61 protein-coding genes (2 of these 61 cut by a window edge) are annotated in these 55,354 nt (G+C 74.5%); 20 read left to right on the top strand and 41 right to left on the bottom strand.

All coding sequences use genetic code 11. From position 1 onward, the window contains the following. The 5 genes from ATL51_RS21190 to ATL51_RS21170 form a co-directional block, all read right to left on the bottom strand. Positions 1–991, bottom strand: the 5' portion of a protein-coding gene (locus tag ATL51_RS21190; RefSeq protein ID WP_100879709.1) for an aspartate aminotransferase family protein. It extends 266 nt beyond the left edge of the window; the window shows 991 of its 1,257 coding nt (coding positions 1–991); its start codon is at positions 989–991; its stop codon lies off the left edge, out of view. A gap of 407 nt (positions 992–1,398) precedes the next feature. Further along, entirely contained in the window at positions 1,399–2,328 is a 930-nt protein-coding gene (locus ATL51_RS21185; protein WP_100879708.1) for an AEC family transporter, read from the bottom strand. Between the two features lie 63 nt (positions 2,329–2,391). Next, a complete protein-coding gene (locus ATL51_RS21180) occupies positions 2,392–3,063 on the bottom strand; it encodes a GntR family transcriptional regulator (RefSeq protein WP_202416334.1) in 672 nt (223 codons plus the stop codon). Between the two features lie 9 nt (positions 3,064–3,072). Then, positions 3,073–3,801 carry a maleate cis-trans isomerase family protein gene (locus tag ATL51_RS21175; RefSeq protein WP_100879707.1) on the bottom strand — a complete coding sequence of 243 codons (729 nt, stop codon included), beginning with the start codon at positions 3,799–3,801 and terminating at the stop codon, positions 3,073–3,075. A gap of 40 nt (positions 3,802–3,841) precedes the next feature. After that, on the bottom strand, positions 3,842–4,339 hold the full coding sequence (locus ATL51_RS21170) for a DUF3830 family protein (RefSeq protein WP_100879706.1): 498 nt from the start codon (positions 4,337–4,339) through the stop codon (positions 3,842–3,844). Positions 4,340–4,435: 96 nt separating this feature from the next. Here ATL51_RS21170 and ATL51_RS21165 point away from each other — a divergent pair, with 96 nt between their 5' ends. Then, positions 4,436–5,422 carry a D-2-hydroxyacid dehydrogenase gene (locus ATL51_RS21165; protein WP_100879705.1) on the top strand — a complete coding sequence of 329 codons (987 nt, stop codon included), beginning with the start codon at positions 4,436–4,438 and terminating at the stop codon, positions 5,420–5,422. Positions 5,423–5,427: 5 nt separating this feature from the next. After that, entirely contained in the window at positions 5,428–6,831 is a 1,404-nt protein-coding gene (locus ATL51_RS21160) for an amidase (RefSeq protein WP_073577748.1), read from the top strand. 66 nt (positions 6,832–6,897) lie between these two features. Here the strand turns inward: ATL51_RS21160 and tatB are convergent, their stop codons facing one another. From tatB to sigE, 4 genes are all read right to left on the bottom strand, one after another. Then, the gene (gene tatB / locus ATL51_RS21155; RefSeq protein WP_100879703.1) at positions 6,898–7,344 is read right to left on the bottom strand and encodes a Sec-independent protein translocase protein TatB; all 447 of its coding nucleotides are present in this window, start codon (positions 7,342–7,344) and stop codon (positions 6,898–6,900) included. Between the two features lie 18 nt (positions 7,345–7,362). Further along, positions 7,363–8,940 (bottom strand): S1C family serine protease, encoded by a 1,578-nt coding sequence (locus ATL51_RS21150; RefSeq protein ID WP_083659008.1) that lies wholly within the window; start codon positions 8,938–8,940, stop codon positions 7,363–7,365. Between the two features lie 119 nt (positions 8,941–9,059). Further along, positions 9,060–9,710: an anti-sigma factor family protein gene (locus ATL51_RS21145; RefSeq protein ID WP_100879701.1), complete on the bottom strand. Its 651-nt coding sequence runs from the start codon at positions 9,708–9,710 to the stop codon at positions 9,060–9,062. Then, a complete protein-coding gene (sigE, locus tag ATL51_RS21140) occupies positions 9,707–10,348 on the bottom strand; it encodes an RNA polymerase sigma factor SigE (RefSeq protein WP_062400471.1) in 642 nt (213 codons plus the stop codon). The genes ATL51_RS21145 and sigE overlap by 4 nt, the downstream gene beginning before the upstream one ends. A gap of 167 nt (positions 10,349–10,515) precedes the next feature. On the opposite strand from sigE, the gene ATL51_RS21135 reads away from it, so the two are divergent. After that, positions 10,516–11,148, top strand: a complete 633-nt coding sequence (locus ATL51_RS21135) for an O-methyltransferase (protein ID WP_100879700.1) — start codon at positions 10,516–10,518, stop codon at positions 11,146–11,148. Between the two features lie 54 nt (positions 11,149–11,202). Here ATL51_RS21135 and glgC read toward each other — a convergent pair whose 3' ends face one another. After that, positions 11,203–12,438, bottom strand: a complete 1,236-nt coding sequence (gene glgC / locus ATL51_RS21130; protein WP_073577744.1) for a glucose-1-phosphate adenylyltransferase — start codon at positions 12,436–12,438, stop codon at positions 11,203–11,205. Between the two features lie 141 nt (positions 12,439–12,579). Between glgC and glgA the strand changes: the two genes are divergently transcribed. Beyond that, complete coding sequence (gene glgA, locus ATL51_RS21125; protein WP_100879699.1) at positions 12,580–13,743, top strand: glycogen synthase; 1,164 nt, start codon at positions 12,580–12,582, stop codon at positions 13,741–13,743. A gap of 80 nt (positions 13,744–13,823) precedes the next feature. Here the strand turns inward: glgA and ATL51_RS21120 are convergent, their stop codons facing one another. The 8 genes from ATL51_RS21120 to dapE all read right to left on the bottom strand — a co-directional run bounded on the left by ATL51_RS21120 (position 13,824) and on the right by dapE (position 19,288). After that, entirely contained in the window at positions 13,824–13,991 is a 168-nt protein-coding gene (locus tag ATL51_RS21120) for a DUF3117 domain-containing protein (protein WP_010241564.1), read from the bottom strand. Between the two features lie 171 nt (positions 13,992–14,162). Continuing rightward, positions 14,163–14,789, bottom strand: a complete 627-nt coding sequence (locus ATL51_RS21115) for a DNA-3-methyladenine glycosylase I (protein WP_100879698.1) — start codon at positions 14,787–14,789, stop codon at positions 14,163–14,165. Further along, complete coding sequence (locus ATL51_RS21110) at positions 14,786–15,373, bottom strand: SRPBCC family protein (protein ID WP_392567378.1); 588 nt, start codon at positions 15,371–15,373, stop codon at positions 14,786–14,788. Before ATL51_RS21110 ends, ATL51_RS21115 begins: the two co-directional genes overlap by 4 nt. Next, positions 15,348–15,710, bottom strand: coding sequence for a DivIVA domain-containing protein (locus tag ATL51_RS21105; protein WP_073577741.1), 363 nt, complete (start codon positions 15,708–15,710; stop codon positions 15,348–15,350). Before ATL51_RS21105 ends, ATL51_RS21110 begins: the two co-directional genes overlap by 26 nt. 35 nt (positions 15,711–15,745) lie before the next feature. Continuing rightward, positions 15,746–16,756 carry a glucosyl-3-phosphoglycerate synthase gene (locus tag ATL51_RS21100; protein ID WP_100879697.1) on the bottom strand — a complete coding sequence of 337 codons (1,011 nt, stop codon included), beginning with the start codon at positions 16,754–16,756 and terminating at the stop codon, positions 15,746–15,748. Between the two features lie 4 nt (positions 16,757–16,760). Continuing rightward, complete coding sequence (locus tag ATL51_RS21095) at positions 16,761–17,357, bottom strand: LOG family protein (RefSeq protein ID WP_100879696.1); 597 nt, start codon at positions 17,355–17,357, stop codon at positions 16,761–16,763. After that, positions 17,357–18,139: an LOG family protein gene (locus ATL51_RS21090; protein ID WP_100880847.1), complete on the bottom strand. Its 783-nt coding sequence runs from the start codon at positions 18,137–18,139 to the stop codon at positions 17,357–17,359. The genes ATL51_RS21095 and ATL51_RS21090 overlap by 1 nt, the downstream gene beginning before the upstream one ends. A 75-nt stretch (positions 18,140–18,214) precedes the next feature. Beyond that, positions 18,215–19,288: a succinyl-diaminopimelate desuccinylase gene (dapE, locus tag ATL51_RS21085; RefSeq protein WP_301549268.1), complete on the bottom strand. Its 1,074-nt coding sequence runs from the start codon at positions 19,286–19,288 to the stop codon at positions 18,215–18,217. A 474-nt stretch (positions 19,289–19,762) separates the two neighbouring features. Here dapE and ATL51_RS21080 point away from each other — a divergent pair, with 474 nt between their 5' ends. The 3 genes from ATL51_RS21080 to ATL51_RS21070 all read left to right on the top strand — a co-directional run bounded on the left by ATL51_RS21080 (position 19,763) and on the right by ATL51_RS21070 (position 22,446). Then, entirely contained in the window at positions 19,763–20,467 is a 705-nt protein-coding gene (locus ATL51_RS21080; protein ID WP_100879694.1) for a helix-turn-helix domain-containing protein, read from the top strand. Between the two features lie 11 nt (positions 20,468–20,478). Beyond that, positions 20,479–21,414 (top strand): 2,3,4,5-tetrahydropyridine-2,6-dicarboxylate N-succinyltransferase, encoded by a 936-nt coding sequence (dapD, locus tag ATL51_RS21075; RefSeq protein WP_100880846.1) that lies wholly within the window; start codon positions 20,479–20,481, stop codon positions 21,412–21,414. Positions 21,415–21,477: 63 nt separating this feature from the next. Further along, positions 21,478–22,446 carry a CHAD domain-containing protein gene (locus tag ATL51_RS21070; protein WP_100879693.1) on the top strand — a complete coding sequence of 323 codons (969 nt, stop codon included), beginning with the start codon at positions 21,478–21,480 and terminating at the stop codon, positions 22,444–22,446. A gap of 12 nt (positions 22,447–22,458) precedes the next feature. Here ATL51_RS21070 and ATL51_RS21065 read toward each other — a convergent pair whose 3' ends face one another. The 3 genes from ATL51_RS21065 to fdxA all read right to left on the bottom strand — a co-directional run bounded on the left by ATL51_RS21065 (position 22,459) and on the right by fdxA (position 25,251). Beyond that, the gene (locus ATL51_RS21065) at positions 22,459–23,667 is read right to left on the bottom strand and encodes an MFS transporter (protein ID WP_301549115.1); all 1,209 of its coding nucleotides are present in this window, start codon (positions 23,665–23,667) and stop codon (positions 22,459–22,461) included. Positions 23,668–23,824: 157 nt separating this feature from the next. Next, positions 23,825–24,928 (bottom strand): succinyldiaminopimelate transaminase, encoded by a 1,104-nt coding sequence (gene dapC, locus ATL51_RS21060; RefSeq protein WP_100879691.1) that lies wholly within the window; start codon positions 24,926–24,928, stop codon positions 23,825–23,827. After that, the gene (gene fdxA, locus ATL51_RS21055) at positions 24,925–25,251 is read right to left on the bottom strand and encodes a ferredoxin (protein WP_020626080.1); all 327 of its coding nucleotides are present in this window, start codon (positions 25,249–25,251) and stop codon (positions 24,925–24,927) included. The genes dapC and fdxA overlap by 4 nt, the downstream gene beginning before the upstream one ends. Positions 25,252–25,367: 116 nt before the next feature. On the opposite strand from fdxA, the gene ATL51_RS21050 reads away from it, so the two are divergent. Next, positions 25,368–26,366, top strand: coding sequence for a GNAT family N-acetyltransferase (locus ATL51_RS21050; protein ID WP_100879690.1), 999 nt, complete (start codon positions 25,368–25,370; stop codon positions 26,364–26,366). A gap of 16 nt (positions 26,367–26,382) precedes the next feature. Here the strand turns inward: ATL51_RS21050 and ATL51_RS21045 are convergent, their stop codons facing one another. From ATL51_RS21045 to typA, 10 genes are all read right to left on the bottom strand, one after another. Next, positions 26,383–27,162 carry a hypothetical protein gene (locus tag ATL51_RS21045; protein ID WP_100879689.1) on the bottom strand — a complete coding sequence of 260 codons (780 nt, stop codon included), beginning with the start codon at positions 27,160–27,162 and terminating at the stop codon, positions 26,383–26,385. Beyond that, on the bottom strand, positions 27,159–27,542 hold the full coding sequence (locus ATL51_RS21040) for a hypothetical protein (protein WP_073577808.1): 384 nt from the start codon (positions 27,540–27,542) through the stop codon (positions 27,159–27,161). The genes ATL51_RS21045 and ATL51_RS21040 overlap by 4 nt, the downstream gene beginning before the upstream one ends. Positions 27,543–27,547: 5 nt before the next feature. Continuing rightward, positions 27,548–28,435, bottom strand: coding sequence for an N-acetyl-1-D-myo-inositol-2-amino-2-deoxy-alpha-D-glucopyranoside deacetylase (gene mshB, locus ATL51_RS21035; protein ID WP_100879688.1), 888 nt, complete (start codon positions 28,433–28,435; stop codon positions 27,548–27,550). Between the two features lie 9 nt (positions 28,436–28,444). Then, on the bottom strand, positions 28,445–29,560 hold the full coding sequence (gene tsaD / locus ATL51_RS21030; RefSeq protein ID WP_100879687.1) for a tRNA (adenosine(37)-N6)-threonylcarbamoyltransferase complex transferase subunit TsaD: 1,116 nt from the start codon (positions 29,558–29,560) through the stop codon (positions 28,445–28,447). A gap of 67 nt (positions 29,561–29,627) precedes the next feature. Further along, positions 29,628–31,694: an ABC transporter ATP-binding protein gene (locus ATL51_RS21025; RefSeq protein ID WP_100879686.1), complete on the bottom strand. Its 2,067-nt coding sequence runs from the start codon at positions 31,692–31,694 to the stop codon at positions 29,628–29,630. A 1-nt stretch (position 31,695) separates the two neighbouring features. Next, on the bottom strand, positions 31,696–32,685 hold the full coding sequence (locus tag ATL51_RS21020; RefSeq protein WP_100879685.1) for an ABC transporter permease: 990 nt from the start codon (positions 32,683–32,685) through the stop codon (positions 31,696–31,698). Positions 32,686–32,739: 54 nt separating this feature from the next. Beyond that, a complete protein-coding gene (locus ATL51_RS21015) occupies positions 32,740–33,672 on the bottom strand; it encodes an ABC transporter permease (RefSeq protein WP_100879684.1) in 933 nt (310 codons plus the stop codon). 79 nt (positions 33,673–33,751) lie between these two features. Next, positions 33,752–35,458 (bottom strand): peptide ABC transporter substrate-binding protein, encoded by a 1,707-nt coding sequence (locus tag ATL51_RS21010; RefSeq protein WP_167410030.1) that lies wholly within the window; start codon positions 35,456–35,458, stop codon positions 33,752–33,754. Positions 35,459–35,777: 319 nt separating this feature from the next. Further along, on the bottom strand, positions 35,778–37,637 hold the full coding sequence (locus tag ATL51_RS21005; protein ID WP_100879682.1) for an ABC transporter family substrate-binding protein: 1,860 nt from the start codon (positions 37,635–37,637) through the stop codon (positions 35,778–35,780). 152 nt (positions 37,638–37,789) lie between these two features. Further along, positions 37,790–39,685 (bottom strand): translational GTPase TypA, encoded by a 1,896-nt coding sequence (gene typA, locus ATL51_RS21000; protein WP_073577807.1) that lies wholly within the window; start codon positions 39,683–39,685, stop codon positions 37,790–37,792. Between the two features lie 124 nt (positions 39,686–39,809). On the opposite strand from typA, the gene ATL51_RS28710 reads away from it, so the two are divergent. Then, a complete protein-coding gene (locus ATL51_RS28710; protein ID WP_020626377.1) occupies positions 39,810–39,959 on the top strand; it encodes a hypothetical protein in 150 nt (49 codons plus the stop codon). Between the two features lie 255 nt (positions 39,960–40,214). On the opposite strand, the gene ATL51_RS20995 is transcribed toward ATL51_RS28710, so the two are convergent. Continuing rightward, on the bottom strand, positions 40,215–41,207 hold the full coding sequence (locus ATL51_RS20995) for a type IV toxin-antitoxin system AbiEi family antitoxin domain-containing protein (protein WP_073577724.1): 993 nt from the start codon (positions 41,205–41,207) through the stop codon (positions 40,215–40,217). Between the two features lie 78 nt (positions 41,208–41,285). Then, positions 41,286–42,113: an NUDIX domain-containing protein gene (locus ATL51_RS29545; RefSeq protein WP_301549114.1), complete on the bottom strand. Its 828-nt coding sequence runs from the start codon at positions 42,111–42,113 to the stop codon at positions 41,286–41,288. A gap of 95 nt (positions 42,114–42,208) precedes the next feature. On the opposite strand from ATL51_RS29545, the gene ATL51_RS20985 reads away from it, so the two are divergent. From ATL51_RS20985 to ATL51_RS20975, 3 genes are all read left to right on the top strand, one after another. Next, positions 42,209–43,204 carry an ABC transporter ATP-binding protein gene (locus tag ATL51_RS20985; protein ID WP_379672675.1) on the top strand — a complete coding sequence of 332 codons (996 nt, stop codon included), beginning with the start codon at positions 42,209–42,211 and terminating at the stop codon, positions 43,202–43,204. Then, the gene (locus ATL51_RS20980) at positions 43,201–44,127 is read left to right on the top strand and encodes an ABC transporter permease (RefSeq protein ID WP_100879681.1); all 927 of its coding nucleotides are present in this window, start codon (positions 43,201–43,203) and stop codon (positions 44,125–44,127) included. Before ATL51_RS20985 ends, ATL51_RS20980 begins: the two co-directional genes overlap by 4 nt. Before the next feature lie 104 nt (positions 44,128–44,231). Next, complete coding sequence (locus tag ATL51_RS20975; RefSeq protein ID WP_062400425.1) at positions 44,232–44,531, top strand: 4a-hydroxytetrahydrobiopterin dehydratase; 300 nt, start codon at positions 44,232–44,234, stop codon at positions 44,529–44,531. 43 nt (positions 44,532–44,574) lie between these two features. Here ATL51_RS20975 and ATL51_RS20970 read toward each other — a convergent pair whose 3' ends face one another. Then, positions 44,575–45,372, bottom strand: a complete 798-nt coding sequence (locus ATL51_RS20970; RefSeq protein ID WP_100879680.1) for a carbon-nitrogen hydrolase family protein — start codon at positions 45,370–45,372, stop codon at positions 44,575–44,577. 200 nt (positions 45,373–45,572) lie between these two features. Here ATL51_RS20970 and ATL51_RS20965 point away from each other — a divergent pair, with 200 nt between their 5' ends. Then, positions 45,573–46,643, top strand: coding sequence for a 3-deoxy-7-phosphoheptulonate synthase (locus ATL51_RS20965; RefSeq protein ID WP_100879679.1), 1,071 nt, complete (start codon positions 45,573–45,575; stop codon positions 46,641–46,643). Between the two features lie 12 nt (positions 46,644–46,655). On the opposite strand, the gene ATL51_RS20960 is transcribed toward ATL51_RS20965, so the two are convergent. Genes ATL51_RS20960 through ATL51_RS20950 form a run of 3 tightly spaced genes read right to left on the bottom strand, consistent with a single transcriptional unit; the run spans position 46,656 to position 48,096 of the window. Then, on the bottom strand, positions 46,656–47,075 hold the full coding sequence (locus ATL51_RS20960) for a YunG family protein (protein ID WP_208623043.1): 420 nt from the start codon (positions 47,073–47,075) through the stop codon (positions 46,656–46,658). 47 nt (positions 47,076–47,122) lie between these two features. After that, entirely contained in the window at positions 47,123–47,611 is a 489-nt protein-coding gene (locus ATL51_RS20955; protein WP_073577718.1) for a GNAT family N-acetyltransferase, read from the bottom strand. Further along, entirely contained in the window at positions 47,605–48,096 is a 492-nt protein-coding gene (locus ATL51_RS20950; RefSeq protein WP_073577717.1) for a GNAT family N-acetyltransferase, read from the bottom strand. The genes ATL51_RS20955 and ATL51_RS20950 overlap by 7 nt, the downstream gene beginning before the upstream one ends. A gap of 140 nt (positions 48,097–48,236) precedes the next feature. Here ATL51_RS20950 and ATL51_RS28415 point away from each other — a divergent pair, with 140 nt between their 5' ends. The 3 genes from ATL51_RS28415 (at position 48,237) to ATL51_RS20940 (ending at position 49,659) form a co-directional block, all read left to right on the top strand. Then, positions 48,237–48,392: a hypothetical protein gene (locus tag ATL51_RS28415; protein ID WP_157818474.1), complete on the top strand. Its 156-nt coding sequence runs from the start codon at positions 48,237–48,239 to the stop codon at positions 48,390–48,392. A gap of 48 nt (positions 48,393–48,440) precedes the next feature. After that, positions 48,441–49,040: a thermonuclease family protein gene (locus tag ATL51_RS20945; protein ID WP_100879677.1), complete on the top strand. Its 600-nt coding sequence runs from the start codon at positions 48,441–48,443 to the stop codon at positions 49,038–49,040. 61 nt (positions 49,041–49,101) lie between these two features. Then, positions 49,102–49,659: a TetR/AcrR family transcriptional regulator gene (locus ATL51_RS20940; protein WP_157818473.1), complete on the top strand. Its 558-nt coding sequence runs from the start codon at positions 49,102–49,104 to the stop codon at positions 49,657–49,659. 88 nt (positions 49,660–49,747) lie between these two features. On the opposite strand, the gene ATL51_RS20935 is transcribed toward ATL51_RS20940, so the two are convergent. Beyond that, entirely contained in the window at positions 49,748–50,377 is a 630-nt protein-coding gene (locus tag ATL51_RS20935; RefSeq protein ID WP_073577715.1) for a hypothetical protein, read from the bottom strand. A 649-nt stretch (positions 50,378–51,026) separates the two neighbouring features. Between ATL51_RS20935 and ATL51_RS20930 the strand changes: the two genes are divergently transcribed. The 3 genes from ATL51_RS20930 (at position 51,027) to ATL51_RS20920 (ending at position 53,288) form a co-directional block, all read left to right on the top strand. Next, on the top strand, positions 51,027–51,485 hold the full coding sequence (locus tag ATL51_RS20930; protein ID WP_301549113.1) for a GNAT family N-acetyltransferase: 459 nt from the start codon (positions 51,027–51,029) through the stop codon (positions 51,483–51,485). 22 nt (positions 51,486–51,507) lie between these two features. Further along, the gene (locus ATL51_RS20925) at positions 51,508–52,359 is read left to right on the top strand and encodes an RCC1 domain-containing protein (protein WP_100879675.1); all 852 of its coding nucleotides are present in this window, start codon (positions 51,508–51,510) and stop codon (positions 52,357–52,359) included. Positions 52,360–52,454: 95 nt separating this feature from the next. Next, entirely contained in the window at positions 52,455–53,288 is an 834-nt protein-coding gene (locus tag ATL51_RS20920) for an SCO6745 family protein (RefSeq protein WP_100879674.1), read from the top strand. A 7-nt stretch (positions 53,289–53,295) separates the two neighbouring features. Here the strand turns inward: ATL51_RS20920 and ATL51_RS20915 are convergent, their stop codons facing one another. Then, positions 53,296–53,856 carry a TetR/AcrR family transcriptional regulator gene (locus tag ATL51_RS20915; protein WP_100879673.1) on the bottom strand — a complete coding sequence of 187 codons (561 nt, stop codon included), beginning with the start codon at positions 53,854–53,856 and terminating at the stop codon, positions 53,296–53,298. Between the two features lie 90 nt (positions 53,857–53,946). Between ATL51_RS20915 and ATL51_RS20910 the strand changes: the two genes are divergently transcribed. Continuing rightward, positions 53,947–54,408, top strand: coding sequence for a nuclear transport factor 2 family protein (locus ATL51_RS20910; protein ID WP_073577711.1), 462 nt, complete (start codon positions 53,947–53,949; stop codon positions 54,406–54,408). A 6-nt stretch (positions 54,409–54,414) separates the two neighbouring features. Here ATL51_RS20910 and ATL51_RS20905 read toward each other — a convergent pair whose 3' ends face one another. Beyond that, positions 54,415–54,852: a BLUF domain-containing protein gene (locus ATL51_RS20905; protein WP_100879672.1), complete on the bottom strand. Its 438-nt coding sequence runs from the start codon at positions 54,850–54,852 to the stop codon at positions 54,415–54,417. 217 nt (positions 54,853–55,069) lie between these two features. Continuing rightward, a protein-coding gene (locus ATL51_RS20900) for a hypothetical protein (RefSeq protein ID WP_100879671.1) crosses the window boundary here: on the bottom strand, positions 55,070–55,354 show its 3' portion. It continues 150 nt past the right edge of the window; only the last 285 of its 435 coding nucleotides appear in the window; its start codon lies off the right edge, out of view; the stop codon is at positions 55,070–55,072.

The following is a 55,354-nucleotide window of genomic DNA, read 5'->3' as shown; positions in this document are numbered from 1 at the left end:
CCCGGACGCCGGCCAGGAGCTTCTCGCCCTGCACGCGGGCGTTCTCGACGAGGCCCTCGCCCTGTACGACCTCGAGCGTGGCGAGCGCGGCGGCACAGGCGACGGCGTTGCCGCCGTAGGTGCCGCCCTGCGAGCCGGGCCACGCCTTCTCCATGAGGGCCTTCGGCGCGGCGATGGCCGAGAGCGGGAAGCCGGACGCGAGCCCCTTGGCGGTGACGATGATGTCCGGGGTGAGGCCCTCGGCGTGCTGGTGGCCCCAGAACTTCCCGGTGCGGCCGTAACCGGTCTGGACCTCGTCGGCGATCAGCAGGATGCCGTGCCGGTCGGCGCGCTCGCGCAGCCCGTGCAGGAACGCGGGCGGGGTCGGGACGTAGCCGCCCTCGCCCAGCACCGGCTCGACGATGAACGCGGCGACGTCGGACGCCGGCGCGGTGCTCGCCAGCTGCCGGTCGAGCTCGGACAGGGCGAACGCGACGGCCTGCTCCTCGGACCAGCCGTAGCGGTAGGCGTAGGGGAAGGGCGCGAACGCGACCCCGCCCATCATCGGGGCGATCCCGGCCCGGATCTTCGCCCCGGAGGTGGTGAGCGCCGCGGCACCCATGGTGCGGCCGTGGAAGCCGCCGTCGAACGCGATGATCAGCTGCCGGCCGGTGGCCTGGCGGGCCAGCCGCACCGACGCCTCGACGGCCTCGGAGCCGGAGTTGGTGAAGAACACCGAGTCGATGCCCTCGGGCAGCACGTCGCCCATCCGCTCGACCAGCGTCAGCAACGGCTGGTGCATCACGGTCGTGTACTGGCCGTGGATCAGCGTGGCCACCTGCTCCTGGGCGGCCGCGACGACCGTCGGGTGGCAGTGCCCGGTGGAGGTGACGCCGATGCCGGCGGTGAAGTCGAGGTGGCGGCGCCCGTCGGTGTCGTACAGGTAGACGCCCTCACCGCGGGCGGCCTGGACCGGGGTGGCCTGCTTGAGCAGCGGGGACAGCTGTGCCATGGGTTCGCAGCTCCTGATGCGTCGAGGGTGGTGCGTCTCGGGTTGTCGAGTTGTCGACAATCCTAGGGAAGCACGGCCGGGTGGGTCCGGGCAAGGGTCGGTCGGGCCCGCCTTTGCTCTGCTCACCGATACGCAGCACGCGCCCGGAGTGCCCTGGCGCAGCGGCCCCGGACGGGCCCGCGATGCCGGGCGGACAGCCCTCGGCGGCGTCGAGATGCAGCTCAGCGGGAGTTGTCGATCTCCACCGCCCGCTGGGCTGCATCTCGGCGCACGCGCGACGCGGGTGGCCGGCCCGCCGTGCGGCCGCCCAGCGCCCGCGCGGGGCCGGTGCTGCGTATCGGTGAGCAGAGCAAAGGGACGAGCGACGAGCCCCCTCATCCCGGACGTGGCGACGAGGAAGGTCCTGGTCAGGCCAGTAGCGCGGCGATCACCAGCAGCACCGGGACGGCGACGACGGTCGAGGCCAGTGCCACGTCGCGGGCCAGCGGGACGGCGCGGTCGTAGCGCACGGCGTAACCGAACACGTTCTGCGCGGTGGGCAGGGCGGCCAGTACCACCGCGGCGAGCAGCGCCGGGCCGGTCAGGCCGAGCACGCCCGCAGCGAAGGCCCAGGCGATCAGCGGGTGCAGCACGTTCTTGATCAGGACGGCGGTCCACACCGAGCCCGCGGTCTCCCCCGCCCCGGGGCGGCGGGCGCCGTGCAGGGAGATGCCGAACGCGAGCAGCATGGCGGGCACCGCGAGGTCGGCGAGCAGCTCGACCGGGGCGGTCACCGGCTCCGGCAGCACGACGCCCGTCGCGGAGACGGTCAGCCCGGCGGCGGTGGCGATCGCGATCGGGTTGCGCAGCGGGGCGAGGGCGACCCGGACCCACCCGGGGCGTTCGCCGCGGCCGTCGCCGGGCAGGACGTCCATCAGGGTCGTGAACAGCGGGGTCAGGATCGCGAGCTGGAACAGCAGCACCGGGGCGACGGCGGCGGAGTCGCCGAGCACGTAGGCCGCGATCGGGATGCCGAGGTTGCCCGCGTTGACGTAGCCGGACGCCATCGACCCGACGACGACCTCGCCTGCCGGGCGGCGGCGCAGCAGCGCGACGGGCACGAACAGCAGGCAGGCCAGGGTGCTGGTGAGCGCGGTGACGACCAGCCCCGAGGACAGGACGGCGCCGACGTCCGAACGGCTGAGCGTGGTGAACAGCAGCGCGGGCGTCGCGACGAAGAAGGCGGTGCGGGCGAGGACCTTCGAACCCTGGTCACCGAGCAGGCCTCCGCGGCCGAGGACGTACCCGACGACCACGACGACGCCGATGACCAGGAAACCTTCGAGGACACCCACCACGTGCCGACATGTTACGTATGCGAACTAGTCCCCGGGGTGTCCGGCGGTTCGGTTCGCAGGCGCTCAGGCCGCCCCGGGCATCGCGGCGAGGATGCGGGTGACGGCGTCGTCCATGTGGGCGGCCAACCGGTCGAGCAGCAGCTCGGTGCGGCCGTCGCGCAGGGCGTCGCGCAGCCGTTCGTGCTCGGCGAGCAGCGCCCGGGCGGGCGGGGCCGTCTGCTGGAACGCGGCGAGGCACATCCGGGTCTCGACGAGCAGACCCTCGGTCATCCGGCGCAGCCGCGGGCTCCCCGACGCGGCGACGAGCGCGGCGTGGAAGTCGTGGTCGGCGTCGGCGAGGGCCACGGCGTCGCCCGCCTCGGCCGCGGCGGCCATCACGCCGAGCGGGATCTCCAGCGCGACGACGGCCGCCGCCCGGTCACCCTCAAGCACCTTGAGCGCCGCGGCCCGCTCGACGGCGGTGCGGGCCAGGTAGACGTCACGGACGTCGTCGGGACCGAGCTCGCGCACGAACAGGCCGCGGTGGCGTTCGCTGCGCAGCAGCCCCTCGGCGACGAGGCGCTGCATCGCCTCGCGCAGCGGGCCGCGGCTCACCCCCAGCCGGTTCGCGAGGTCCACCTCGCCGAGCTGGGTGCCCGGCGCGAACGTGCCGCGCATGATCGCCGCACGGATCCGGTCGGCGACGATCTCCGCGGTGGAGCGCCGGCTCACCGGCTCGAGCTCCGAGACGTCCAGGCCCACGACTCACCCTCTCCGGAACAGTGTCCCCAGGCCGGGACGGTCGACGTCGGCCCCGGCCACACGCAGGCCCTGCCAGATGCTCACCTGGTTCGCGGTCAGCACCGGCCTGCCCACGCGTGCGTCCAGCGCGTCGAGCACATCCACGGTGTGCAGCGCGGTGTCGGGCAGCAGCACCGCGTCGGCGCCGGGCGCGTCCGAGGCCACCGCGGCGGCGAACTCCAGCACGGTCTCCGGCGGCAACGTCCCGACCTCGGCGGCGGTGATGATGTCGCGGGCGGACAGCGTGTGCACGGAGATGTCGTGGTGGGTCAGGAAGTGCACGAAGGCGCCGGCGACGTCCGGCGGATAGGTCGCCCCGACCGCCACCGAGCGGATCCCGAGCCGCCGGCAGGCGTCGACGAAGGCGAACGACGTGCTCGACGTCGGCACCCCGGACACCCGTTCCAGCGCCGCGACCTGCCGGGCGGCGCCCTCGGGGCCGAAGATGAACGACCCCGAGGTGCAGGCCCAGACGACCGCGTCCAGCGGGCCCGCCTCCGCGGCGACCCGGCGCGCGCCGTCGGCGAGGACCTCGTCGCCGCCGATGGCGAGCAGCGCGTCCTCGCGGTGGGCGTCCTCGGGCATCTCGGTGTGGACGAGGGCGAGCCGACTGCCGTCGGTCAGCAGCTTCTCGGCGCGCGGGTAGTCGTCCTCGGCGGAGAAGCCCGGGTAGAGGAATCCGACCGTGCTCATGTTGTCGACAATCCTACAGAGACCGGGGTCATCGCAAGGGTCACGACGCCCGCGAGTAGACCAGCCGCTCCCCCACGCTGCCCGCGCGCCACACGTCGTGGCAGGCGGTCGCCATCTCCTCGAGCCCGTCGACGATGGTGGCGAACACGTTGCCCGGCACCCAGCCGACATCCCCGTTGAGCAGCAGGTTGTTGCGCCCGTAGAAGATCGCGAGGTCGATCCCGCCCTCGGCGGCGTCGATGCCCTGGTCGTCCTTGAACGCGCTGTCGAGCATCCCGCCGTGGAAGTCGAAGTAACAGACGTCGCCCGGGATGGGCGTGACCGTCGGGTTCTCCTGCCCGATCCGCGGGCCGAACCGCGGGACGATCGTGTAGACCTCGTTGCGGGCGTACTTGGCGTGCTGCGCGTCGCCACCCTGCGGGCCGTCGGCCAGCGCCTCCCAGACCGCCGCGGCGGTGCGCGGCGCCTCGGCCTCCAGCAGCCTCGCGGTGCACGCGACGCCACGCTTCGCGAGCTCGATCCTGATCAGCTTCGTCATCCGATCCCCCTGTCCGATACGCGGATTGTTGACAATCGTAGGTGTGCTTCCTAGCGTGTCAACGCCGCCCGACCTCCCTACCGACAGGATCTCCCGTTGCCGGTTTCCGCTGGTCAGGACCCCATCACCGTCGCCGTGCTGCACGGCGGGGAGACCCCGCCCGGCCTCGAGCGGCACGCCGGTGACGCACGTCTCCGCTTCGCCGCCGACGCCGGCGAGCTCGCCGCCGTACTGCCCGGCAGCGACGTGCTGCTCACCTGGGACTTCACCTCCGACGCCGTCAAGGACGTCTGGGAGGCCACCGACACCACGGCGCTGCGCTGGGTGCACACCGCCAGCGCCGGCGTCGACCGGGTCGCGTTCCCCGCCCTGCTCGCCTCGGGTGCGACGCTGACGAACTCGCGCGGGGTGTTCGACCGCCCGATCGCCGAGTTCGTGCTCGGCGCGGTGATCGCGTTCGCCAAGGACACCGCCCGCTCGCTCGCGCTGCAGCGGGAGCGGACCTGGCGCCACCGCGAGACCGAGACCGTCGCCGGGAAGGTCGCGACGGTCGTCGGGAGCGGGCCGATCGGGCGCGCCGTCGCCGACCTGCTGGGCGCGGTCGGGATGCGGGTGCGGCTGGTCGGCCGGCGCGCCGCGGACGGTGTGCACGCCTTCGACGAGCTGCCCGGCCTGCTGCCCGACACCGACCACCTGGTGCTCGCCGCCCCGCTGACCGACGCGACCCGCGGGATGCTGCACGCCGGGACGATCGCCCTGCTGCCCGAGCGGGCGCGGGTCGTCAACGTCGGCCGGGGCGCGCTCGTCGTGCAGGACGACCTGACCGACGCGCTCGCGACCGGGCGGCTCGCCGGCGCCGCCCTGGACGTGTTCGAGGTCGAGCCGCTGCCCGCGACCTCGCCGCTGTGGGCGATGGAGCACGTGCTCCTCTCCCCGCACATGTCCGGTGACGTCGTCGGCTGGAAGGACATGCTCGTCGAGCTGTTCGCCGACAACCTCGCGCGCTTCCGGGACGGCCGGGAGCTGCGCAACGTGGTGGATCCCGAACGTGGGTACGTGAGCTCATCCGCAGGAAAGGTGTGACTGCTGTGACGACCGCAGACCTCAGCGCGACCGAGCTGCTGGCGGGCTACCGCAGCGGCGAGATCTCGCCGGTGCAGGCCACCCGCGACGCGCTGGACCGGATCGAGGCGCACGACGGCGCGGTGAACGCGTTCTGCCTGGTCGACGCCGACTCGGCGCTGTCGCAGGCGAAGGACTCCGAGGCGCGCTGGCAGGCCGGGGAGCCGGTCGGGCCGCTGGACGGCGTCCCCACCTCGATCAAGGACATGCTCCTGACGATCGGCTGGCCGACCCGCCGCGGCTCGACGACCACGTCGCCGGACGGCCCGTTCGAGGTCGACGGTCCGCCGGTTGCCCGGGTCCGCGCCGCCGGGGCGGTGCTGATCGGGAAGAACACCACCCCCGAGCTGGCCTGGAAGGGCGTGACCGACTCGCCCCTGACGGGGGTCACCACCAACCCGTGGGACCCGACGAGGACGGCCGGCGGCTCGTCCGGCGGATCCGCATCCGCGGTGGGGCTGGGCATGGGCCCCCTGTCGCTGGGCACCGACGCAGGCGGCTCGGTCCGCATCCCGGCCGCGTTCACCGGCACCGTCGCGCACAAGCCGACCTACGGCCGGATCGCCCACTACCCCGGTTCGGCGTTCGGGACGCTCGCCCACGTCGGCCCGATGACCCGCACCGTCGCCGACGCCGCGCTGCTGCACGACGTCGTCGCGCAGCCCGACACCCGCGACCCGTGGGTGTTCGACGTGCCCCGCGAGTCCGCCGTCGAGCGGCTCGCCGGGGGCGCGCAGGGCCTGCGCATCGCGTTCTCCCCCACCCTGGGGTTCGTCGACGTCGACCCGGAGGTGGCGGCGCTGGTCGCCGAGGCGGTCGCGGTGTTCGCCCGTGAGCTCGGCGCGACCGTCGAGAATGCCGACCCCGGTTTCGCCGACCCGATCGAGCCGTTCCACACGCTCTGGTTCGCCGCGGCCGCGAAGTCCCTGGAGCCGGTCGGCGCCGAGGCCAGGAAGGCCATGGATCCGGCGCTGGTGGAGATCGCCGAGCAGGGCGCCGGGGTCTCGGCGCTGGACTACCTGGGCGCGATGGCCGTGCGCAACGAGCTGGGGACGCTGATGGGCGCGTTCCACTCCGAGTACGACCTGCTGCTCACCCCGACACTGCCGATCACCGCGTTCGAGGGCGGCCGTGAGGTCCCCGAGGGCTGGCACGACCCACGCTGGACGTCGTGGACGCCGTTCACGTACCCGTTCAACATGACCCAGCAGCCCGCGACGTCGGTGCCGTGCGGCTTCACCTCCGCCGGCCTGCCGGTGGGGCTGCAGGTCGTCGGGCCGCGGCACGCCGACGCCACGGTGCTGGCCGCCGCGCACGCCTACCAGCAGGCGACGACGCACCACCTGCGCAGGCCCCCGCTGCTGGGCTGACCCCGTCCCGCACGACGCCGGCGCCGCACCCCGGGATCGGGTACGGCGCCGGCGGAACGGGTGGGCTCAGGTGGCGTCCCAGTCGACCGGGGGCTTCTCGCCCGAGGTGAGCGGGGGCTGCGGCTCCCGGACGGGCGGCGGGGTGCTCGCGGTGGCCGCGCCCCCGGCCGCCGCCACGCCACCGGCCGCCGCGGCGGTCCCGGCGCCGGGGGCGAAGCCGTTCGGCTTGACCGGGCCGGCGAACCCGTCGTCGGAGAACAGGCTGCGGGTGATCGCGGTGCGCGGGTTGAGCGAGCGCAGGCTGCGCAGGTCGTTCAGCGGCTGCTGGATCTGGTCGAACTCCGGGCCCAGCTCCTTCTTCAGGTGGTCCTGGGCGCCGGTGGCGAACTCCTTGACCTTGCGCACGGCGCGGCCCAGCCACGCCGCCGCCTCGGGCAGCCGCTCCGGGCCGAGGATGAAGAGCCCCGCCACGACCAGGACGAGGATCTCCGGCATGCCGATGTTCTCGAACACAGCGCCAGCGTACGGGTACTAGCGCTGCCCGAGCGTGACGGTCACGGTGAGCGGTCGTCCCTGACGGACGAGACCCACCGGGACCTGCTCGCCGGGGGCGTGTTCGCGGACGGCGACGACGAGCTCGTCGGCACTGGCGATGGGGCGCCCGGCGACGTCGACGACGACGTCGCCGTCGGCGATCCCGGCCGCGGCCGCCGGTCCCCCGGCGACGACGTTCTGCACCTGGGCGCCGTCGGTGGCGCCGTCGGTGACCGAGCGGGCGTTGACACCGAGGTCGGCGTGCGCCACGCGGCCGGTCCGGATGAGCTCCTCGGCGATGGCGCGGGCGTCGTCGATCGGGATGGCGAAGCCCAGGCCGATCGAGCCGCCCTGTGCCCCGGACTCGGCGCTGCCCGCGCTGCGGATCGCGGTGTTGATGCCGACGACGGCGCCGGTCGCGTCCACCAGTGGGCCGCCGGAGTTGCCGGGGTTGATCGCGGCGTCGGTCTGCACGGCGTCGATCACCGCGTCGCCCGCACTGCCCTCGGGGTCGAGCCGCACCGGGCGGTCGACGGCCGACACGATCCCCGTCGTCACCGTGCCCGCCAGGCCGAACGGCGACCCGATAGCGATCACCGCGTCACCGACGGCGAGCTCGCCGGAGCGGCCGATCGCGGCGACCGTCGGGTTCGCGACGGGCACCTTGACCACCGCGAGGTCGGTCATCGGGTCCGCACCGACCACGGTGGCCGGGACGCGGGAGCCGTCGGAGAACAGGGCCTCGATGGTGCCCTGGCCGGGTCCGGTCGCCGGCGCGACGACGTGGTCGTTGGTGAGCACGTAGCCCGCGGGGTCGATCACGACGCCGGAGCCGTTGCCCGCCTGGTTGCCGACGGTCACCTCCAGCGAGACGACCGCGGGCAGCACCCGTGAGGCGACCTCCGACACCGAGCCGGGCGGCCGTTCCCGGGCGGGCTCGGTCGCGCTGAGCACGGCTCCGGGGCTGGTCAGTGCGCTCGCCGCGGTGGCCGTCCAGTGCCCGACCAGGCCGCCTGCCGCACCGACGACGAGGGCGAGCACGCCGAGCAGCGCCAGCGCGCGCGGCTGCACCCGCTTGCCGAACAGGACCTCGCGGACGCTCAGCCGGGGGCCGTCGGGCCGGGGACCCTCACCGGGGTCGTCGCCGTCGCCGGGCGGTGGGGCGGCGACGACCGGCGTGCCCGGGTCGCGCCAGGGGTCGCCGGTCGAGCCGCCGGGCCAGAACGGGTCCTGCTCGGCGCTCTGCTCACCACCGCGCAGCGCGTCGCCCGACGCACCGGGCGGACGCTGCAGACCACCGGCGGGGTCGCCGTCCGGTGCGCGGTCCGGGCGGCCGAACGCGCGGGCGACCGCGGCGGTCGGTGGGGGCACCGTCGGCAGCGACCCGTTCGACCCGAGGTGCGGCGACGGCGGCGCGAACGAGCTGCCGACGCCGTCCGGGCGGCCGAAGGCGGCCTGCTCGCCGGGGTCGGTCGCGGGACGGTCCAGCGGGCGGGGGCGCAGCCGCGGCGGGGCGGAGCCGTGGGCCTCCGGGTCGGCCGCGCCGTCCGGGCGGGCGCCGCGGTCGTCGCTCACCGGGTCACCCCGGAGTCCGGGGAGACTGCTCCCGACGATCGATCAGCCGGCACGGCGTCCACCCAGTACACCCGCTCAGCCTGCCCGGCGGGCGGTGAAGTCGGTGTATCGGTGACGCGTCAGCGCGTCGGCGAGATGTCGGCGTCACCGGCCGGCGTGGCCGAGGTCGTCGGCGACAGCGGCGCACCGGTCGAGTCCACCGTGGTGGCGGCCGGGACGGCCGTCCGCCGCGACGAGGCGGGCACCGGGGTGGCCGCGAACCGGGCGACGGCCGCGGCACCCGGGCCGGGGACGGCCGGCCCGGTCGGGGTGGCGGTCGTGGCGGCGGGCAGGCCGAACGCGAGCGCGCCGAGCGCCAGCCCGGACACGGCGGCACCGGTGCCCAGACGCACCCGTCGCGACCGCCCGGCGCGACGGCCGTGGTCGCCCTCGACCGGCGCCGGGCGCAGCACCGACACGAGCTGGCCGTCCGGGGTGAGCGACAGGCCCGCCGGCGGCGGGGGCAGCTCGGTGTCCTGCGGGATCGCGCGCAGCGTCGACATCAGCGACGGCGGCAGCGTGGGGGCGTCGGCACCGCGCAGCGCGGTGCGGGCCCGCCGCTGCTCGGCGACCTCCACCGCGCAGTCGGTGCAGCGCTCGAGGTGGCGGGTGGCGCGGTCGTGCGGGCCGGCGGCCAGCTCGTCGTCCACGAAGGCGACGACCGCCTCGAGCGTCAGGTGGGTCGTCCCCCAGTCCGGGGGGACGACCTGGAAACGCCGTCGCTCGGTCACGGGACCAACTCTGCCACCGGACCGCGGTCGGATGCCACCGCCTGCTCCTCCGCCGCGGCCGCGCGGTGCCGCTCCAGCGACGCTCGCAGCGCGGTCCGACCCCGGTGGATGCGGCTGCGGACGGTGCCGAGCTTCACCCCGAGGGTGGCGCCGATCTCCTCGTAGGACAGGCCCTCGACGTCGCACAGGACGACGGCGACCCGGAAGTCCGGGGGCAGCTCGTCCAGCGCGGCCTGCAGGTGCGGGTCGAGGTGGTTGATCGCGAACACGGTCTCGGGCTCGGGGCCACCGCCCGGGAGACGGTCGGTGTCCTCGGGCAGGCCCTCCATCCGCAGCCGGGCGCGGCGGCGGACCATGTCGAGGAACAGGTTCGTGGTGATGCGGTGCAACCAGCCCTCGAAGGTGCCCGGCTTGTAGGACGCCAGGGACCGGAACACCCGGATGAAGGTCTCCTGGGTGAGGTCCTCCGCGTCGTGCTGGTTGCCGGACAGGCGGTAGGCGAGTCGGTAGACGCGGTCGGCGTGCTCCCGGACGACCTCGTCCCAGGTGGGCGGGGTCCAGTCGGCACCCTCACCGGGGCGGGTACCGGCGGCGGCGTCCCGGAACGGGGCGTCGTCGGTTGCGCGAGGGGCGGACATCGGGGCGGGGCACCTCCGTGGAGTCGCGACCGTGTCGTGGTGTCGATCGGCCGCGCGGCTTCGTTCGTTGCACCACAGACTGCCCGCCACCCATGAGGAGGATGTGAAACCCGTCTGAGAGAAGTCTGTGAAACCGACGACGGATCATGCGGCGATAATCTTGCGCCATGAGCACACCCGCGGGGGCGGCCGCGTACGCCGAGGGCTACCTCGCCGAGGACGACGCGTGCGGCGAGGCCCGCGCACTGGGCACGGCGGCGGGCGCGCACCCCATCTCCGCGGCGGGCGGGGCGGCGCTGTCGGTGCTGGCCGCGACGGTCTCCGCGCGGGCCGTCGTCGAGATCGGGACCGGAGCCGGGGTGAGCGGGCTGTACCTCCTGCGCGGCATGGCCGGCGACGGGACGCTGACCACCATCGACGTCGACCCGGAGCTGCAGCGTTCGGCCCGGCGCACCTTCCTCGCCGCCGGGTACGGACCCGGGCGCGCGCGGCTGATCAACGGGATGGCACTGGAGGTGCTGCCGCGACTGACCGACGGCGGCTACGACCTCGTCGTCGCCGACGCCGTCCCCGCCGAGTACCCCGGCTACCTGGCCGAGGCGATCCGGCTGCTGCGCCCCGGCGGGGTGCTGGTGCTGGAGGGTGTGCTCGACGGTGGCCGGGTCGCCGAGCCCGGTGCCGTGCACGGTCCGGGTACGGCCGCACTGCGCGAGACCGCCGCGCTGGTCCGCGACGACGAGCGCCTGCTGTCGGCGCTGCTGCCGGTCGCGGACGGGATGCTCTGCGCCGTCCGCAGGTGAGCGGAGCGAACGCGGCATCGACACCGCAGGTGAGCGCGGAGCCGCAGGTCGGCGCTACTGCGCCGTGACGCCCTTGCCGAGGACGACGACGCCGCCGTTGGAGACGGTGTAGCGGCTGCGGTCGAGGTTCAGGTCGACGCCGATCAGCGCGCCGTCGGGGACGACGACGTTCTTGTCGAGGATCGCCCGGCGCACGACCGCGCCCCGGCCGATCCGGGCGCCCGGCAGCACGACCGAGTCCGAGACCTCGGCGCCGCCCGACACCGACACGTTCGGGCTGATGACCGACCGGCGCACGATCGCCCCGGAGATGATCGTGCCCGCGCCGACGATCGAGTCCTGCGCGATGCCGCCCTCGACGAACTTCGCCGGCGGCAGCGCGGGCATCGCGGTGCGGATGGGCCAGCGCTGGTTGTAGAGGTTGAAGATCGGGTGCACCGAGACGAGGTCGGTGTGCGCGTCGTAGTACGCGTCGATGGTCCCGACGTCGCGCCAGTAGCCGGCGTCGCGCTCGGTGGCGCCGGGGACGACGTTGTCGGCGAAGTCGTAGACGTGCGCGTCACCCTTGGCGACGAGCGCCGGGATGATGTCCCCGCCCATGTCGTGGTCGGAGTCGGCGTTCGCCGCGTCGGCCTTCAGCGCGTCGAGCAGTGCCTCGGTGGTGAACACGTAGTTGCCCATCGAAGCGAAGGTCACCTCGGGGTCGTCCGGCACGTGCGGCGGGTCGGACGGCTTCTCCAGGAACTCGGTGATGCGGCCGGTCTCGTCGGAGGCGATGCAGCCGAACGCCTTGGCCTCGGCCCGCGGCACCCGGATCCCCGCGACGGTGACGCCCGCGCCGGACTCGGCGTGCTGGGCGATCATCTGCGCCGGGTCCATCCGGTAGACGTGGTCGGCGCCGAACACGGCGATGTACTCGGGCTGGTCGTCGTAGACCAGGTTGAGGCTCTGGAAGATCGCGTCCGCCGAGCCGGTGTACCAGCGCCTGCCGAGCCGCTGCTGGGCCGGGACGGTGGTGATGTACTGGTCGAGCACCGACGACAGCCGCCACGTCGTCGAGATGTGCCGGTCCAGCGAGTGCGACTTGTACTGGGTCAGCACGCACAGCCGGTCCATCCCGCAGTTCACGAGGTTGGACAGCACGAAGTCGATGAGCCGGTAGTTGCCACCGAACGGGACGGCGGGCTTGGCACGGTCCGCGGTGAGCGGCCAGAGCCGCTTCCCCTCGCCACCGGCCAGCACGATGCCGAGAACCCTTCCGGGAAGACGTCCGGACGCGGTCGGTCGCATGGCGTGAACACTAGTGGGCGCCCGGTGGCGGGGCCATACGTCCGGCCCCGCCGGGCAGGGTCGGACCGGATCGGACGCAGCGATCGCCCGGCGGACTCCTCGCGCCGCGTCCGCCCGCCCGCCCCGGTAGCGTCCCGGCCCGTGCGCGTCGGCCTTCTCACCCGTGAATACCCGCCCGCCGTCTACGGCGGCGCCGGAGTCCACGTGGGACATCTCGTCCCCGCCCTGCGGGAGCTCGTCGACGTCGACGTGCACTGCTTCGCCGAACCGGGCAGCAACGCCCCGGCCGACGCGCGCGCACACTCCGCGCCGCCGCTGCCGGACGGGGCGAACGCGGCGCTGACCACGCTCGGGGTGGACCTGTCGATGGCCGCCGAGCTGGAGCGCTGCGACGTGCTGCACTCCCACACCTGGTACGCCAACATGGCGGGCCACATCGGCGGTCTGCTGCACGGGCGCCCGCACGTGGTCACGGCCCACTCGCTGGAGCCGCTGCGGCCGTGGAAGGCCGAGCAGCTCGGCGGCGGGTACCGGCTGTCGTCGTGGGTGGAGCGGACCGCCTACGAGGCGGCGGACGCCGTCATCGCGGTCTCCCACGGCATGCGCCGCGACGTGCTGAACGCCTACCCCGCGATCGACCCGGACCTGGTGCACGTGGTGCACAACGGCATCGACACGCAGTTCTACGCGCCCGACCCGGCCCGCGACGCGCTGCTCGCCCACGGCGTCGACCCGGACCGGCCGCTCGTGGTGTTCGTCGGCCGGATCACCCGGCAGAAGGGCCTCGGGCACCTGGTCGCGGCGGCACACCGGTTCGACCCGTCGGCGCAGGTCGTGCTCTGCGCGGGCGCCCCGGACACGAAGGAGATCGCGGCCGAGACCGAGCGGGCGGTGGCGGAGCTGTCCGCCTCGCGCGACGGCGTCGTGTGGATCCAGCGGATGCTCGCCACCGCCGAGGTCCGCCAGCTGCTGTCGGCGGCGACGGTGTTCGTGTGCCCCTCGGTCTACGAGCCGCTGGGCATCGTGAACCTGGAGGCGATGGCCTGCGGTACGGCCGTGGTCGCCTCCGACGTCGGCGGGATCCCGGAGGTCGTCGACGACGGCGCGACCGGCCTCCTCGCGCACTACGACCCGGCCGACACCGCCGCGTTCGAGGCGGCACTGGCCGAGGCGGTCAACGCGCTGGTCGCGGACCCGCGGCGGGCCGCGACGATGGGTGAGCGGGGCCGGGAGCGCGCGGTCGCCGAGTTCGCCTGGGCCGAGATGGCCCGGCGGACGCTGGAGGTCTACGAGTCGGTGGCCTGAGGCCCGTCACCAGGCCCCGGGTACGACGACGGCGGGACCGGTTCCCCGGCCCCGCCGCGTCGTGTCCGTTCCGTCGGCCGTCAGCCGACGGTCGACTTCAGCGCCTCACTGAGGTCGGTGGCCTCGTCCGGGGTCATCTCGACGACGAGACGCCCGCCGCCCTCGAGCGGGACGCGCATCACGATGCCCCGGCCCTCCTTGGTGACTTCCATGGGCCCGTCGCCGGTGCGGGGCTTCATCGCGGCCATTCGTCCGTCCTCCGTCAACATCCACAACTGTCGTTCCCCGGTGCGCGCTCGGGGCACGCGCCGACCGTGGGACCACATTGTCCCCCATCACCGGCGCCGAGGTGCAACCGAGGCGATCACGGCTCGGCAGCGATACCCGCGGCGTTCACGCAGCGCAACGGCCCGGCGACGCTACGGCGACCCCGGTCCGGTCCGCCGCGGGCCCTCCGGGGCGGCCCCGGCACGCCAGCAGTACGCGACGTGGTCGTCGACCAGACCGGTCGCCTGCATGAGTGCGTAGCAGGTGGTGGGACCGACGAACCGGAAGCCGCGCTTCTTGAGCGCCGTCGACAACGCCGTCGACGCGGGCGTGGAGCCGGGGACGTCGGACAGCCGTGCCGGGCGCGGGTGGTCGGCCGGGTCGGGTGCGTAGGAGGCGAGGAACGCGCCGAGGTCGTCACCGGCGTCGAGGAGGTCGAGCACGGCGCGGGCGTTGGAGATCGTGGCCTCGATCTTCATCCGGTTGCGCACGATCCGGGCGTCGCCGAGGAGGCGGGTCACGTCGTCGTCGCCGAAGCGGGCGACCGTGTCCGGGTCGAAGCCGGCGAAGACCTCGCGGAACGCCGGGCGCTTGCGCAGCACGACGATCCAGGACAGCCCGGACTGGAACGCCTCCAGGCTCATGCGCTCGAACCAGGCCGCGGTGCCGTGGACGGGGCGGCCCCACTCGTCGTCGTGGTAGGCGACGTAGTCCGGTGCCGAGAGCGCCCAGTCGCAGCGGGGGCGGTCGTCGTGGGCCGCGGGGTCGGGCGATGTCACCGGCCGGCCCGGTAGCGGTCCTCGGTCCGCTCGGCCATCCCGCGCAGCGAGTGCGCGACCCCGGCACGGAACGCGGGGCGCACCAGCGGCCAGCCGAACCGGCCGAGCGCACCGAGCGGCAGGTCGAGCAGCTCGGTCCACAGGAACCGCGACCGCGCCGGGCCCAGCTCCACGACGACGAACACGCCGTCGCCGCGGATCACGGTGCCGGTGTGGGTGACGACGATCCGCCGCTCACCCGTCGCACCGGCGGGCGGTTCGGTCCACTCGGTGACCCGCATCGTGTCGGCGACGCCGAGCGGCCCGACCCCGGTGACCGCGCGCAGCTCGGTGCCGACCGAGCGGCCGTCGCCCGCGGTGATCTCGACGGTCGTGCCGAGCATCCAGTCCGACTGGCCCTCGAGGTCGGAGACGACCTCCCACAGGACGTCGGCGGGCACGTTGACGTCGACCGGGACCGTCAGTTCCACCCGGCCGCCACCGGCCGGGCGCACGCCCGGGGTGCGGTCGCCGACCTCGCCGTCGCGGCCGTCCCCGCTCCTGCCTGCGGTACCGCCGTCACCACTGCCGTCGTTGCTCGTCACCCGGGTCCTCCTCGGCGCGCATCCGCGCGATCGTCGCCTCCAACCGGGCCACCCGGTCGGCCAGCTCGTGCCGGTCGGTCCGGACCCGGTCCAGCTCGCCGGCCAACCGGTCGAGTGCCCAGTCCACCTCAGCCATCCGGTATCCGCGCAGCACCTGCTGGAAACGCAGGTCGCGGACGTCGGTTCCGGAGACCTCGCGGGCGGGCAGCCGGGTGGGTGTCGCGTCCGGGGCGAGCGGGGCGAGCTCCTCCCCGCGGCCGAAGACCGCGGCCGCCAACACGAACACCAGCGCGGCGACGCCGGCCAGCACGAGCACGTACGCGAGGGCGGTCCCCATGCCGCCATCTCATCACGCCGGTCCGACGACGGGTCTCACCCCACGCGGGCGGCGGGTGCGACCACCGGCTCGGCGGACCCTCCGTCGCGCACCCGGCCCGGTGGGGGCCGGTCCACCTGGCGCAGCGGACGGGTCTCGGTGCGCCATTCCGTCTCCGCGCCGTGGCCGGTGTGCACGTGGCCGGGGAGGGCGTCGTCGGGGAGGAACGCGGTGAGTCCGGCGCCGGAGTCCTCGACCCCGCAGCGGGCCAGGGCCGTGGCGAGGACCTCGCGGGAGGTGCGGCCGAGCTCGTGCAGCGGGCGGTTGCGGTGCCGGCGCACGCCGAGGTCGGCCTGCGCGATGGCCGCGGTCCCGCCGACGACGGTGTCGGCGTCGGTGTCGAGCAGCAGACCGATGTCGACGCCGTAGCCGGTCGCGAACGGGAGCCGGTCGAGCAGCTCGCGGGTGGCGGCGTACTCACCCCCGATGGGCTGGCGGACGTGCCGCAGCCCGGGGCGGAGCGCGGCGAGCAGGGGGCGGGCGAGCAGCTCGGTGACGCGGCCGCCCTCGTGCCCGCTCGCGTCGTCGGGGCCGCAGGCACCACCGGGGCCGCCGGGGCCGGTGAGCGGACGCCGGTGGTAGCCCTTGACCAGCGCGGTCCCGGGCCGGGTGAGCAGCGGCGCGAGGAGCCGTTCGACGAGCTCGGGGTGCGGGTCGACGAGGTCGGCGTCGACGAAGCAGACCAGGTCGGCCGGGCGCGGCCCGTTCCCCAGGGCGACGACGGCGCGCCACATCGCCTCGCCCTTGCCCGGCAGCACGTGGACGCCGGGCACCGCCCGCTCGCGGCCGAGCACCCGTGCCCCGGCCGCCGCGGCGTACTCCGCGGTGCGGTCGGTGCTCCCGGAGTCGAGGACGACGAGGTCGTCGACCAGCGGGAACGGGCCCTCGCACAGCCGGGTCAGTCCGGCGACGAGCGCACCGACCGTCGCCTCCTCGTCCAGGGCGGGCAGGACGACGGCGATGCGACGGCCGTCCTTGCGGGCGGCGAGCCGGGCGGAGAGGGTCACGGGCTCAGGTGAGCGGACGGGCGCACTCGTCGAGCGCCGCGCCGGCCAGCCCGGCGGGGTCGGCCGGAGCGGAGTCGCCGCCGCGGACCTGCCGCAGCCGCTCGATCGGGGCCCGTGAGGCGAACCCGCGGTCGGCGAGGCCGGCGACCCAGTCGACGAGGCCGTCCCAGTGGCCGTCGGGGTCGAGCAGCACGACCGGCTTGCCGTGGAGGCCGAGCGACCCGGCCGTCCAGACCTCGAAGAGCTCCTCACAGGTCCCGATGCCGCCGGGCAGCGCGAGGAACGCGTCGGCGCGGTCCTCCATATGTTGCTTGCGCTCGCGCATGCTCTCGACGACGAGCAGCTCGTCGCTGTCGTGGTCGGCCCACTCGCGCTCGACCATGGACCGCGGGATGACCCCGACCGTGCGGCCGCCTGCCTCCCGGGCGCCGGCCGCGACCGCACCCATCATCGATTTGCGGCCCCCGCCGGACACGAGCGTCCAGCCGCGGGCGGCGACGGCACGGCCGACCTCCCGGGCGAGGTCGAGGTAGTGCGGGGCGACGCCGTCGGAGCTGGCGCAGTAGACGCAGACGGCGAACCCGGGCTCCGGACCGGCCATCAGTGCGTCTCCTCCCAGGCGTGGTAGGCCTCGTTGACCACGTCGACGGCGTCGTCGATGTCGTCGGTGACGTGCAGCAGGTCGAGGTCCTTCTCACCGATCTTGCCGTCGGCGAGGACGGTCTTGGCGATCCAGTCGTAGAGGCCGCCCCAGTAGTCGCTGCCGAGCAGGACGACCGGGAACTTCGTGACCTTCTTGGTCTGCACGAGGACGAGCGCCTCGAACAGCTCGTCGAGCGTGCCGAACCCGCCGGGCAGGCAGACGAACGCCTGCGAGTACTTCACGAACATCGTCTTGCGGGCGAAGAAGTAGCGGAAGTTGATCCCGAGGTCGACCCACGGGTTCAGGCCCTGCTCGAACGGCAGCTCGATGCCGAGCCCGACCGAGAGCCCGCCCGCCTCGGAGGCACCGCGGTTCGCGGCCTCCATCGCGCCCGGGCCGCCCCCGGTGATGACGGCGAACCCGGCCCCGGCGAGCCGCGCCCCGAGCTCGCGGCCCAGCTCGTACTCCGGGGAGCCGGCCTGCGTGCGGGCCGAGCCGAACACGGTCGCCGCGCGCGGGAGTTCGGCGAGCATCCCGAACCCCTCGACGAATTCGGCCTGGATCCGCAGCACCCGCCACGGGTCGGTGTGCACCCAGTCGGCCGGGCCCCGGGAGTCGAGCAGCCGCTGGTCGGTGGTGGTCGGCTCGATGCTGCGTTCGCCGCGCAGCACCACCGGGCCACGCTGCTTCTCGGGCTGCTTCTCGTGCAGCGTCCGGGGATCGGCGTTCTCGTCGGCCATGACGATCACGGTATTCGGGCGGCGACGACCCGTTCCCGCCGGTGGGGTCGTCGGCGCGGGCCCGGCCGGCTCCGATCAGGCGGAGCGGCCCGCGAGGTAGCGGCGCAGCACCGCGGTGCAGGCGGTGATCGCGTCCTCGGCGACGTGCTCCTCGCGGGTGTGGGCGAGGTTCGGGTCTCCGGGCCCGTAGTTGACCGCCGGGATGCCCAGCGCGGCGAAACGGGAGACGTCGGTCCAGCCGTACTTCGCCCGCGGCACCGCCCCGGTCGCGGCGACGAACTCCGCGGCCGCCGGCGCGGACAGGCCCGGCAGCGCCCCCGGCGAGAGGTCGGTGACGACGAGGGGGAACCCGTCGAACACCTCTCGGACGTGCTCGACGGCCTGCTCGGCGGACCGGTCCGGGGCGAACCGGAAGTTCACGGTGACGACGCACTCGTCGGGGACGACGTTGCCCGCGACCCCGCCGCCGATCCGCACGGCCTGCAGACCCTCGCGGTACTCGCAGCCGTCGATGTCCACCCACCGCGGCCGGTACGCCGCCAGCCGCGAGAGGATCTCCCCGGCCCGGTGGATCGCGTTGTCCCCCAGCCACGACCGCGCCGAGTGCGAGCGTCGTCCCGAGGCCCGCAGCTCGACGCGGAGGGTGCCCTGGCAGCCGGCCTCGAGGGTGCCGTCGGTGGGCTCGCCGAGGATCGCGAGGTCGGCGTCGAGCCAGTCCCGGTGCTCGCGCTCGATGCGGCCGAGCCCGTTGCGCTCCGCCTCGATCTCTTCGCAGTCGTAGAAGACCAGGGTGAGGTCGTGCCTCGGCTCGGCCAGCGTGGCCGCGAGGTGCGCGAAGACGGCATCGCCGGACTTCATGTCGGAGGTGCCGCAGCCGTGCACGATCCCGTCGGCGCGGCGCGACGGCACGTTGTCCGCGATCGGCACGGTGTCGATGTGTCCGGCCAGCAGCACGCGGTGCGGACGCCCCAGATCGGTGCGCGCGAGCACCGCGTCACCGGACCGCAGCACCTCCAGGTGCGGTGCCTGGGTCCGCAGCGCGGCCTCGAGCGCGTCGGCGAGGCGCCGCTCGTCACCGGACACACTGGCGATGTCGACCATTGCGGCCGTCAGGGTCACCGGGTCGGACGTGAGGTCCAGCGCGGGCAGCGTCGTCGTCACCGGCCCGACGCTACCGACCCGCCCGGGCGCCCCTCCCCCGCGACCCGGCCGTGCTCGGGCACTCCGGACCGACCGCCGCGGCGCCGGATCGACGTCCCGGCCCGGTGCCGCGTCGCCGGGGGTGGGCTCCCTGGTCGTGGCTTTGCTCTGCTCACCGATACGCAGCACGGGCCCACGGGCGCCTCTCGCGCCCCTCCCGTCGGACCCGGATCGGGGCAGGGTCGGGGGCGTGAACGGTCTCCGTCCGCTTCCTGGGGGCCGTCTCCGGCCTGCCCACTGCGTATCGGTGAGCAGAGCAAAGCGACGCACGGACGGCCACCTCCGGACGACCGATCGGGCCGCGGCCCGCCGCGTCGATCATCGCGGGCACCGGCGACGGCCCGGCTGTCCACAAGTGCGCGAGTTGTCCACAGGTTCGCAGGTCGCCGGCGCATTCCGGGCTCGCGGAGGCAGGGTCGGTGCATGGACATCATCGAGGGCGACCGGCTGCCCGCGGAGCCGCCGCCGGCCCCGGTCGACGTCGTCGTCCCGGATCTGTCCGGTCTGGTCCGGCGGGTGCGGCGCAGCGCGGACCTGTCGCAGCGGGAGCTCGCGGAGCGGACGGGGCTGGCCCCGTCGACGATCGCCCGGATCGAGAGCCGGTCGCTCGCGCCGGCGCTGGACACGCTGGCCGCGATCCTGTCGGTCGCGGGGCTCCGGCTGGTCGTCGTCGACGCGGAGAACCGGCGGGTGCCACCGATGGAGGACCCGCCGGGTGACCTGCGGGACGGAGCGGGGCGCAGGTTCCCGTCGCATCTGGACGTGATCCTCGACCCGCTGCCCGGTGAGTGGTGGGGCGACCGGTACGGCTGCGCCCGACCGCCGGAGACGTTCCACCGGGATCGGCCGCTGCGCGACGCGATGCGGCGGCGCAGCGTGTGGGAGGTGCGGGTCGCGCAGTTCCGCACCATGCCGCCACCGCCGACCATCGAGCACTGGATGATGATGCAGGCCCGGTGCCGGGCGTGCGGGCGGCTGCCCGACCCGCCACCGCCGCCGTTCGCGCCGACCGCGGTGCTCCGCTATCTGCAGGCCGCGGCCCTGCTGCTCTCGGTACGGGCAGCCGATCATGAGGACGTGTCCCGGCGCACCCACCGCGGCGTGCCGTGGGCGACGGCGGGACGGTAGGTTCGGGGCCCGTGAGCACCGAGTACCGCCGCGAAGGCGCTTCCGGAACCGGCCTGGCCACGGTCACGACCGACGGCACCGTCCTCGACGTCTGGTACCCGGCGCCGGTGCTGGCCGGGGGCGCGTCCGACGACGCCGTCGACCTGGCGCACCTCGTCGGGACCGACGAGCTGCGTGGAGTCCGCACCGAGGTCGTGCGCACCGAGATCGCCTCGCTGGCCGACGCGCCCGCCGATGCCGCCGACGTCTACCTGCGGCTGCACCTGCTCAGCCACCGCCTCGTCCAGCCGCACCAGGTGAACCTCGAGGGCCAGTTCGGGCTGCTCACCAACGTCGTCTGGACCAACCACGGCCCGTGCCCGGTGCCCGGGTTCGAGCTCACCCGGGCGAAGCTGCGCGGCCGCGGCCCGGTGACCGTCACCCATGTCGACAAGTTCCCGCGGATGGTCGACTACGTGATCCCCGCCGGCGTCCGCATCGGTGATGCCGACCGCGTCCGGCTCGGCGCACACCTCGCCGAGGGCACGACCGTCATGCACGAGGGCTTCGTCAACTTCAACGCCGGCACTCTCGGCGCGTCGATGGTCGAGGGCCGGATCTCCGCCGGTGTCGTCGTCGGGGACGGCTCGGACGTCGGCGGCGGTGCCTCGATCATGGGGACGCTGTCCGGTGGCGGCAAGGAGGTCATCTCGATCGGCCGCCGCTGTCTGCTCGGCGCGAACGCGGGCCTGGGCATCTCCCTCGGCGACGACTGCGTGGTCGAGGCCGGTCTCTACCTCACGGCGGGCACCAAGGTCACGCTGCCCGACGGCAGCACCACCGCGGCGCGCGAGCTGTCCGGTCAGAACGGGCTGCTGCTGCGCCGCAACTCGGTGTCCGGCACGGTCGAGGCGCTGGCCCGTACCGGCGACGGCATCGCCCTCAACGCAGCGCTGCACGCCAACTGACGGCCCGGCAGCGGTTCGCGGCGGAACGACCCACAGAAGCAGGACGGCAGGGACATGGTGGGTATGGACGGGGCTGCGCAGCCTCCGGGGAACCTCTACGGCGCCGCGGACCTCGGTGAGCCGCTGACCGCGGGACCGCAGGACCCGGCGGTGGCGCACGTCCGCGCGCTGCTGGACAAGCGGCTGCGCGCGATGCTGCGGCACGAGCCCGGTGTGCGCGACGGGTCCGAGATCGAGGACCTGCACCAGATGCGGGTCTCCGTGCGGCGGATGCGGGCGGCGCTCAAGGCTGCCCGCCCCCTGCTCGACCACACCTGGGCGGACCTGCTGCGCGCCGAGCTCGGCCGGCTCGGCCGGGCGCTCGGCCCGGTGCGCGACCTCGACGTGATGATCGCCCGCCTCCGCGGTGAGGTGGCCACGCTGCCGTCGGCCGAACTGGCCGCCGGTGAGCGACTGATCGCGGTGCTGGAGGCCGAGCGGGTCGGTGCGCGGGCCGAGATGCTCGACGAGCTCGACTCCGACCGGCACGCGGCACTGCGTCGCTCGCTGGTCGAGGCCGTCTCCGCTCCGCTGCCGGAGCCGCCGGACGAGGTCGCCCGCCCCGAACTGATCGAGCTGGTCCGGGCCGAGACCCGCAAGCTCGTCAAGGCGGTGCGCCGGGCCGGGCCGAACCCGCCGGACATGACCCTGCACGACCTGCGGATCCGCACCAAGCGGCTGCGCTACACCGGTGAACTCGTCGAACCGGCGATGCGCGACGCGGACGGGTCCCGCACCGGCGACGCCCGTCAGGTCCGCCGGATGTTGAAGGCCGCCGCCGGACTGCAGGAGGTCCTGGGGGATCACCAGGACGCCTGCGTCGCCGAGCACCGCATCCGCGCCCTGCTCGACGAGCTGGGCCCCGGCCCCGACGCCCACGAGGTCTTCGTCGGCGGCCGGTTGGTCGAGCGGGAGCGGGCCCGTGCCGAGGCGCTGCGCGAGCAGTGGTGGGCCGCGTGGGAACGTCTGGCCGAGCAGGCCGAGGCGCTCTGAGACGGCACCCGCTCAGCGCGGACGGTCCCCGATCCTGACCACCGCGCCGCCCTGCAGCGCGGCGCCGATCAGAAGCAGCGCGATCGCGGCCGGGAACCCGGCGGAGTCGATGACCAGGCCCATCACCAGCGGCCCCACCCCGGCGGAGAGGTAGCCGATACCGAGGCCGAAGCCGCTGACGGCGGCGCTGCGGGCAGGGGTCGGCGTCCGCCAGGCGATCACGGTCAGTCCCAGCGGGAACCCGGCACCGACCCCGATCCCGATCAGGATCGCCCACAGCCACGGCAGTGGCGTCCCTTGCGCGGGGGCGAGCAGCACCCCCAGCGTCCCGGCGGCCGAGCTGAGTACGGACAGCGCCGCCCAGAACCGCCACCGGCGTCGTCGCTCGGCCGCGGCCGGGAACAGCAGCGCCGACGGGATCTGAGCAATGCTCCACACGGCGAGGAGGAGCCCGGCCCCCTGGGGCGACCAGCCCTGCGACTCGTAGAACGGCGACAGCCAGGTCAGCCAGCCGTAGAAGATCGTCGACGTCCCGGCCAGGTAGCAGGCGACACGGCGGGCGAACGGGTCGTGCCGGACCCGGACCTCCTCGGCGAGCGAGGGGCCGCCGCCGGTCGCCTCCGCGGCGCCCACGGGCTCCCGCCGGGCGTGACCGATCCGGCTCGCGACCGGGATCCACACCGCGACGGCGAGCACCGCGGGCACCGCCCACACCGCCAGCGACCACGACCAGCCGCCGAGCGCGACGGCCAGCGGCACCGCGACCGCGGACGCGACCGTCGCACCGATCATCATCGAGACGACGTAGGCACCGGTCACCGCACCCGCACGCTCGGCCAGATGCTCCTTGACGACCCCGGTGAGCAGCACCCCGGACACCCCGATGCCGAGCCCGACCAGCACCGAGCCACCGACCAGCGCGGGCAGCGCCATCACCGACCGCAGCAGACTGCCCACCGCGATCGTCGCCACGGCGACGCCGAGCAGCCGCTCACGGCCGACCCGGACGGCGACGGCGGCGGCGCCGAACGAGCCCACCGACATCATCAACACCGCGCCGGCCTGCACCAGACCGGCCGCGCCCGCCCCGATCCCGAGGTCGGCCCGCGCGGTCTCCAGCAGCGGCGGGTACCCGGCGAGCCCGGCCCGCAGGTTGACCGCGAGCGCCAGCACCCCGAGCAGGACCAGGGCGGGCCGGACGACCGGCCGGGACCGGGCCACGGGGGCGCCAGGCCCGGCGCCCCCGGGTAGGTCCGGACCACCGGGACGCGGTGCCTGCATTCGACGGCTCCTTCGCCTGCCGGCTCGCTGCACCGGCCTCGTCGCTACCGGGGCGATCCTCTCCCGGGATTCTTGCCTATCGCAACGACGGCGACGGTCAGGCCGCGCCGAGCCGCTCGACCGCGGCGTCGATCCGCTCGTCCGGCGCGGTCAGCCCGACCCGGACATGCTGGGCACCGGCGGGTCCGTAGAACTCACCGGGTGCGACGAGGATCCCCAGGCCGGCGAGCCGGTCCACGGTCTCGCGGCACGGCTCGTCCGCGCTCGCCCACAGGTAGAGCCCGGCCTGCGAGTGCTCGACCGTCAGCCCGGCCTTCTCCAGCCCGGCCCGCAGGCGGGTACGACGGGCGTCGTAGCGGGCGGCCTGCTCAGCGACGTGCGCGTCGTCGGAGACGGCCGCCTCCAGCGCGGCCTGCACCGGACGCGGCACGATCATGCCCGCGTGCTTGCGGACCTCCAGCAGCCCCGACACCAGCGCCGGGTCCCCCGCGACGAACCCGGCGCGGTACCCGGCGAGGTTCGACACCTTCGACAGCGAGTGGACGGCCAGCAGCCCGGTGGTGTCGCCGTCGCAGACGTCGGGGTGCAACACCGACCGCGGGGCCGGGTCGGCGTCGCCGGGCAGTCCGAGGTAGCACTCGTCGGAGGCGACGACCGCGCCCCGCTCCCGTGCCCAGGTCACGACCTTGCGCAGGTGCTCGACCGGCAGGACCCGGCCGGTGGGGTTCGACGGCGAGTTGAGCCACACCAGCCGGACCCGGGCCGGCCCCGCGGCGGTGAGGCCGTCGGAACGGACGTGCCCGGCCCCCGCCAGCCGCGCCCCGACCTCGTAGGTCGGGTACGCGAGCTCCGGGATGACGACGGTGTCGCCCGCGCCGAGGCCCAGCAGCGTCGGCAGCCACGCGACCAGCTCCTTCGAGCCGATCGTGGGCACCACCGCGGCCGGGTCGACTCCGGACACCCCGAAGCGCCGCTGCAGGGAGGCGACGACCGCCTCGCGCAGCGACGCCGGGCCGTGCGTCGTCGGGTAACCGGGCTCGGCGGCGGCCGGCCCGGCCACCGCGTCGCGCAGCACCCCGGGAACCGGGTCCACCGGGGTGCCGACCGACAGGTCGACGATGCCGTCCGGGTGCGCCGCCGCGCGCTCACGCGCACCGCTCAGCGAGTCCCAGGGGAAATCGGGGAGGTCGAGCCTGCTCACTCGTCGTGTTCCTGCGGGGGCAGGCTCTTCGCCGGCTCCACGTCACGGTCGACCTTGCCGAGCTTCGAGGCGCCGCCGGGCGAGCCCAGCTCGTCGAAGAAGTCCACATTGGCCTTGGTGTAGGCGGCCCACTGGTCGGGGACGTCGTCCTCGTAGTAGATGGCCTCGACGGGGCAGACCGGCTCGCAGGCCCCGCAGTCGACGCACTCGTCGGGGTGGATGTAGAGCATCCGTCCACCCTCGTAGATGCAGTCCACCGGGCATTCCTCGATACACGCCTTGTCGAGCAGGTCGACGCAGGGTTCGGCGATCACGTAGGTCACTTCGGTGGTCCTCCACTCGGAGCAGCGGGCACCCGGAGATCATGTGGTGGCGGGGTGCCCGGTCAAACTGGGACGCCCGCAGGTTAACCCGCGCCCCCCGGCGGGGCAGGAGTGAGGTGGTCGGCTTCATGCTCGACGAGCTGGCAGGACGGCGGGTGGCCCTGCGCCACCGCATCGCGCCGGAGGGCGCACCGGGCCCCGGACTGACCGACGCGGTCGGTGAGCTGGAGCCCGACGGGCCCGACGCCGTCGTCGTGCACACCCGGTCGGGCCCGGTCCGGGTGCGGCGCGACGCCGTCGTCGCCGTCCGGGAGGTGCCGCCCGCCCCGGCCCGGCGGGCGTCCCGCGCGGCGGTGGACCGGCTGGAACGCGTACGGGCGGCGGCCTGGCCGGCGCCGGTCGTCGAGGAGCTGGGCGGCTGGCTGCTGCGCGCGGCCGGCGGCTGGACGCGGCGGGCGAACTCCGCGCTCGCGCTCGGCGACCCGGGGATGCCGGTCGAACGAGCCCTGGAACGCGTGCGGGAGTTCGCCGGGCGGCACGGCATCGCCCCGACGGTGCAGGCCCCGGTGGACGCGCCCTGGTCGAACCGGGTGGCCGAGGCGGGCTGGGTGCGGGCCGAGGACCCCGGGACCTGCACCGTGCTCGTCACCCGCGCCGCGTCCGACGGCCCGGCGCCGCAGTGGCCCGCGACGCCCGGACCGGACTGGTGGGCCGCGCAGGGCGAGCCGGAGCCCGGGCCCGGCGCGCCCGCGTGGGCGGTGCTGACCGGGGTGCTGCGTCCCGGTGAGCAGAGCGGAGCGACGGGCACGGACCGCGTCGAGGTCGGGTTCGGCACGCTCACCGACGCCGTCGGGACGCCGGTCGCGTCGGTGCGCGCCGCCGTCGTCGACTCCCACGTCTACGTGTCACGGCTGTGGGTCGTCCCGGCCGCGCGGCGCGGCGGTCTCGCGGCCCGGCTCACCGGGCAGGCGCTGTCCTGGGGCGCGGCGCACGGGGCGCGGCACGGGATGCTCGACGTCGCCGACGACAACACCGCCGCGCTCGCCCTCTACCGCGCCACCGGCTGGACCGACCACCACCGTTACCACTACCTGGTCCCCCCGGATGCGGTCTGACCGGAGGGTCAGGGGCTCAGGCGAACCCGCGGCGGAGCAGCCAGGCGCGGGCCTGCTTGGCGGCGCGCTTGAGCCCCGACCACTCCCCCAGGTACTTCCCGACGACGCCGACGACCGGCAGCAGCCCGAGCCACTGGTGGTAGAAGCGGCCGTGCGGGCGCTTGCCGAGCTCGTCCTCGACGCCCCACAGGGCCCGTCCGAGACGCCACACGGCGCTGCCTACGCGCTTGAGCGTGGCCCGCTTGCCGTCGCCGGCGAGATCACCGGTGAGCTCCTCGGCGCGGGCGTCGGCATCGGCGTCCTCGGCCGCGGTGAGCTCCCGGGCGGCGAGGTCGAGCTCGCGCTGGAACAGCACCGACGCCAGCAGCTCGACGAGCCGGTCCTCCGAGCGGACGCCGTGCTCGCCCGCGATCGCGACGAGCAGCAGCCCCTCGCCCGCCGCGCCGACGGCGTCGGACACCGGCAGGGTGCGGGCCAGTGCCCCGCCCAGGCCGGGGATCGCGGCGATCAGCGTGGTGAACCGGCCGACCCGGTAGACCCACCAGTCGGTGCGGGCGGGGACGTCCATCGACGCCCAGGCCGAGGTGCCGGGGACCTTCACCGACGCCAGCGCGTCGAGGATTTTGTCGGCGAGCGAGCGTTCCTCGTCGGTCGCGTCCTCCGGACGGTCCGAGCCGGGCGTCACCCGGGCCCGCAGGCCGAACGGGTCGGACTCGCGCAGCCCGTCGAGCACCGGCCGGGTGGCCCGTACGAACGGGCGCAGGACCTGCACCAGGTCGTCGTCGGAGATCGTCATCGGGTCACCCTTCGGTCGTTTCGGCCGTCCGCCAGCCGGTCGAGCGCCCTGCGGAACGACACGACGCCGGTCACGGCGCCTGCGACGAGCAGCAGCAGCGACTCCCAGTTCACCGGGAGCAGGAGATCCCCGCCCGGGCCGAAGAAGCCGAGCACGAGCACCGCTGCGAACCAGACGACCAGCGGGGCCGCCGCACCCGCCGGGGTCGGGAGGATCTCGGTGGCCGTGGTGTGGATCAGCCACGGCAGCGAGACGACCACGATCACCGTGCCCAGCGGCACCGGGACCGGGCCGATGTAGAGCATCTGGAACATCAGCTCGAAGGCCACCAGCAGCAGCGAGATCACCAGCAGCACCAGCGCGAGCGGGAGCCTCGTCACGTCGCTCACCCGTCGACCCCCTCGAACAGATCCGTCTCCGTCGTGCCGGGCGGCGCGCCGGCGAGTACGTACTCCTCGACCCCCAGCAGCGGCTGGACGATGCCGTTGCTCATCGCGAACGCGACCCAGCCGTCGCCGCTGCGGACGTCGATCTGGGTGGCGTGCGCCCGCATCGCCGCGACCCGCTCGTCGTCATGGGCGTCGACGTCGACCCGGGTGGTGACGGCGGCGGCGTCGTGGCCGGGGTGCTCGTCGGGCGCCGGCCAGCGGAGCCCGGTGCGGTCCGGGTCCCCGCCGAGCGCGGAGTGCAGCTCGGAGAGCCCGTCGTCGAGCAGCGCGCTCGACCGCACCGCGAAGTACAGCTTGGCGACGACGTCCGGGCGCGCCCCCGCCGCGGCGACGACCAGCTCGTGCGCCCGGACGTGGTCGGGATGGCCGTAGCTGCCGTCGGAGGCGTAGGAGACCAGCACCTGCGGGCGGACCTCGTCGATGATCTCCAGCAGCTGGGCGAGCTGGGTGCCGAACGGCTCCGGGGCGGCGAACGCCCGCGGGTGCAGCTCCGGCGGGAGCGCGGCGCGGGTGCCGTGCCCGGCCAGCACCATGCCGGAGTCGCGCCAGCGCCCGGGGCCGCCGAGCCAGCGGTGCCGGGGCCCGCCGAGGGCGGCCAGCGCGGCGTCGAGCTCGCGGATGCGGTAGCCGCCGAGCTGGTCACCGCGGTCCGGGGCGAGCTCGGCCAGCTCCGGACCGATCACCTCGCCCTCCTCCCCGAGGGTGCAGGTCACCACGGTGACCTCGCAGTCGGGGTCGGCGGTGTAGCGGGCGATGGTTCCGCCGGTGGTCAGGGTCTCGTCGTCCGGGTGGGCGTGGACGAGCAGGAGGCGACGAGCAGGCACGCCGGGAGCCTACGGGGCGATGATCGACCCCGCCGCGGCGTGGGGGACGACGGGCAGCGGGAACTCCGCCGCCTCCCCCGTCGCCGGGGGGAACGTGATCGTCGCGCCGGTCAGCGGCACGGTCGGGACAGCGGTCCCGCCCAGCCCCGCGGGTTCGACGCCGTCGCGGACCAGGAGGTCGCCCAGGGCCGCGATCATCGCGCCGTTGTCGGTGCACAGCCGGGGCACGGGCACCCGCAGGGTGATCCCGGCGCCCGCGCAGGCGCGCTCCATCTCGGTGCGCAGTACCCGGTTCGCCGCGACCCCGCCGACCATGAGCAGGGTGTCCGCGCCGCGCTCGGCACACGCCCGCAGGGCCTTGCGGACCAGGACGTCGACGACGGCCATCTGGAACGACGCGGCGACGTCCGGGACCGGGACGGCGCGGCCCGCGTCCTGGGCGGCCTCGACGTGCCGGGCCACGGCGGTCTTGAGCCCGGAGAAGGAGAAGCCGAACGCGGCGTCGCGCGGACCGGTCATCGGGCGCGGGAACGCGATCGCGGCCGGGTCGCCGTCGAGTGCGGCCCTCGAGACCGACGGGCCGCCCGGGTACGGCAGGCCCAGCAGCCGGGCGACCTTGTCGAAGGCCTCCCCCGCCGCGTCGTCGACGGTGTCGCCGAGGTGCTCGACGGGGTCGCGGGCCAGGTCGCCCAGCGCCAGCAGCGAGGTGTGCCCGCCGGAGACGATCAGGCAGACGCAGCGGTCGGGCAGCGGGCCGTGCTCCAGGACGTCGACGGCGGCGTGCCCGGCCAGGTGGTGCACCCCGTAGAGCGGCACCTCCAGCGCCGCCGCGTACGCCTTGGCCGCCGCGACGCCGACGTGCAGCGCGGGCGAGAGCCCCGGCCCCGCGGTGACGGCGACGGCGTCGATGTCGGACAGCGACACCCCGGCCGCCTCGACCGCCGCGCGCACCATCGGCGTCACCGCGCTCACGTGGGCGCGGGCCGCGACCTCCGGGACCACACCGCCGAAACGGGCGTGCTCGTCCGCCGACGACGCCAGCCCCTCGCCGAGCAGCACCCCGTCCCGGACGAGACCGGCACCGGTCTCGTCGCACGACGTCTCGATCCCCAGAACCAGCGACACGCCACCCAGTTTCGCACCGGGTGGCGTGTCGTGGCCGTGGGGTCCTGCTCGGACGGGTCGTGCTCGGTCAGGTCCGCAGGAGCGCGCGCTCCTCGGCGAAGTGACAGGCCACCCGGTGCCCCGGGCCGGACGCGATCTCCAGGACCGGCTTCTCGTCGATGCAGCGCGCCTTGTCGGCGTCGGACAGCTCCAGGTGCTTCCAGCACCGGGTGCGGAACCGGCAGCCCGACGGCGGGTCGGCCGGGTTGGGCACGTCCCCGGTCAGCACGATCCGCTCCCGCACCCGCTCGACCGCCGGGTCCGGGACGGGCACCGCCGAGATCAGCGCCTGGGTGTAGGGGTGCTGCGGCCGGTCGAACAGGTCGTCGCGGTCGGCGACCTCGACGACGTTGCCCAGGTACATCACCGCGACGCGGTCGGAGATGTGGCGCACCACCGACAGGTCGTGGGCGATGAACAGGTAGGTCAGCCCGAAGTCGCGCTGCAGCTGCTCGAGCAGGTTGAGCACCTGGGCCTGGATGGACACGTCCAGGGCCGAGACGGGCTCGTCGAGCACCACGAACTTCGGGTTGAGCGCGATCGCCCGTGCGATGCCGACGCGCTGGCGCTGCCCGCCGGAGAACTCGTGCGGGTAGCGCTCGGCGTACTCGGCCGAGAGCCCCACGGTCTCGAGCAGCTCCGGGATCGTGGAGTCGGTGAGCTCGCCGCCGAGCAGCTCGTACTTCTCCGACAGGATCGATCGGACCGTCATGCGTGGGTTCAGCGACGCGTACGGGTCCTGGAAGACGATCTGCATGTCCTCCCGGGCCGAGCGCAGCTCGGACTGCCCGAGCGCGGTCACGTCGCGGCCGTTGATGTGCACGCTGCCGGCGGTGGGCTCGTGCAGCCGCAGGATCGCCCGGGCCGCGGTCGACTTGCCGCAGCCGGACTCGCCGACCAGCGACAGCGTCTGCCCCTCGGGGATCTCCAGGTCGATGCCGTCGACGGCCTGCACCACACCGACGGTGCGCTGGAACAGCACGCCGGAGCGGATCGGGAACGACTTGGTCAGCCCCGCGGTGCGCAGCATCGGCTCGCCGGTCGCCGTCTCCGCGACGTGTGCCTCGGACACCGGCACGACCGGCTCGCGCGGCGTGGCGGCGGCTTCGCCGACCTCGTCGGAGTGCAGGCAGGCGTGCAGGTGACCGGGCCGGTCGGTGAGCTGGACCAGCTCCGGGGTCTTCTCCGCGCAGGACGACGTGGCGAACCGGCAGCGCGGGTGGAACGCGCAGCCCGACGGGACGTGCGCGAGGTTCGGCGGCTGCCCGGGGATCGGCTCCAGCTTCTCCGGCCGGGCCTGGTCCATCCGCGCCAGCGACGACAGCAGCCCGTAGGTGTAGGCGTGCCGCGGCTCGGCGAAGATCTCGTCGTTGGTCCCGGTCTCGACGACCCTGCCCGCGTACATGACCATGATCCGGTCGGCGTGCGCCGCGACCAGGCCCAGGTCGTGGGTGATCAGGACGATCGCCGTCTCGCGCTGCTCCTGGAGCTTCTCGAGCAGGTTCATGATCTGGGCCTGCACCGTGACGTCGAGCGCGGTGGTCGGCTCGTCGGCCAGCAGGACCTTCGGGTCGTTCGCGAGCGCCATCGCGATCATCGCGCGCTGGCGCATCCCGCCGGAGAACTCGTGCGGGTACTGCGACGCCCGCGCGGCCGGGTTCGGGATGCCGACCTCGCCGAGCAGGTCGACGGCGCGGCGGCGGGCGGTGACCTTGCCGGCCTGCCGGTCGTGCGCCCGGATCATCTCGGCGATCTGGTCGCCCACCCTGTAGACCGGGTTCAGCGCGGTCAGCGGGTCCTGGAAGATCATCGCGATGTCCTTGCCGCGCAGCTTGCGCTGCTCGGACTCCGACATCGTCAGCAGCGAGCGGCCCTCCAGCAGCACCTCGCCGCTGGGGAACGTCGCCGGCGGGGTCGGGACGAGGCCCATCAGGCTCATCGCCGACACCGACTTGCCGGAGCCGGACTCGCCGACGATCGCCAGGGTCTCGCCCCGGTCGACGTGCCAGCTGACGCCGTCGACGGCCTTGACCACACCGGCGTCGGTGGAGAAGTGCACCCGCAGGTCGCGGACTTCGAGCATGTGCTCGGTCATCTCAGTTCCCCCCGCGCAGCTTCGGGTCGAGCGCGTCGCGGAGACCGTCGCCCACGAACGCGAACCCGAGCGTCGTCAACATGATCGCCAGGGACGGGAACAGCCACAAGTGCGTGACGCCGTCCGCGGACAGGTAGCGCGCGGCCGAGCTGATCAGCCGGCCCCACTCGGGCACGTCCGGCGGCACCCCCACCCCGAGGTAGGACAGCGACGCCATCGCGACGACCACCACACCGATACTGGTGAGCGAGTAGACGAGCACCGGGGCCACCGCGTTGGGCAGGATGTGACGGCGCAGGATGCGGCCGGTCCCGGCCCCGATGGAGCGGGCGGCCTCCACGTACTCGGCCTCGCGCAGCGCAAGAACCTGGCCGCGCATCAGGCGCGCGGTGGTCATCCAGCCGAGCGCGACCAGCGCGATGATCACCGGGACGATGCCGTTGCCGGTCGCCCGCACGATCACGATCGCACCGACCAGCGCCGGAAAGGCCAGGAAGATGTCGATGACCCGGCCGATGACCGAGTCCCAGGCGCCACCCTTGAAACCGGCCAGCGCGCCGAGCGAGAGCCCCAGCAGCAGGGAGAACAGCACGGTGGAGATACCGACGATCATCGCCAGCCGCGTGCCGTAGATGACACCGGAGTAGAGGTCGCGGCCGAGGACGTCGGTGCCGAAGAAGTGCGACCCCGATGGCGGCTGCAAGGTGTTGAGCAGGTTCTGCTCGAACGGGTCGTACGGCGTCGAGAACGGCGAGATGATCGCGACGACGACCAGGAAGGCCACGATGACAAGGCCGACCATGGCCAGCCGGTTACGGCGGAAACGCCGCCAGATCTCGGCGAACTGGCCGGGGCCCTGGGGCCGGCCGACGGGGCCCGCGGACGGGACGGTCGGTAGCGCAGCGGCCGGGTCGGCGTCGCCGGTGTTCGGGGCGCCCCCGGGCGAGGACGAGGTGGTGGCCGCGCCGGAGGTGGGAGGTGAAGGGTTCATGAGGGTTCGCCTCGCGAGGTGTCGGGACGTGGGCCGGGACGAGCGCGGTGCGCGTCAGTTCAGCCGGATCCGCGGGTCGAGGTAGGCGTAGAGGACGTCGACGACCATGCTCAGCAGCACGTAGGCGACGACCGTGTAGATGACCACGGCCGTGATGATCGGCGCGTTGTTCGTCGTGATCGCCCGGGAGAGCAGGTAGCCGACGCCGTTGTACTGGAAGACGGTCTCGGTGATGATGGCGCCGCCGACGTAGGACCCGAGTGTGAGGCCGACGAAGGTGACTACGGGCAGCAGTGAATTGCGCACCGCGTGGCGGCCGATGACCGTCCGTTCGGGCAGCCCCTTGGCGCGTGCGGTCCGGACGTAGTCCGCGCGCAGCACCTCCAGCATCGATCCACGCATCAGCCGTGCGACGAACGCCGCCTCGATCACGGCAAGCGTGAACGCGGGCAGCAGCACGTCGAAGTACCAGGGCACGTCGACGGTGAAGCTACGCGGTACCGGCGGGAACGGTCCTACGCCGGACACGTTCGCGACGAGGAAGATCGCCAGCACGAAAACCGGGATGCCGATCATGACCGTGGTGAGGACGGTGACGAAGGCGTCCCAGAACGAGTAGCGGCGGACGGCGGCGAGGATGCCCGCGCTGACCCCGAACAGGATCAGGAAGAGCACCGCGACCAGGCCGAGCACGATCGTGTTCGGCAGGACGTCGAGGATGAGCTCGCTGACCGGCCGTCGCTGGTCGAAGTCGACGCCCATGTCGCCGATCGCGAGGTTGCCGAGGTAATTGGCGAACTGGATCAGCAGCGGCTGGTCCATCCCGAACTTCGCGCGATTGAGGGCGGCGATCTCGGGCGGGACCGCCTTCTCCCCGGAAGAGGCGAACGGGTCGCCGAGCGCGAAAGTGGCCAGGAAGATCAGAAATGCGGCGACGACGACGACCAGGAGTCCCTGGAGTACGCGCCGCAGGATGAAGCGGCCCATGTGGTGGCTTTCCCGTCGGGTGCGGACCGCGTCCGCGCACCCGCTCCCGGGTCACGGGAGCAGGTGCGCGGACGGGCGGTCACTTCAGGGTGATGGTGTCCAGCGTCGGGTTCTCGAAGAAGTCCATGCCGATGTTTCCGAAGCGGTCGGTCGCCGCCAGCCGGTACTGCTGGCGCTGGAACATCGGGATGATGGCCAGGTCGCGACCGATCGCGATCTGCTCGGCCTGCTTGTACAGGTCGTCGCGCTGGGCCTCGTCCTTGGTGGCCGCGGCACGGGCGAGCAGCTGGTCGAACTCCGGGTTGGAGTAGCGGCCGCGGTTGTTGCCCAGTGCAGGCTCGGTCGGCGATGCCGCACCGATGGACTTGGTGTCGAGCAGCGGCCCGAGGAAGTTGGCCGGCGTCGGGTAGTCCGCGCCCCAGGCCGACCGGTAGATGCCTGTCGCGTCCGGCGCCTGCTGGTTGTCCAGCAGGTCGCGGAAGGGCACGCCCGAGTAGTTGACCTTGATGCCGAGGTTCTGCTCGATCTGCTGGCGGACCGCCGCGGTCCACTCCTCGTGGCCGCCACCGGTGTTGAACTGGAAGTTCAGCTCGGTACCGGGCTGGAAGCCTGCCTCCTGGGCGAGGCGCTTGGCCTCGTCCGGGTTGAAGGTGCACGCGTCGCAGACACCCTCCTGGTAGGCCTGCGGGAACGACGGCGGCACGATCGCGGTGGCCGGGGCCTGCCCGCCCTGGAAGACGCCTGCGGTGATCGCGGCGCGGTCGATGGCCATCGAGACCGCCTTGCGCGCAGCGACCGAGTTCATCGGCGGCTTGGTGACCTGGACCGACAGGTAGTTGATGCCCGCGGTCTTCTTGGAGATCCACTTGCCCTGCGGGTCGAACTCGTCACGGGCCTGTGACTGGACCGGGGTGGGCATCCGGGCCCAGTCGAACTGGCCGTTACGGAAGCCGTTGTACTCGGCGTCGGCACCGGTGTCGGCCGGGGTGATGGTGATCTCGACGGCGTCGAGGTTCGCTTTCGGGCCCGCCGTGTAGTTGTCGTTGCGGACCAGCTTGATGCCGCGGTCGTGCTGCCACGGGCCGTCCATCCGGAACGGGCCGTTGCCCAGCGGCAGGTCGTTGTAGGTGGTGTTGTCCGCCGCACCGGCCGAGGCCGGGACCGGAGACAGCGCCGGGTGTGCTGTCCGCAGCTCGAACTCGCAGTTCGGCTCGGACAGCGTGACGGCCAACGTGTTCGGGTTCGTGGCGTTCACCCCGGACAGAGTGGTCGCCGTCCCCGCCTGCATCTGCTCGTAGCCCTGCACCTGGTTCAGGTGGTAGGCCACCTCCGATGCGGAGGCCTTCGCCGTGGTCCGCTCCCAGCCGCGCTTGAAGTCAGCGGAGGTCAGCGGGGTGCCGTCGGAGAACTTCTGGCCCGGCTTGAGGTTGAACGTCCACTGCGTGCAGTTGTCGTTCGAGGTCCAGGTATCGGCGACACCGGGGTACTCGTCACCGTTGGGCCGGACCTGTACCAGACCGGTGAAGAGCTGCTTGGCGACCAGGGCACCCTCGGACTCCTGGACGTTGTACGGGTCGATCGCCGTCGGCTCGGTGAGCCCCATGCGGAACACCCCGCCGGGCTTGCCCGGGACCTGCTCCGGGTCCGGCGTCTCCGGGAACCCCTGCCCGGCCTGGGCCGCGCCCCCCGAGGCCCCCGTGTTGCTCTGCTGGCTGCAGCCGGTGAGGACGAGCCCCACGACCGCGGTCAGGGCGATGGCCGAGGCGGCCGCCCTTCTTCCCCTCATCTGCCGTGCCTCTCGAGATGTCGTGGGCGCACGCCGTTGTCGCACCCGTCCGGGACGCGACGGACCACCGGATGTGTGCCGGGGCCCGTCGGGAGGCACGCTAGGAATCGCGGCTCTCCAGCAGCGAGGTCCGACGCCGGTCGTGGCGAAACGGTGACCAGTGAACGGCGTAACGGGCTCGCAGCCGAACCGGACAGTAACAACGGGACCGTTGCGTCGCACAGCCCTCGATGCATGCCGAAACACAGTTGGTACTTACGTACCACTCGCCGTCACCGTGCAGCAGCGGAGTGCGTCCGAACGGACGCGTCCGACGGTGTCAGTTCGGGTCGTCGTCGCCGGTCGGGCGCTCGCCCGAGCCCTCCGGCTCGGCCCAGGTCCGGGCGCCCGACATCGGGCCGGTCGCGATCGGGCCGGGCGTGACCCGGGTGGCCGCGTCGGTCTGCGGGTTGCTGATGACCAGACCCTGCGCCTGGTACAGCGGCAGCGCGGGCAGCTGGCGCCACAGCACCCGCTCGGCCTCGGCGACGACGGCCGGGTCCGGGCTCTCGGCGACCAGCAGCTCGTCGAGCAGCGGCTGCAGCGCGGGGAAGCAGGCCACGCCCGGCAGCTCGCCGGGCACCGCGTCCGCGGGGCAGCCGTAGTCGGAGTCCAGTCGCGGCCCGACCGCGCCGTAGGCGGCACGGGGTGCGACGAGCACGTCGACGGCGACCGGGGTCCCGGAGTCGGGGGAACCGGACGTCGTCGGGGCGGCGGTCGTCGTGGTCGGGGCCGCCGGGGGCGTGGTGACCGGTGCGGCGCTGCCGCCGGGCACCGGGCCCGCAGCCGGGGCGGGAGTGGTGGTCGGGGTCGGCGTCGTCGGGGCGACGCTCGGCTCGGTCAGCAGGTCCGGTGCCGACGGGGCGACGATCGTGACGCCGATGCCGCCGGCCTTGAGCTGCTCGGCCACGACGCGGGCGACGTCCACGTCCTCGGTCCGCTCGGCCCCGGCGCCGATGACCACGCCGAGCGGGCGCCCGCCGAGGGTCCACCGGCCGTCCTGACCACGGACGTAGCCCGCCTCGGTGAACGCGGCCGCGGCGGCCGCCGCATCGGGTCGGCCGGGGGCGCCGGCGGGAGCGGTCGGCGCGTAACCGGGGTCCGACGGGGCGGCGCCGAAGGCGTTCACGGCTACGGCGTCGGGGTTGACGCGCTCGCGGATCGCGTCGCGGTCCAGCAGCGCCGCGATGCCCTCGCGGACCCGGGGGTCGGCCAGGGGGCCGTCGGTGGTGCGGAACTCCAGCTGCTCGACGGCCGGGCGCGGCCCGCTCTGCACCGTCGGCGGCTCGGGGCTCCGGGCCAGGACGTCGAGGGCCTGGGTGATCTCCGGCCGGGCGTCGGGCAGGGCGAGGTCGACGCCCTGGCTCTCCAGCGCCGTCGGCAGGGTGTTCGCCGGGATGCGGCGCAGGATGATCTCGTCGACCACCGCGGCGGTCGCCCAGTACGGGTCGTTGCGGGCGAGCAGGACCTCGCCGCGGAGGCGGTCGACCTGCATCAGCCGGAACGGGCCGCCCGAGGCGGGCACCCCACCCGCGAACGGGGCGGTCCAGCCGCCCGGCGCATCCTTGAGCAGGTGCGCGGGCAGCAGGTTGCCGAACAGCTCCCGCCAGTGCGGGTAGGGCTCGCGGAACACGACGTCGACGGCCTTGCCCGCGGCACGCGAGCGCACGTCGGTGATCTCGCGGTAGCCCGCGGCACCGATCGTGTTGGGCCGGCTGCGCATCTGCTGCCAGAGGTAGACGAAGTCCTCGGCGGCGATCGGGGCGCCGGTGGACCACCCGGCGTCGCGGTTGAGCTCGTAGCTGACGGTGAACGGGCTCTGCGAGGTGACCGTCGCGGACGTGGCGACGGTCGTGTCGAGCTGCGGCACACCGCGGTCGTCGGGCCGGAACACCGACGGCAGCGTCATCGACGCGATCGCCGTGGTGACTGCCGACTGGTCCGACCGCAGGTGCGGGTTGAACCCGGGCCCGAGGTCGTCGACGCCGACCACCACCCGGGTGGGGGCGGTGACCGGCTCGGTCGGGCGGTTCGTCTCCGGCGGGGGCGCCGGCTGCGGGTCCGCCGCGCAGCCCGTCAGCGCCAGCAGGGCGACCAGCAGGAGCGCCGGGAGCGCCCGGAAGCGTCGACGTGCTCTCACGTCCGCAGTATCCCCACCGGGGCGGGCACGCCCGCCGGACGGGGTCCGGCGGGCGCCTCCGCTCTGCTCACCGATACGCAGCGGGGCCGGATGTCGGTGAGGCCGTGCTCTGCTCACCGATGCGCACCACCGCAGCGCACGGGCCGTGCGGGTCACTTCGTGGCGTTGGCCGCGGCCTTCGCGCGGGACCGGGCGCGGGCCCGCAGGTTCGGGTCCAGCTCGATCTTGCGGATCCGGACGTTCTCCGGGGTGATCTCGACACACTCGTCGGTCGCGCAGAACTCCAGCGACTGCTCGAGGCTCAGGATCGTCGGCGGGATCAGCTTGACCAGCACGTCGGAGGTCGACGAGCGGATGTTGGTCAGCTTCTTCTCGCGGGTGATGTTGACCTCGAGGTCCTCGTTGCGGGTGTACTCCCCGACGACCATCCCGCCGTAGACCAGCGTGGTCGGCCCGACGAACAGCGTGCCGCGGTCGGCGAGCTGGTCGATCGCGTACGGGGTGACCGGCCCGGAACGGTCCGAGATCAGCGAGCCCTTGTTCCGGGTCCGGATCTCGCCGACCCAGGGGCCGTAGCCGTCGAAGACGTGGCTGGCGATGCCCGCGCCGCGGGTGATCGTCAGGAACTCGGTGCGGAAGCCGATCAGGCCGCGGGACGGGACGCGGAACTCCATCCGGACCCGGCCCTCGCCGTGCACCATGTCGCCCATCTCGCCCTTGCGGGCGGCAAGCAGCTGGGTGACGGCACCGAGGCTGTCCTCGGGCACGTCCACCGACAGCTGCTCGAACGGCTCGTGCAGCGTGCCGTCGACGGTCCTGGTGACCACCTGCGGGCGGCCGACGGTGAGCTCGAAGCCCTCGCGGCGCATGGTCTCGACCAGGATCGCCAGCGCGAGCTCACCGCGGCCCTGGACCTCCCAGGCGTCGGGGCGCTCGGTCGGCAGCACGCGGATGGACACGTTGCCGACCAGCTCGGCGTCGAGCCGGCCCTTCACCAGGCGGGCGGTCAGCTTCTTGCCCGGGTGCGGGTCGCGGCCGGCAAGCGGCGAGGTGTTGGTGCCGATCGTCATCGAGATGGCGGGCTCGTCGACGTGGATGCGCGGCAGCGCGACCGGGGACTCCGGGTCGGCGAGGGTGTCGCCGATGGTGACCTCGGCGATGCCCGCGACGGCGACCAGGTCACCGGCGCGCGCCTCGTCGGCGGGGACGCGGGTCAGCGCCTCGGTACGCAGCAGCTCGGTGATCTTCACCCGCGGCGTGGTCCCGTCCTCGCGGCACCAGGCGACCTGCTGGCCGCGGCGCAGCACGCCGGCACGGACCCGGCACAGCGCGATACGGCCCAGGAAGCTGGACGCGTCGAGGTTCGTGACGTGCGCCTGCAGCGGGGCGTCGACGTCGTCGGCGGGCGGCGGGACGACGTCGAGCAGGGTCTCGATGAGCGGCTCGAGGTCGTCGGAGTCCGGGAGCTCACCGTCGGCCGGACGGATCCGCGAGGCCTTGCCGGCGCGGCCGGACGCGTAGACGACCGGGAGGTCGAGCAGGTGGGCGGTGACCGACTCGTCGAGCTCCAGCTCGTCGGCCAGCTCGAGCAGCAGCTCGAGGGACTCGTCGACGACCTCGGCGATCCGGGCGTCGCCGCGGTCGGTCTTGTTGACCACGAGCATGACGGGCAGGCCGGCGGTCAGGGTCTTGCGGAGCACGAAGCGGGTCTGCGGCAGCGGGCCCTCGGAGGCGTCGACGAGCAGCACCACGCCGTCGACCATGGACAGGCCGCGCTCGACCTCGCCGCCGAAGTCGGCGTGGCCGGGGGTGTCGACGACGTTGATCGTCGTGCCGTGCCAGTTCACCGCCGTGTGCTTGGCGAGGATCGTGATGCCCTTCTCGCGCTCCAGGTCGTTGGAGTCCATGACCCGGTCGACGAGCTCGGCGCGCTCGGCGAAGGCACCGGACTGGCGGAGCATCGCGTCGACGAGCGTGGTCTTGCCGTGGTCGACGTGCGCGACGATCGCGACGTTGCGCAGCTCGGGTCGGCCGGCCCGATCGGGCACGGCGTCGCTCTCGAGCGAGGAACGAGCGTCGAGGGCCGAGGCGGAACGAGGGATGGTCACACCTCAACGGTATCCGCTGCAAGCCCTTCACCCTGCCCCGGGCGCAGGTTAGCCTGACCTCATCATGGGCAAGGTCAAGAAGAAGTGCTGCCGGTCCAAGCCGAAGCGGTGCAAGAGCTGTCCGGTCGTCGCACTGCGGCTGCGCAAGGCGGGTGCGGACGATCTGAGCGGCAAGGCACTCACCCGCGCGATCAAGATCGCGCGCATCTACTGAACGGACGTATGACCCGCTGACCTGCGACGACGTCGCGCTTCGGGTTGCGTGCGCACCGCCTGTCCGGTAGGGCGGCGGCAGGCCGGTCGACGTCGTCCGGCAGGTCCGGGTCGTCGTGCGCCCGGACCCCGGACCGGCCTTCATGATCACCCCGTGCGCTGCGACGACGCGTCCGGTGCGCGGTGCCGGCATGGCCGGAATCACAGTCGTCCGAGTGGTCCGGTGACACCGTGTGTGGTGGCGTTCGCCGATCGTTCACCCCGCGGCCCGCCCCGCGGTACCGCCGGGCCCCGCCGGGTGCCCGGTCACGGCTTCGCGGAGGCGGTCCAGGAGCTCGTCGGGGCACCGGAGCTCCGCCGGTTCGACGACGAGCGTCCGCCATCCGTGCCGACGCAGCACCGCCCGCCGCCACGCGGGGCCGCAGCCGTCGGCGCCGGTCCCGGAGTCGACCGGGTCGTGCACCTCGACCGCCAGCCGGGCCGCGGGGAACGCGAGGTCGAGCAGCACCCCGGCCACGGTGACGTCGGTGCGCCAGGCCCGCACCCCCCTCCGGGCGAGCAGCGCCCGCAGCCCGTGCCGGGCCCGGACGGCGACCCGGCGCGACGCCCCGGCCAGCATCCGGCCGACCGGGGCCGACCCGTGCGCACCGAGGCTGCGGGCGTGTGCCTCGACCAGTTCGGCCGCGCCGACGGAGCCCGTGGTGAGCACGTGGTCGAGCAGCGCCTCCCCGGGTACCGACGGGTCGGCCGCGGCCTCCAGCACCGCCGCCGCGGGCCGGGCGACGACCGCACCGTCGTGGGTGACGACGTCGCGCAGGTCCAGGTCCCGGCGCCGGACGAGGACCCCCGCCCGCGACCGCGGAGCCCGCCGGCGCGGCACGGTGACCGTGACGACCGCGGGTGCGGACGGGAGCAGCCCCCACCACCAGGCCGCGGCGGCCCCGGTCAGCACGGCGTCCTCCCCCGCCCAGAGTGCGGCGGCGCGGACCCGGGACCGCTCGCTCGGCGGGTGGGCGGTGTGCCGGTACACGCGGGGGTGCACGGGGATCCAGCGCCGTGCGGCGAGCCTGCGGTCGACCTGGTCGGTGGACAGGCCGTGGGCCAGCGCCTGAGCCCGGGTGACCAGGCCGTCCTGCGCGGCGACGAGCCGGGCGAGCGGGTCGGTGCCGCGCGACGTGCGGCGGCGGGCCGCCCCGTGCGCGGCGGCCGGGAGGACGGACGGGACGGAGGCGGTGGTGTTCCGGTTCATGCGGCTTGGACGACGCCCGGCCCGGATCGGTTCCGCCGACCCGGCGGTGATCGTCGTTCCGGCACCGGGGACCGCGCGTCAGGTCCGCAGCAGATCCACCAGCTCGGCGACGACGGCCCGGTCGGCGTCGAGCCAGCCCAGGGCCGCCACCTCGTGCGGCCCCACCCAGCGCAGCGCCCGGTGCTCGCGGGCCTCCGGCTCCGGGGAGCCGGCCGCCGCCCGGGCGGTGTGGATCCGCAGCACGCGTCGCCCGATCGGCAGGTCGGTGCCCAGCCGCTCCCCGACCACCACCCGGGCGCCCAGCTCCTCGGCGCACTCCCGGACCAGCGCCTGCTGCTCGCTCTCGCCGTCCTCGACGCCGCCGCCGGGCAGCTCCCAGCGTCCCGCCAGCTCGGCCGGGTAGGAGCGCTGGGCGACGAGCAGCCTGCCGTCGCGGACGATCGCCGCTCCCACGACCACCCCGGCCCGGCCCAGCTCCGCGACCCGCTCGGCGAGCACGTCACGGCGGGCCCGGAGCAGCCGCGCCCCGTAGTGGCGCAGCACCGGGTCGGAGAGGCGGCCGAGCGCACCGAGGGGCGGCTCCCAGGTGAGCTCGTCGTGGACATGACTGCAGCCGCCGTCCGCGGGCGTGACCCGGGTCGAGTGCCGCAGCACCGCCGCCGGACCCGCCGCCAGCTCCGACCACAACCCGTCGGCCCCGGCGCGGGTGATCCGGGTCCGGCAGGCCGGGAACCCGCCGGGCAGCGCGACCCGGATCTCGTCCCCGGCCACGAGCAGCGCCGACGGTGCGGTGAACCGGGCGCCCACCCGCGCGACCGCGCGGGCCGAGGGGGCGGATTCACGCAGCACCCCCGCGACGAGTCGGGGCGGTCCGTCCACATGATGGTCCAGGCTCAGCACCGGCACACCGCTGATCCTCGCAGCCGTACCCGCACCCGGCCGGGCCGACCGATCTCGCCGAAACGGCCCGCTCGCGGCGCTGCACGGTCACGCTGGATCCCGTGTACCGGACGTCCGCCCCCGCCGACTCCCCCGAGCCGACCGCCGCGCCCCGCCCACCGGCCGTGCGCGCGATCGGCCTGTCCCGCGGTTTCGGCGCGGTGCGCGCGGTCGACGGGGTGGACCTCGACGTGCCGATGGGCGCAGTCCTCGGGCTGCTCGGCCCCAACGGCGCGGGCAAGACGACGCTCATGCGGATGCTGCTCGGGCTGCTCGCCCCCACCGACGGCGACGTCGAGCTGCTCGGACGGCGGCTGCCGTACCGCGCGTCGGAGGTGCTGCCGCACGTCGGAGCCCTGGTCGACGCGCCCGCATTGCACCCGCACCGCACCGGCCGGCAGAACCTCCTGCGGGCCGCGGCCGCCGAACCGCTGCTGGACTCGGCACGGATCCCGGCCGCCGTCGACGCCGTGCTGCGCCGGGTCGGGCTCGCCGAGGCGGCCGACCGCCGTGCCGGTGAGTACTCCTCGGGGATGCGGCGGCGCCTCGGTCTGGCCGTGCCGCTGCTGACCCGGCGACGTCTGGTCGTGCTCGACGAGCCGACCGACGGGCTGGACCCGGCGGGGACCCGCGAGGTGCGCAGGCTGATCGCTGAGATGAACGCCGCGGGCGCGACGGTGATCGTCAGCTCGCACCTGCTCGGGGAGATCGAGGCGACCTGCAGCCACGTCGCGGTGCTCCGGGCCGGGCGCCTGCTGTGCGCCGGCCCGCTCGACGAGCTCGTCGACTCCGGCCCGTCGGCGCTGGTGGTGACGACGCCGGACGGCGAGCGCGCCGTCGCGGCCCTGCTGGCCCGGGGCATCGACGCCGAGCCGGGAGCCCGGGACCGGGTGTTCGTGCCGGCCGGGCCCGCCGCGCCGGACGTCGTCGCGACGCTGGTGCACGCGGGTGTCGCCGTGCACGGGGTGACCCGGCCCGCCGCCCGGCTGGAGGAATTCTTCGCCCGGCTCACCGGGGAACCGGCCCCGGCGGGTGCCGGGTACGGAGCGGGACGGTGAGCGCGGGCGTGCGTCCCGAGCACACCCGGGGCACCGCGGCTCCCCGGCCCGACGACGACTGGGCCGCCGCCCCCCTCCCCCGGACCGGGCCGTCTCCCTCGGAGGCACCGGCGCGGGTGCGGTCCGCGGGCTCCACCCGCCCGCGCTCCGGCCCGACGGCACGCCGCCCCACCTCGGCGCCCTTCGGCCGGCTGCTCCGCTCGGAGCTGGAGCTGGCGCTGCTGCGTCCGCGCACCGCGGTCGTCCTCGCGGCGGTCGCACTGGTGCCGCTGCTGGCGACGATCGCGCTCGCCACCGACGCCGGCCGCCTGTCCTTCGCACTCGGGACCCTGACGGTCGCGCTGTCCGAACCCGCGGCGTTCGCGCTCGGGATGCCCGTGGTGCTCGTGGCGGCCGACGCGTTCGCCGCGGAGCGTGCCCGCGGCACCCTCGACGCGTTGCGGTTGTCCCCCGTCGGCCCGGGACGGCTGCTCGGGCTCAAGGCCGCCGCGGTCGCGGTGACCTCGCTGCTCGCCGCGGCGACGACGGTCGTCTCCGCCCTGGTCTGCGGCGGCCTCGCCCTGGGTGCCGGCCCGTTCGGGGTGGGCGCCACCGTGGCCCGGGCCCTGGTGCTCACCGGCTGGGCCGCGGTGCAGCTGTGCGGGCTCGGGATGCTGCTGCTGGCGATGTCGGCGCTGGTCCGGCGACCCGCCGGGGTGGTCGCGACCGGTCTGGCCGCGCTGACCGTCGCGCCGCTGGCGACCGTGCTGTGGGAGCCGATCGCTCCGGTCCTGCCGTCCGGGCACTGGCACGAGGTCCTGGCCGGGATCCTCGCGGTGCCCGCCGACCCGTCGGCCCTGTGGGCGACCACGGCGCGGGCGGCCGGCTTCGCCGTCGCCGGGGCGGGTGCCGTGGTCTTCGCCCTGACCCGCCGCGACGGATGAGCGCTCCCGGCCGGTCGCCGCTCCACCGGAGCGGGCTGCTCCACCGGGAGGATTCGGACACCCTCCACCGCGACGGGGTGCGCCGTCTGCGCCACGATGGGGCGATGCCCACCCCGACGCTCACCGACGCCGAGATCGCCGACGCCCTGCAGAAGCTGCCCGGTTGGGACCGCGACGGCGACTCCATCGTCCGCACCGCCACCCTGCCCGACTTCGAGGCCGCGATCGCGGTGGTGGACCGGGTCGCCGAGGACGCCGAGGCCGCCGACCACCACCCGGACATCGACATCCGCTACGCCACGCTGACGTTCCGGCTGTCCACGCACTCCGAGGGCGGACTGACCGCGAAGGACGTCGACCTCGCCGCGCAGATCTCCGACCGGCTCAGCACCGCGGGCGGCTGAGCCGCCCCGGGCGGCCGCCGCTCCGGGAACGGGCGGACGCCGCTCAGAACCGCCGGTTGGCCAGCACCGGGATCTGCTCGCGCACGGTCGTGGCCGCCGCCGGGTCCACGTCGACCACGAGCAGCCCGGGCTCGGCGCCGAGTGCGTCGACGACCTCGCCGCGCGGGCCGGCGACCAGGCTGTACCCGATCCCGGTCGGCGCCTTGCCGTGCTCGCGGCCGACCGTCGTCGGGTCGGCCTGGTCGCACGCGACGACGAACGAGCCGGTGTCGAGCGCACGGGCCCGCACCAGCAGCTCCCACTGCTCGCGCTTGCCCGGGCCCGCGCCCCAGGAGGCGGGTACCAGCAGCACGGTGGCGCCGCTGTCGGCGAGGCGCTGGTACAGACCGGGGAAGCGCACGTCGTAGCAGGTGGACAGGCCGACCGTGACCGGCTCGTCACCGCCCACCCCGACCACGACCGGCTCGGTGCCGGGCTCGACGGTGTCGGACTCGGCGAAGCCGAACGCGTCGAACATGTGGATCTTGTCGTAGTGGGTGTCCACACCGCCGCCGGTGGCGAGCAGAGTGTTGCGGACCCGGCCGTCCCCGGACGGGGTGAACATCCCCGCGACGACGGTGGTCCCGGCCGCCGCGGCGACCTCGCGGACCCGCGTCGCCCACGGTCCGTCCAGCGGCTGCGCGACCGGGCCGAGCGCGACCCCGAAGCAGCACATGGTGGCCTCGGGGAACAGCACGAGCTGCGCGCCTGCGTCGGCGGCCGCGCGGGTGCGGCGCTCCACCTCGGCGAGGTTCTCCTCGGGATCCGGGGTGGACACGATCTGGGCGAGGGCGATCCGCATGTGCCGGTGGTACCACGCCTGCCGCCGGCGTGGGGTACGGTCGGTGCGTGCTGAACGCGTACTACTGGTTTCGCCGGCCGGCCCGGGATGGGCTGGCAGGTGCCGTAGCGCGCTGACCTCCATCCCCTCGAGCCGGCATTCCAGACCGGCTCGGTCGAGGTGATCCGGGGCGGTCCGCCGGGTAAGGACCACCGTCTCCGATGAGTGCGAGCACCACCCCCCTGCAGGTCGCCCCGACCGACGACCGCCGCATCGAGCGGATCAGCCCGCTGATCTCGCCCGCACTGCTGCGGCACGACCTGCCCTGCGACCCCCGGGTCGCCGAGACCGTCACCCGCGGCCGCGCCGCGGTCACCGACATCCTCGACGGCGACGACGACCGCCTGCTCGTCGTCGTCGGGCCGTGCTCGGTGCACGACCCGGACGCCGCCCTGGACTACGCCCACCGCCTCGCCGCCCGGGCCGAGGAGCTGTCCGGTGAGCTGTGCGTGGTCATGCGTACCTACTTCGAGAAGCCGCGCACGACCGTCGGCTGGAAGGGCCTGATCAACGACCCGGGCCTGGACGGCACCTTCGACGTGAACCGCGGACTGCGCACCGCGCGCACGCTGCTGCTCGACATCTCCGCGCTCGGGCTGCCGGTCGGCTGCGAGTTCCTCGACCCGATCACCCCGCAGTACATCGCCGACGTGGTCACCTGGGGCTCGATCGGCGCCCGCACCGCGGAGAGCCAGGTGCACCGCCAGCTGGTCAGCGGCCTGTCGATGCCGGTCGGGATCAAGAACGCCACCGACGGCGACATCCGCGCCGCGATCGACGGGATGCGCGCGGCCGCGGCGTCGCACGTGTTCATGGGGGTGAACGCCGACGGGCTCGCCGGCCTGGTCACCACCACCGGCAACCCGGACACCCACGTCATCCTGCGCGGCGGGGCCACCCCCAACTACTCGGCCGCCGACGTCGCCGCGACCGCCGACGGGCTGCGTGCGGCGGGCCTGCCGGAGCGGGTCGTCGTCGACGCCAGCCACGGCAACAGCGGCAAGGACCACGTGCGGCAGGCCGGCGTCGTCGCGGAGCTGGCCGAGCGGATCGCGACCGGCGAGCGGGCCGTCACCGGGCTGATGATGGAGAGCTTCCTGGAGGCGGGACGCCAGGAGCTGGGCCCGGACATGGTCCGCGGCCGCTCGGTGACCGACGCCTGCATGTCCTGGGGCACCACCGACGAGCTCCTGGGCACGCTCGCCGACGCCGTGCGCCGCGGCCGCCGCTGAGCCCCGGGCCGCTCACCCCGGGCCGTCCAGCCGATCGAGGACCCGCCGGCGCAGCAGCTCGTACTGCGCGCGGCAGCGCCGCGGCGGGCCCTCCGGGCGCACGACCACCCGGGGCGGGTGGACCGTCTCCCCCGTGGCGAACTGGTCCCGGGTGAGGTCCACCTCGGCGCCGCCGGGCAGCCGGTTCCACCAGTGGTAGCCCTGCAGGCGGCCGTCGGCCTGCCACACCTCGGCCAGCAGCAGGTCACCGCCGAACAGGTCGTGCAGGACCAGTGCCGTCGCCCCGCACTGGCCCCGCGACGGACGGTCCGGGGTCCAGTCGGTGACGTCCGCGACGTCGCAGGTGTCGCGGCTCCAGGAGGCGCGCAGCGCGGCCGCCACCCGGGCCGGGACGGGTGGCGAGGCCGGGGGCGACGGCAGGGCGCTGGTCATGGCTCCGACGCTACGACCGACCCCCGACAGTTCCGCGCCGCCGCAGGTCAGCCGACCGGCGGAGCGAGGTGCCTGGCCATCAGGACGTCGTCGACGGCGACCCCGTCGATCACGAACTCGGCGCGCAGCACCCCCTCCTCGACGAAGCCGCAGCGGCGGTACAGCTCCCGGGCCCGGGTGTTCGGGCCGAGGACCCGCAGCGTGACCTTGCGGCCGCCGCTCTCGCGGGCGCGGGCCACCGCGGCGTCGACCAGCGCGCGGCCGACGCCGCGGCCGGTGTGCCCGGGGTGCACCGCCAGACCTCCGATGCAGCGGACGTGGTCGTGCGCCGTGACCGCGGGCGGAGCGGCCCCGACGATCACATACCCGGCCACGGCGCCGTCGTCGTCGGCGACGAGAACGTCCCCGACCGCTGTCCGGTCGAGGAACGGCTCGGGCCGCGGCGGGGCCGGGCTGACCTCCGCGGTCCAGGTCAGGGCGTCGATCCGGGTCAGCCCGGGGTCGTCCGAGGGTGTGGCGGGCCGGACGGTCAGCACCGCGGGGCCGGACGGCCGACGGGCCGGTCCATCCGCGTCTCGCTGATGCCGTCGGGCCGCTCGACGACGCCGCGGTCGACGAACCCGAGCCGCCGGTAGAACGCCGCGGCGCGGTCGTTGCCGATCACCACGTGCAGTGCCAGCGTCCGCGCGCCCCACCCGGCGGCGCGGTCGAGGACCGCGTCGACGAGTGCGGTCGCGGCGCCGTCCCCGCGTGCGTGCGGGGCGACCCACAGGGCGATGAGGTCGGCGACGCCGTCGCCGTCCGGCGGGACGGCCACGACCTGACCGGCGGGGCGGCCGCCGACCTCGACCACCAGGTACCGGCCGGGCGCGGCCAGCCGGTCACGCCACTCCCGCTCCCCCGCGCCGAGCCAGTCGGTGAGCCGGCTGTGGAACGCGTCGGGCGCCTCGGCCAGGGCGGCGAGGCGCAGGTCGCGCCAGGTCTCCCAGTCGTCGGGCCCCAGCTCCCGGACGGTGATCACGCATGGCCTCCCGGACGGACGGAGGCGCCGAACCTAGCAGCGTCCCGGAGCGGTCCCGCCGCGTGTCCGGCGATCGACAATCCTGATGAGGTTGGTCCGGACGGCGCAACATCGGCCCGCTGTCCGGCGAGACGACCGGCATGACCGCGCCGCGCCGCCGCACCCGCCCCACCGGACCCCGTCTGCTGCTGGCCGGCGCCGTCCTCGCGCTCGCCCTGTCCGGGACCGGGGTCGCCGGGCCCGCCTCCGCGGGCACCGGCTGTTCCGCGGCCTGGACCGCGGCCGGATGTCCCTGATCCCGCCCGGCAGGCAACCGGACGCCCGATTCGGTACGAACTCCAGTCATGCTGCCCGAACCGCGCCACCGCGCCCGGACGCTCCTGTCCGCCTGGTCCACCGGCCCACGCCGCATGATCGCGATGCTGGCCGTGCTGGTACTGGTCGCCCTCGGCATCGTCGGGGGGCTGACGATCGGCCGGATGTCCGACAGCCCGGCCCTGGCCGGCGAGCCGGGGACGGCCGCGCTCGGCCCGCTCACCGGCCCGCCGACGTTGTACGGGCGGGTGCAGCGGGTCGTGGACCCGGCGACGGTCGTGGTGGACGTCGGGGGCCGTCCGGTGACGGTGTCGGTGATCGGCGTGGACACCGCGTCGACGCCGCCGTGCGCGCGGGCCGACGCGCAGCGGTTCGCCCAGGATTTCCTCGACGGTCAGGAGGTCACGCTGGTGCCGGACCCGACGCTGCCCGCTCCGGCGGCGGACGCCCCGACGTGGCCCGCGTACCTCGTGATCGGGACACAGCAGTCCTACACCGACGCTGCGCTCGTCGCGGGCTGGGTGGACCCGGGGCAGGGCCGCTACCGGCCGGGCTTCGAGGCCGGGCAGCGCATCGCGCAGGACCGGCGGGCCGGCATGTGGGGGCCGCCGTGCAACCGGACGTCCTGACCGCACGGCGACGCGGTGGGCCCTCGCAACCGGGTGTCACCCGTTCGGCAGAATGGTGAGCGTGGATCCCCGGGCGGTGCGCACACGACGGCGTCTCCAGGACGCGCTGCTCGCGCTGGCCAGGGAGCGCGCCCTCGAGGCGATCACGATCGCCGACGTCGCGGAGCACGCGTCGGTGAACCGCAGCAGCTTCTACCAGCACTACACCGACAAGGAGATGCTGCTGGCCGACGCGCTCGCCAACCGGGCGGCGGACGCCGGAGCGGACCTGTCGGACCTGTCGATGGACGACATCGGGCCCGAGCCGCCCGCGGCGCTGCTGCGCTGGTTCATCCATCTGGCCGAGCACGCCCCGCTGTACCGGCAGGCGCTCGGCGGTGCCGCGGCGCCGGACGCAGCGGCCGGGATGCGCCGCCGGATGCAGTCGGTCGTCGCCGACACGACGGTGCGGCTGGGTGTCTCCGAGGACGCGTTCGGCATGCCGCTGGACGTGTTCGCCGCCGGCCTGACCTGGACGCTGCTCGGGGTCGCGGCCAGCTGGCTGGAACGGGACCCGCTGCCCCCACCCGACGTCGCGGCCGGGTGGGCGTGGCGGATGCTGGTCCGCCGGGACTTCTGAGCTCCGCTCGGAGGGGCCGGTCGGCCGTACCGCCCGGGCCGGGTCAAGCGGCCCGGGCGGTACGCGCCTCGCGGGTGTCCCGCGGAGCTCAGCCCTGGACGATGCCGGAGTTGCCCTGGTCGACCGTGGTGGTGGACTGCGACACCGGGCCGCTGGACAGCAGGCCGCCGATGTTGATCGACGGGTTGACGGTGGCCGCGACGTCGACCAGGCCGCCACGCTGCGAGGCGTGCCCGCCACCGCCGTGCTTGCCGCCGGACTGCAGGATCCCGCTGTTGGAGTCGTCGACGGTGGTGGTCGACTGCTGCACCGGGCCGGAGTTCAGGATGCCGCCGACGTTGGCCGACGGGCTGACGTCCAGGCCCAGCCCGACCAGGTCGTCGACCTGCACGGCGTCGCCCGCGCCGCAGCCGCTCTGCACGATGCCGGAGTTGGACCGGTCGAGCGTGGTGGTGTCCTGGGAGACCGCACCCTGGTTCAGGATGCCGCCGATGTTCAGCTGCGGGTCGACGGCCGCGTCGAGGCCGAGCAGGCCCCCCTTCTGCGAGGCGGACGACGGCGCGCAGTCGCGGCCCTTGTCGTGGTGCTTGCCGCCGTCGCCGTAGTCACCGGCGAAGGCCATTCCGGCCGAGCCCAGGACCAGCGGGACGGACAGGACGCCGGCGGTGGCGATCCGCCGGGCGTTACGACGGGCGGGGGTCGTCTCGGGGGCGTTCATGGCACTCCTTCTGTGGCGATGTGATCCGGCCGTCGTACTGACACTCCGTCACTGGCCGGTGCCGCAGAACGTACGGACGCCGATCACCGAATCGAGAGCACCCCCTCGTTCGGGCGGCGTTATGTCCGTTTCGGTGCGCCCGGACCGACCGTTCGCCGCTGATCAACTACACACAGTGCTATCCGTCAGGTGTCGTTTAGCTACTCTCCGTAGAAGATCGACAGCTCGGCGATCGTTACAGACAGACACCGGGAAGTGGGATGGATCACAGCAGCGCAACGACGGGACGGAACGGGCGTCTCTAGCTCCCGGAGTCACCACCGGACCCGCCCGGTAGTCCTCCGACACCCGCCACCACCTGCGGGAATGGGCCGTCCGGCGCGACGGGACTCGACCGTTCGTCGCGCGGGGTGCGGCCGTCGGGTGTGTATCGATCGCCGAACGGCGGCACGGTACGGGGCTGGACAGCCTTTCGCACCAGACTGTCGCACGCCGGCGCGGTCGCTCACGATGGTCAACGACGTGGTCCGTCCGGAGTAACGCTGTCGGTGCAGATCACTCCTCCGCCGGGTCATCCCGCCGCCGCGGCGGTGCCCGCCGGCCGGAAAGCCCGGTGACGCACCGGCCGGGTGACCGCGATCCTGGGCGGGTGCACATCGGACTGAGGCGCCTCGACGAGATCCTGCTGGCGGCGTTGTGCGACACGGCAGCCGCCGGGGCGGACCCGCTCGAGGTGATGCCGCCGGTGCCCGGCCCACCCGGCTGGACGACGCCGCGGCGCGCGGCGTTCGTCGCGTTCCACCGGGAGCGGTCGGTCGCGGCCCAGGTGCCGGTGGAGCGGACCTGGGCCGTCGTCGTCGACGGTGAGGTGGCCGGGGCGGCGCGGCTGGAACCGGTCGAGGGCGGCGAGGAGGCCGGGATCTGGCTGGCCCGGCCGTGGCGGGGTCGCGGGGTCGGCGGGGCGGTGCTCCGGATGCTCGTGGCACGCGCCGACGGCCCGGTCGTCGCGGAGACGACCCCGGCCAACGCCGCGGCGGTCGCGGTGCTGCGCGGGCTGGGCGCGGACGTGACCGTCGACGACGACGCCGTGCACGGCCGGCTGGGCTGAGCCGGCCGTGGATCCTGGCGACATGGGCGTCCTCGCCGCGGGCCGGCGGCACTCGGCCGGACTGCGGGCGGACGGGACCGTCGTCGCGGTCGGGGACGGCCGTGCCGGGGAGTGCGCCGTCGACGGCTGGACCGACGTCGTCGCCGTCGCGGTGGGGAACGTCCACACCGCCCGCAACACCGGCCGCGCGCACACCGTCGGGCTGCACGCCGACGGCACGGTCCTGGCCACCGGCCGCGACGACGACGGCGAGTGCGCCGTCGCCGGCTGGCACGGGGTCGTCGCGGTCGCCGCGGGGTGGCGCCGCACGCTGGGGCTGCGCGCCGACGGCACCGTGCTCGCCGCGGGGCGCGCGGCCGAGGGCGCGTGCGCGGTCGACGGGTGGCGCGGGGTCCGGGATCTGACCTGCGGCGACTGGCACTCCGTCGGACTGTGCGACGACGGCACCGCGGTCGCCACCGGCAACGACCGGTACGGCCAGTGCGCGGTCGGCGGATGGCGCGACCTGGTCGCGGTGTCCGCCGGATACCTGCACACCGTGGGGCTGCGGGCCGACGGCACGGTCGTGACCACCGGGCGGGGCGGCGGCGACGTCGCGGGATGGCACGACGTCGTCGCGGTGTCCGCGGGCAGCGGTCACACGGTGGGGCTGCGCGCGGACGGGACGGCCGTCGCCGCCGGGGACGACGACCTCGGACAGTGCGCCGTCGGGACCTGGCGGGACGTGGTGGCCGTCGCCGCCGGGTCGGCGCACACGATCGGGCTGCGGGCCGACGGGACCGTCGTCGCCGTGGGCGAGGGCTCCGGCGGCCGCTGCGACGTCGACGGCTGGACCCTGGCCGTCACCGCACCGGGCGGATCCTCGGGTGCGTGATCAGCCCGTCGCGGGAGGTGAGGTCGGCCGGCCGGTGTCCACCACCCGGCCCGGGTGACCGATCACTTCCGGACGCCCTCCCGGTCGTACCGGTCATGCCCTCCGCACACACCGCACGCCGCATGTTCGGGCTGACCGAGCCGATCTGCCTGGCCACCTACCTCGCCGACGAGCCGAACGAGGAGCTGGCCGCGCTCGGCCACCGCACCTACTGGGACGGCTACTTCGCGAGCCGGGCCGCGCCGCTCGGCCGGGTCCCGGCCGAGGTCGTGCACGCGGCGTTCTACAGCTTCGCCGACGGCGAGGCCGCCCGGCACATCCCGAGCGCCTGGGCGACGGTCCCGCCGGAGGAGTCCTTCGCCGCGTGGCGACGGGGCAGCGTCGCGGCGCTGCGCCGGATCCTCGGCGCCGAGCTGTCCGGTTCGCCCGGCGTGGCCCGGGCCGCCGACCTGCTCACCACCGCCGCGACGAGCGCCCCCACCGAGGGCCGGGTGATGTACGCGGGGATGCGCACCCTGGAGGTCCCCGGCGACCCGCTGACCCGGCTGTGGCAGTCCGCGACGACGCTGCGCGAGCACCGCGGCGACGGGCACGTCACCGCCCTGCTCACCGAGCGGATCGGTGGCACCGAGGCCCACCTGTTGTCCGCGCTGGACATGGGCGTCCACCCGCCGGAGACGTTCGGGCGCGTGCACCACCTGCCGGCGGCCCGGCTGGCCGATGTCATGTCCGGTCTGCGGCGACGCGGCCTGGTCGACGACGACGGGTGGCTCACCGACGCGGGCCGGGAGGTCACGGCGCGCGTGGAGGCGCTGACCGACGAGCTCGCCGCGCCGCCGTACGCGGCCCTGTCCGACGCGGAGCTCGACGAGCTGGTCGCGGAGCTGGAGCCGCTGTCCACGGTGATGACGGCGGCCTGGTCGCAGTGACCGCCGGTCAGGGCAGCAGCACCGCCACCGCCGCCCGCGCCTGCCGCGCCGGATCCGGGCTCCCGCCGATCGCCGCGGTCACCATCGCCCCCTCCGCGAGCAGGCAGACCGGCTCGACGGGATCCACGCCGGCCGCCGACGCCCACTCCCCGAGCTGCCGGTGGAACAGCTCCTTGTGGCTGCGCACCTCGCGCAGCACCGGCTCCGAGGTGCTGCCGAGCTCGCCGTAGGCGTTGATCCACGCGCAGCCGCGGAACCCGGGCCGGGCGAACCACTCCCCCAGCCAGTCGAAGGCGGCGAGCAGCCGCTGCCGCGGGTCCCCGACCCGGGTCACGTACGCCGCCAGGTCGCCTCGCCAGCGCTCGTCGCGCCGACGGAGCACCGCGACGACGAGGTCCTCCTTGGACGGGAAGTCCCGGTAGATCCGCGTGAGCGGGAGCCCCGACGCCGACCTGACCTGGTCCATCCCGACGGCCCGGATGCCGCGTTCGTAGAACAGCAGCTCCGCTGCGTCCAGCAGGGCGTCCCGGTCGAGACGGGCCTGATCCTCGGTGATGGCCGCGGGCACCGATGACCTCCTTGACATCGAGAACGATCGTTCCCTACGTTACCGGAGCAGATCGAGAACGCTCGTTCTCGACTGACCGAGGAGACAGTCGTGACCGATGGCCGTCCGCCCTACCCGCCGTTCACCGCGGAGACCGCGCGCCAGAAGGTGCAGGCCGCCGAGGACGCCTGGAACACCCGGGACCCCGAGCGCGTCGCGGGCGCGTACACACCGGACTCGGTGTGGCGCAACCGCGACACCTTCGCCACCGGCCGGCAGGAGATCGTCGAGCTGCTGACGGCGAAGTGGCAGCGCGAGCAGGACTATGCGCTGCGCAAGAGCCTGTGGGCGTTCGACGACAACCGCATCGCCGTCCGATTCCAGTACGAGTCCCGCGACGCCGACGGCCGATGGTGGCGCAGCTACGGAAACGAGCTGTGGGAGTTCGACGAGCTGGGACTCATGCGGCGGCGCGAGGCCAGCATCAACGACGTCCCGATCACCGAGGCGGAGCGGCGGATCCACGGCCCGCGCCCCGAGTCCGAGCGGGGTGTCGACATCCCGCTGCGGTGAGCGGGGTCAGACGAAGTCGGCGCCGATGGTGTTCCGCATCCGGGTGAGCAGGTCCTGCTGCTCCCGCCCGGGCTGGTCCGGCGCGGCGGGCCGGATGCGGCCCTCGACGTCGTGCAGCGGGATGTCCGAGCGCCCGATCGGGGAGATGCGGGCCATCGACCAGCGGGAGAACACCCGGTCCTCCACCGTCGCCGACTCGACGACCGACACATCGGTGTGCCGGTCGTCCTCCCGGATCTTCTCGAAGAGCTCGGTGACGACCGTCTCGTCGCCCTCCAGGGTCTGGACGAACCAGTTGTCGGAGATCAGCAGCGCCCCGGTGACACCGGCCTTCTTGTTCTTCGACCGGGCCACGTCGAAGATCTCGGCGAGGACCTCGTCGCGGCGCTCGCGCGGCACCGTGCTGTGACTGCGGTAGATCAACCGGTGGACCTGCTCGGCCATGTGGGTTCCCCCGTGTCGGTCGGGCCGCGTCACCGGGTCGGGCGCGGAACCGTCACGAGCCCGGCCCCCGGGTGATCGTCACGGCGGATCCGACGGTAGTGGCGTGGGACACACTGCAGCGTCGCGATATGAGACAGCGCGTCGGGAGATCGGGCGTCAGCGACCCCGTCGAACCGGACCGGCAGCGGAGCACCCCCGCCGGTGACGTCGCGCCGGGTCAGCAGTCGCTCCGGGGCACCAGACCCCGCTCGCACAGGTACTGCATCTGGGTCTCGCCGCTGGTCGGCGCCCGGCCCGCGGACGTGCCCGGGTCGAGATACCCCTGGTAGGCCGAGCACGACGGGTCGAACCGCCCGGCGGCCATCGCCCGTGCCGCGCAGTCGTCACCGGACGTCCTCGCCCGGCTCTCCTCCGCCGCCCGCGCCTCGGCGGCCGCAGCCCGGTCCATCGCCCGGCGGGCCGCGACGATCGCGGTGTCCACCGCCGCACCCGGCTCGGCCCG

Source organism: Pseudonocardia alni, assembly GCF_002813375.1.
GTDB classification, from domain to species: domain Bacteria; phylum Actinomycetota; class Actinomycetes; order Mycobacteriales; family Pseudonocardiaceae; genus Pseudonocardia; species Pseudonocardia alni.
Note: the sequence above shows the minus strand (reverse complement) of the source record. Positions and strands in the feature narration are given on the sequence as shown.

Coding starts and splice junctions, on each gene's coding strand:
- ATL51_RS21175 (WP_100879707.1), bottom strand. CDS start 3,801: ATGAGCACGGTCGGATTCCTCTACCCGGGCTTCTCCGCCGAGGACGAC.
- ATL51_RS21170 (WP_100879706.1), bottom strand. CDS start 4,339: ATGACGAAGCTGATCAGGATCGAGCTCGCGAAGCGTGGCGTCGCGTGC.
- sigE (WP_062400471.1), bottom strand. CDS start 10,348: ATGTCCGCCCCTCGCGCAACCGACGACGCCCCGTTCCGGGACGCCGCC.
- ATL51_RS21135 (WP_100879700.1), top strand. CDS start 10,516: ATGAGCACACCCGCGGGGGCGGCCGCGTACGCCGAGGGCTACCTCGCC.
- glgC (WP_073577744.1), bottom strand. CDS start 12,438: ATGCGACCGACCGCGTCCGGACGTCTTCCCGGAAGGGTTCTCGGCATC.
- ATL51_RS21120 (WP_010241564.1), bottom strand. CDS start 13,991: ATGGCCGCGATGAAGCCCCGCACCGGCGACGGGCCCATGGAAGTCACC.
- ATL51_RS21105 (WP_073577741.1), bottom strand. CDS start 15,710: ATGGGGACCGCCCTCGCGTACGTGCTCGTGCTGGCCGGCGTCGCCGCG.
- ATL51_RS21095 (WP_100879696.1), bottom strand. CDS start 17,357: ATGGCCGGTCCGGAGCCCGGGTTCGCCGTCTGCGTCTACTGCGCCAGC.
- ATL51_RS21090 (WP_100880847.1), bottom strand. CDS start 18,139: ATGGCCGACGAGAACGCCGATCCCCGGACGCTGCACGAGAAGCAGCCC.
- ATL51_RS21080 (WP_100879694.1), top strand. CDS start 19,763: ATGGACATCATCGAGGGCGACCGGCTGCCCGCGGAGCCGCCGCCGGCC.
- ATL51_RS21070 (WP_100879693.1), top strand. CDS start 21,478: ATGGACGGGGCTGCGCAGCCTCCGGGGAACCTCTACGGCGCCGCGGAC.
- ATL51_RS21045 (WP_100879689.1), bottom strand. CDS start 27,162: ATGACGATCTCCGACGACGACCTGGTGCAGGTCCTGCGCCCGTTCGTA.
- ATL51_RS21025 (WP_100879686.1), bottom strand. CDS start 31,694: ATGACCGAGCACATGCTCGAAGTCCGCGACCTGCGGGTGCACTTCTCC.
- ATL51_RS21020 (WP_100879685.1), bottom strand. CDS start 32,685: ATGAACCCTTCACCTCCCACCTCCGGCGCGGCCACCACCTCGTCCTCG.
- ATL51_RS21015 (WP_100879684.1), bottom strand. CDS start 33,672: ATGGGCCGCTTCATCCTGCGGCGCGTACTCCAGGGACTCCTGGTCGTC.
- ATL51_RS21010 (WP_167410030.1), bottom strand. CDS start 35,458: ATGAGGGGAAGAAGGGCGGCCGCCTCGGCCATCGCCCTGACCGCGGTC.
- ATL51_RS28710 (WP_020626377.1), top strand. CDS start 39,810: ATGGGCAAGGTCAAGAAGAAGTGCTGCCGGTCCAAGCCGAAGCGGTGC.
- ATL51_RS20995 (WP_073577724.1), bottom strand. CDS start 41,207: ATGAACCGGAACACCACCGCCTCCGTCCCGTCCGTCCTCCCGGCCGCC.
- ATL51_RS20975 (WP_062400425.1), top strand. CDS start 44,232: ATGCCCACCCCGACGCTCACCGACGCCGAGATCGCCGACGCCCTGCAG.
- ATL51_RS20970 (WP_100879680.1), bottom strand. CDS start 45,372: ATGCGGATCGCCCTCGCCCAGATCGTGTCCACCCCGGATCCCGAGGAG.
- ATL51_RS20965 (WP_100879679.1), top strand. CDS start 45,573: ATGAGTGCGAGCACCACCCCCCTGCAGGTCGCCCCGACCGACGACCGC.
- ATL51_RS20960 (WP_208623043.1), bottom strand. CDS start 47,075: ATGACCAGCGCCCTGCCGTCGCCCCCGGCCTCGCCACCCGTCCCGGCC.
- ATL51_RS28415 (WP_157818474.1), top strand. CDS start 48,237: ATGACCGCGCCGCGCCGCCGCACCCGCCCCACCGGACCCCGTCTGCTG.
- ATL51_RS20945 (WP_100879677.1), top strand. CDS start 48,441: ATGCTGCCCGAACCGCGCCACCGCGCCCGGACGCTCCTGTCCGCCTGG.
- ATL51_RS20935 (WP_073577715.1), bottom strand. CDS start 50,377: ATGAACGCCCCCGAGACGACCCCCGCCCGTCGTAACGCCCGGCGGATC.
- ATL51_RS20925 (WP_100879675.1), top strand. CDS start 51,508: ATGGGCGTCCTCGCCGCGGGCCGGCGGCACTCGGCCGGACTGCGGGCG.
- ATL51_RS20920 (WP_100879674.1), top strand. CDS start 52,455: ATGCCCTCCGCACACACCGCACGCCGCATGTTCGGGCTGACCGAGCCG.
- ATL51_RS20905 (WP_100879672.1), bottom strand. CDS start 54,852: ATGGCCGAGCAGGTCCACCGGTTGATCTACCGCAGTCACAGCACGGTG.